52 protein-coding genes (2 of these 52 running past the window's edge) are annotated in these 57,671 nt (G+C 45.4%); 21 read left to right on the top strand and 31 right to left on the bottom strand.

Going from position 1 to position 57,671, the window contains the following annotated elements:
• The 10 genes from A5870_RS05205 to A5870_RS05160 form a co-directional block, all read right to left on the bottom strand.
• Positions 1-181, bottom strand: the 5' portion of a protein-coding gene (locus tag A5870_RS05205; RefSeq protein WP_086292034.1) for a response regulator transcription factor. Its footprint begins 1,304 nt before the window's first position; only the first 181 of its 1,485 coding nucleotides appear in the window; its start codon is at positions 179-181; the stop codon falls past the left edge of the window.
• On the bottom strand, positions 174-1,922 hold the full coding sequence (locus A5870_RS05200; RefSeq protein ID WP_086293393.1) for a sensor histidine kinase: 1,749 nt from the start codon (positions 1,920-1,922) through the stop codon (positions 174-176). The genes A5870_RS05205 and A5870_RS05200 overlap by 8 nt, the downstream gene beginning before the upstream one ends.
• Entirely contained in the window at positions 1,915-2,535 is a 621-nt protein-coding gene (locus A5870_RS05195; protein WP_086292033.1) for a DUF624 domain-containing protein, read from the bottom strand. Before A5870_RS05195 ends, A5870_RS05200 begins: the two co-directional genes overlap by 8 nt.
• Positions 2,536-2,809: 274 nt before the next feature.
• Complete coding sequence (locus A5870_RS05190; RefSeq protein ID WP_086292032.1) at positions 2,810-4,279, bottom strand: ABC transporter substrate-binding protein; 1,470 nt, start codon at positions 4,277-4,279, stop codon at positions 2,810-2,812.
• Between the two features lie 27 nt (positions 4,280-4,306).
• Positions 4,307-5,227, bottom strand: coding sequence for a carbohydrate ABC transporter permease (locus tag A5870_RS05185; RefSeq protein ID WP_086292031.1), 921 nt, complete (start codon positions 5,225-5,227; stop codon positions 4,307-4,309).
• Positions 5,228-5,240: 13 nt separating this feature from the next.
• Positions 5,241-6,122 carry an ABC transporter permease gene (locus tag A5870_RS05180; RefSeq protein ID WP_086292030.1) on the bottom strand — a complete coding sequence of 294 codons (882 nt, stop codon included), beginning with the start codon at positions 6,120-6,122 and terminating at the stop codon, positions 5,241-5,243.
• 240 nt (positions 6,123-6,362) lie between these two features.
• Positions 6,363-7,754: a glycoside hydrolase family 1 protein gene (locus A5870_RS05175; RefSeq protein ID WP_086292029.1), complete on the bottom strand. Its 1,392-nt coding sequence runs from the start codon at positions 7,752-7,754 to the stop codon at positions 6,363-6,365.
• Positions 7,747-8,622: an ROK family protein gene (locus A5870_RS05170; RefSeq protein WP_086292028.1), complete on the bottom strand. Its 876-nt coding sequence runs from the start codon at positions 8,620-8,622 to the stop codon at positions 7,747-7,749. The genes A5870_RS05175 and A5870_RS05170 overlap by 8 nt, the downstream gene beginning before the upstream one ends.
• A 3-nt stretch (positions 8,623-8,625) precedes the next feature.
• Positions 8,626-11,304 (bottom strand): alpha-mannosidase, encoded by a 2,679-nt coding sequence (locus A5870_RS05165; protein WP_086292027.1) that lies wholly within the window; start codon positions 11,302-11,304, stop codon positions 8,626-8,628.
• A 73-nt stretch (positions 11,305-11,377) separates the two neighbouring features.
• Positions 11,378-12,667 carry a glycoside hydrolase family 125 protein gene (locus A5870_RS05160; RefSeq protein ID WP_086292026.1) on the bottom strand — a complete coding sequence of 430 codons (1,290 nt, stop codon included), beginning with the start codon at positions 12,665-12,667 and terminating at the stop codon, positions 11,378-11,380.
• Between the two features lie 155 nt (positions 12,668-12,822).
• Between A5870_RS05160 and A5870_RS05155 the strand changes: the two genes are divergently transcribed.
• On the top strand, positions 12,823-13,875 hold the full coding sequence (locus A5870_RS05155; RefSeq protein ID WP_086292025.1) for a GntR family transcriptional regulator: 1,053 nt from the start codon (positions 12,823-12,825) through the stop codon (positions 13,873-13,875).
• Between the two features lie 5 nt (positions 13,876-13,880).
• Positions 13,881-16,031, top strand: coding sequence for a GH92 family glycosyl hydrolase (locus A5870_RS05150; RefSeq protein ID WP_086292024.1), 2,151 nt, complete (start codon positions 13,881-13,883; stop codon positions 16,029-16,031).
• Positions 16,032-16,116: 85 nt separating this feature from the next.
• On the opposite strand, the gene A5870_RS05145 is transcribed toward A5870_RS05150, so the two are convergent.
• Positions 16,117-16,923 (bottom strand): Cof-type HAD-IIB family hydrolase, encoded by an 807-nt coding sequence (locus tag A5870_RS05145; RefSeq protein ID WP_086292023.1) that lies wholly within the window; start codon positions 16,921-16,923, stop codon positions 16,117-16,119.
• 172 nt (positions 16,924-17,095) lie between these two features.
• Here A5870_RS05145 and A5870_RS05140 point away from each other — a divergent pair, with 172 nt between their 5' ends.
• The 5 genes from A5870_RS05140 to A5870_RS05120 all read left to right on the top strand — a co-directional run bounded on the left by A5870_RS05140 (position 17,096) and on the right by A5870_RS05120 (position 24,288).
• Positions 17,096-18,091, top strand: coding sequence for an ROK family protein (locus A5870_RS05140; RefSeq protein ID WP_086292022.1), 996 nt, complete (start codon positions 17,096-17,098; stop codon positions 18,089-18,091).
• A gap of 37 nt (positions 18,092-18,128) precedes the next feature.
• Positions 18,129-19,970: an FAD/NAD(P)-binding protein gene (locus A5870_RS05135; protein ID WP_086292021.1), complete on the top strand. Its 1,842-nt coding sequence runs from the start codon at positions 18,129-18,131 to the stop codon at positions 19,968-19,970.
• A 198-nt stretch (positions 19,971-20,168) separates the two neighbouring features.
• Positions 20,169-21,107, top strand: coding sequence for an AAA family ATPase (locus tag A5870_RS05130; protein WP_077452765.1), 939 nt, complete (start codon positions 20,169-20,171; stop codon positions 21,105-21,107).
• Between the two features lie 2 nt (positions 21,108-21,109).
• The gene (locus tag A5870_RS05125; protein WP_086292020.1) at positions 21,110-22,153 is read left to right on the top strand and encodes a DUF58 domain-containing protein; all 1,044 of its coding nucleotides are present in this window, start codon (positions 21,110-21,112) and stop codon (positions 22,151-22,153) included.
• A complete protein-coding gene (locus tag A5870_RS05120; protein WP_086292019.1) occupies positions 22,150-24,288 on the top strand; it encodes a transglutaminase-like domain-containing protein in 2,139 nt (712 codons plus the stop codon). The genes A5870_RS05125 and A5870_RS05120 overlap by 4 nt, the downstream gene beginning before the upstream one ends.
• Positions 24,289-24,346: 58 nt before the next feature.
• On the opposite strand, the gene A5870_RS05115 is transcribed toward A5870_RS05120, so the two are convergent.
• Positions 24,347-26,998 (bottom strand): cation-translocating P-type ATPase, encoded by a 2,652-nt coding sequence (locus A5870_RS05115; protein ID WP_086293391.1) that lies wholly within the window; start codon positions 26,996-26,998, stop codon positions 24,347-24,349.
• Positions 26,999-27,347: 349 nt separating this feature from the next.
• Between A5870_RS05115 and A5870_RS05110 the strand changes: the two genes are divergently transcribed.
• Entirely contained in the window at positions 27,348-28,091 is a 744-nt protein-coding gene (locus tag A5870_RS05110) for an NADPH-dependent oxidoreductase (RefSeq protein ID WP_086292018.1), read from the top strand.
• Between the two features lie 120 nt (positions 28,092-28,211).
• Here A5870_RS05110 and A5870_RS05105 read toward each other — a convergent pair whose 3' ends face one another.
• Positions 28,212-28,562, bottom strand: coding sequence for a hypothetical protein (locus tag A5870_RS05105; RefSeq protein ID WP_086292017.1), 351 nt, complete (start codon positions 28,560-28,562; stop codon positions 28,212-28,214).
• A 160-nt stretch (positions 28,563-28,722) separates the two neighbouring features.
• Here A5870_RS05105 and A5870_RS05100 point away from each other — a divergent pair, with 160 nt between their 5' ends.
• Both A5870_RS05100 and A5870_RS05095 read left to right on the top strand, forming a co-directional pair.
• Positions 28,723-29,031, top strand: coding sequence for a DUF5960 family protein (locus A5870_RS05100; protein WP_008378984.1), 309 nt, complete (start codon positions 28,723-28,725; stop codon positions 29,029-29,031).
• A gap of 127 nt (positions 29,032-29,158) precedes the next feature.
• Positions 29,159-29,365, top strand: coding sequence for a glycine zipper family protein (locus A5870_RS05095; RefSeq protein WP_086292016.1), 207 nt, complete (start codon positions 29,159-29,161; stop codon positions 29,363-29,365).
• A 140-nt stretch (positions 29,366-29,505) separates the two neighbouring features.
• On the opposite strand, the gene A5870_RS05090 is transcribed toward A5870_RS05095, so the two are convergent.
• Complete coding sequence (locus tag A5870_RS05090; RefSeq protein ID WP_005234725.1) at positions 29,506-29,799, bottom strand: hypothetical protein; 294 nt, start codon at positions 29,797-29,799, stop codon at positions 29,506-29,508.
• 310 nt (positions 29,800-30,109) lie between these two features.
• On the opposite strand from A5870_RS05090, the gene A5870_RS05085 reads away from it, so the two are divergent.
• On the top strand, positions 30,110-30,565 hold the full coding sequence (locus A5870_RS05085; protein WP_086292015.1) for a type II toxin-antitoxin system HicB family antitoxin: 456 nt from the start codon (positions 30,110-30,112) through the stop codon (positions 30,563-30,565).
• A 162-nt stretch (positions 30,566-30,727) separates the two neighbouring features.
• Here the strand turns inward: A5870_RS05085 and pepV are convergent, their stop codons facing one another.
• Complete coding sequence (pepV, locus tag A5870_RS05080) at positions 30,728-32,152, bottom strand: dipeptidase PepV (RefSeq protein ID WP_005225493.1); 1,425 nt, start codon at positions 32,150-32,152, stop codon at positions 30,728-30,730.
• Positions 32,153-32,311: 159 nt separating this feature from the next.
• Here pepV and A5870_RS05075 point away from each other — a divergent pair, with 159 nt between their 5' ends.
• On the top strand, positions 32,312-33,148 hold the full coding sequence (locus A5870_RS05075) for an NAD(P)H-hydrate dehydratase (protein ID WP_086292014.1): 837 nt from the start codon (positions 32,312-32,314) through the stop codon (positions 33,146-33,148).
• 74 nt (positions 33,149-33,222) lie between these two features.
• On the opposite strand, the gene A5870_RS05070 is transcribed toward A5870_RS05075, so the two are convergent.
• The 9 genes from A5870_RS05070 to A5870_RS05030 all read right to left on the bottom strand — a co-directional run bounded on the left by A5870_RS05070 (position 33,223) and on the right by A5870_RS05030 (position 44,470).
• The gene (locus A5870_RS05070) at positions 33,223-35,277 is read right to left on the bottom strand and encodes a beta-galactosidase (RefSeq protein WP_086292013.1); all 2,055 of its coding nucleotides are present in this window, start codon (positions 35,275-35,277) and stop codon (positions 33,223-33,225) included.
• Entirely contained in the window at positions 35,274-37,511 is a 2,238-nt protein-coding gene (locus A5870_RS05065; RefSeq protein WP_086292012.1) for an alpha-galactosidase, read from the bottom strand. The genes A5870_RS05070 and A5870_RS05065 overlap by 4 nt, the downstream gene beginning before the upstream one ends.
• 8 nt (positions 37,512-37,519) lie before the next feature.
• Positions 37,520-37,987 carry a hypothetical protein gene (locus A5870_RS05060; RefSeq protein WP_074932200.1) on the bottom strand — a complete coding sequence of 156 codons (468 nt, stop codon included), beginning with the start codon at positions 37,985-37,987 and terminating at the stop codon, positions 37,520-37,522.
• 52 nt (positions 37,988-38,039) lie between these two features.
• Positions 38,040-39,374 carry a PTS sugar transporter subunit IIC gene (locus A5870_RS05055; protein ID WP_086292011.1) on the bottom strand — a complete coding sequence of 445 codons (1,335 nt, stop codon included), beginning with the start codon at positions 39,372-39,374 and terminating at the stop codon, positions 38,040-38,042.
• Positions 39,375-39,474: 100 nt separating this feature from the next.
• Entirely contained in the window at positions 39,475-40,509 is a 1,035-nt protein-coding gene (locus A5870_RS05050) for a LacI family DNA-binding transcriptional regulator (RefSeq protein ID WP_086292010.1), read from the bottom strand.
• Positions 40,510-40,650: 141 nt separating this feature from the next.
• Positions 40,651-41,253: a hypothetical protein gene (locus A5870_RS05045; RefSeq protein ID WP_086292009.1), complete on the bottom strand. Its 603-nt coding sequence runs from the start codon at positions 41,251-41,253 to the stop codon at positions 40,651-40,653.
• Positions 41,250-42,110 carry a carbohydrate ABC transporter permease gene (locus A5870_RS05040; protein ID WP_005225484.1) on the bottom strand — a complete coding sequence of 287 codons (861 nt, stop codon included), beginning with the start codon at positions 42,108-42,110 and terminating at the stop codon, positions 41,250-41,252. Before A5870_RS05040 ends, A5870_RS05045 begins: the two co-directional genes overlap by 4 nt.
• Positions 42,110-43,021 (bottom strand): carbohydrate ABC transporter permease, encoded by a 912-nt coding sequence (locus A5870_RS05035; RefSeq protein ID WP_005234717.1) that lies wholly within the window; start codon positions 43,019-43,021, stop codon positions 42,110-42,112. Before A5870_RS05035 ends, A5870_RS05040 begins: the two co-directional genes overlap by 1 nt.
• A gap of 132 nt (positions 43,022-43,153) precedes the next feature.
• Positions 43,154-44,470, bottom strand: a complete 1,317-nt coding sequence (locus A5870_RS05030; RefSeq protein WP_008379010.1) for an ABC transporter substrate-binding protein — start codon at positions 44,468-44,470, stop codon at positions 43,154-43,156.
• 241 nt (positions 44,471-44,711) lie between these two features.
• Between A5870_RS05030 and A5870_RS05025 the strand changes: the two genes are divergently transcribed.
• Positions 44,712-45,230, top strand: coding sequence for an isochorismatase family protein (locus tag A5870_RS05025; RefSeq protein ID WP_081118224.1), 519 nt, complete (start codon positions 44,712-44,714; stop codon positions 45,228-45,230).
• A 55-nt stretch (positions 45,231-45,285) separates the two neighbouring features.
• Here A5870_RS05025 and A5870_RS05020 read toward each other — a convergent pair whose 3' ends face one another.
• A complete protein-coding gene (locus tag A5870_RS05020; RefSeq protein ID WP_026008050.1) occupies positions 45,286-45,570 on the bottom strand; it encodes a hypothetical protein in 285 nt (94 codons plus the stop codon).
• Positions 45,571-45,857: 287 nt separating this feature from the next.
• Here A5870_RS05020 and A5870_RS05015 point away from each other — a divergent pair, with 287 nt between their 5' ends.
• The 4 genes from A5870_RS05015 (at position 45,858) to A5870_RS05000 (ending at position 48,622) form a co-directional block, all read left to right on the top strand.
• The gene (locus A5870_RS05015; RefSeq protein WP_086293389.1) at positions 45,858-46,991 is read left to right on the top strand and encodes an alcohol dehydrogenase catalytic domain-containing protein; all 1,134 of its coding nucleotides are present in this window, start codon (positions 45,858-45,860) and stop codon (positions 46,989-46,991) included.
• Positions 46,992-47,019: 28 nt separating this feature from the next.
• Positions 47,020-47,355 (top strand): YrhK family protein, encoded by a 336-nt coding sequence (locus tag A5870_RS05010; RefSeq protein ID WP_086292008.1) that lies wholly within the window; start codon positions 47,020-47,022, stop codon positions 47,353-47,355.
• Positions 47,356-47,383: 28 nt separating this feature from the next.
• The gene (locus tag A5870_RS05005) at positions 47,384-47,599 is read left to right on the top strand and encodes a DUF378 domain-containing protein (RefSeq protein ID WP_008379021.1); all 216 of its coding nucleotides are present in this window, start codon (positions 47,384-47,386) and stop codon (positions 47,597-47,599) included.
• Between the two features lie 180 nt (positions 47,600-47,779).
• On the top strand, positions 47,780-48,622 hold the full coding sequence (locus tag A5870_RS05000; RefSeq protein WP_086292007.1) for a hypothetical protein: 843 nt from the start codon (positions 47,780-47,782) through the stop codon (positions 48,620-48,622).
• 63 nt (positions 48,623-48,685) lie between these two features.
• Here the strand turns inward: A5870_RS05000 and A5870_RS04995 are convergent, their stop codons facing one another.
• The 3 genes from A5870_RS04995 to A5870_RS04985 all read right to left on the bottom strand — a co-directional run bounded on the left by A5870_RS04995 (position 48,686) and on the right by A5870_RS04985 (position 51,015).
• Positions 48,686-49,465 (bottom strand): sulfite exporter TauE/SafE family protein, encoded by a 780-nt coding sequence (locus A5870_RS04995; protein WP_086292006.1) that lies wholly within the window; start codon positions 49,463-49,465, stop codon positions 48,686-48,688.
• Between the two features lie 99 nt (positions 49,466-49,564).
• A complete protein-coding gene (locus A5870_RS04990) occupies positions 49,565-50,299 on the bottom strand; it encodes an ABC transporter permease (RefSeq protein WP_086292005.1) in 735 nt (244 codons plus the stop codon).
• Positions 50,296-51,015, bottom strand: a complete 720-nt coding sequence (locus A5870_RS04985; protein WP_242595986.1) for an ABC transporter ATP-binding protein — start codon at positions 51,013-51,015, stop codon at positions 50,296-50,298. Before A5870_RS04985 ends, A5870_RS04990 begins: the two co-directional genes overlap by 4 nt.
• Before the next feature lie 96 nt (positions 51,016-51,111).
• On the opposite strand from A5870_RS04985, the gene A5870_RS04980 reads away from it, so the two are divergent.
• The 3 genes from A5870_RS04980 (at position 51,112) to A5870_RS04970 (ending at position 53,293) form a co-directional block, all read left to right on the top strand.
• Positions 51,112-51,864, top strand: a complete 753-nt coding sequence (locus A5870_RS04980) for a polysaccharide deacetylase family protein (protein ID WP_170924030.1) — start codon at positions 51,112-51,114, stop codon at positions 51,862-51,864.
• The gene (locus tag A5870_RS04975) at positions 51,861-52,838 is read left to right on the top strand and encodes an ABC transporter substrate-binding protein (RefSeq protein ID WP_086292002.1); all 978 of its coding nucleotides are present in this window, start codon (positions 51,861-51,863) and stop codon (positions 52,836-52,838) included. The genes A5870_RS04980 and A5870_RS04975 overlap by 4 nt, the downstream gene beginning before the upstream one ends.
• Before the next feature lie 128 nt (positions 52,839-52,966).
• A complete protein-coding gene (locus A5870_RS04970; protein ID WP_242595985.1) occupies positions 52,967-53,293 on the top strand; it encodes an arsenic metallochaperone ArsD family protein in 327 nt (108 codons plus the stop codon).
• A gap of 21 nt (positions 53,294-53,314) precedes the next feature.
• Here the strand turns inward: A5870_RS04970 and A5870_RS04965 are convergent, their stop codons facing one another.
• Entirely contained in the window at positions 53,315-53,974 is a 660-nt protein-coding gene (locus A5870_RS04965; protein ID WP_034878443.1) for a YczE/YyaS/YitT family protein, read from the bottom strand.
• A 92-nt stretch (positions 53,975-54,066) separates the two neighbouring features.
• Here A5870_RS04965 and A5870_RS04960 point away from each other — a divergent pair, with 92 nt between their 5' ends.
• Positions 54,067-54,735 (top strand): cyclic nucleotide-binding domain-containing protein, encoded by a 669-nt coding sequence (locus A5870_RS04960; protein WP_086292000.1) that lies wholly within the window; start codon positions 54,067-54,069, stop codon positions 54,733-54,735.
• Between the two features lie 125 nt (positions 54,736-54,860).
• On the opposite strand, the gene A5870_RS04955 is transcribed toward A5870_RS04960, so the two are convergent.
• Entirely contained in the window at positions 54,861-56,303 is a 1,443-nt protein-coding gene (locus A5870_RS04955; RefSeq protein WP_086291999.1) for a glycoside hydrolase family 32 protein, read from the bottom strand.
• A 43-nt stretch (positions 56,304-56,346) separates the two neighbouring features.
• Positions 56,347-57,671, bottom strand: the 3' portion of a protein-coding gene (locus A5870_RS04950; RefSeq protein WP_086291998.1) for a PTS transporter subunit EIIC. It continues 52 nt past the right edge of the window; only the last 1,325 of its 1,377 coding nucleotides appear in the window; its start codon lies off the right edge, out of view — the gene reads right to left on this strand; its stop codon occupies positions 56,347-56,349.

Genomic DNA, 57,671 nt, shown 5'->3' with positions numbered 1-57,671 from the left:
TTTCTGGCATCCGAATATCCGTGATCAGCAAATCAACGGAATGTTCTTGTAGATACTCGAGAGCCTCACTAGCACTTTTCGCTGTATGCACCACCTCAAAGCCCAGCTCTTGCCAAGGCAAGATCATCTGCAGCCCTTGCAAGATCATGTATTCATCGTCAACGAACATTGCTTTATACATCTGCCTCATGCCTCCTTTGCAAACTTTTCTCATCTAAGCGGATCTTGACCGTAAACCCAGCAGCTGCTTGAGACGTAACATCCATTTGGTAGGCGCCGTTGAACATCCCCCGCAACCGTTCGTGAACATTTTTGATCCCGATCGAGGTTTGTGCTCCGATCTCCTGATTTTGCAGTTCTTCATGAATCATCGCTAACTGCTGCGGATCTGCGCCTTTGCCATTGTCTTTGACTTCAATCACGATCTGATCGGCTTCTTTATAAGCTTTGATACTGATGGCGTTATCATTACGCTGATAATCGATACCGTGAACAAAATAGTTTTCGACAAGCGGCTGCAGTGTGAACTTCGGCAATTCCAACTGTTCTAATGTCGGATCGATAGTTACATGATAGGCGATCTTATCTGGGTAGCGCATCTGAAACAAGTAGACATATTTTTCACAAAAATCGATTTCTTCTTTTAAGGTCTTCGTCTTTTCTTGCGTCGTATTGTTCCGTAGCAGTGCCGAAAAGGCATAGACGACATCTGCCAGTTCTTCTTGGTTGCGGCTCAAGGCATACATTCGAATGTATTCCAAGGTGTTATAGAGAAAATGCGGATTGATCTGGGCTTGCAATGCCCGCATGTCGGCATCCCGTTGTTTGATCTCCAGTGTGTAAATATCTTTGATGTACTCGTTGATACTGTAGGTCATTTGATTGATGGCTTCTGCGATTTCTTTCAGTTCTTGTTGGACATTGACGGTATCGATCCGTTTGTCAAAATTCCCTTGGCTGACTTCTTTCGTCGCATAGACGATCTGCTCTACTTGCGATGTATAGCGCTTAAAGGTGCGATGAAGCACCCATAGGACCAACAAGAGAATCCCGATTCCAAAACTAAAGATCCAAATGGCGCTGGAAAAAATATCCCGCCAAATCACCCTTTTTGACAGCAAAACCAGGGACACTTCTCCGCTGACAGTGGTTTGTTTTTTGATATAAAAGTCTTTCGAAAGAGTGTCGTGAATGGTTCCGTGCGCAACCGCCTGATCAATTTTGGCTAAAGTTTCCTTGCTGAGGTTCGTGGCATCCTTGTAAAGGCGCTGACCATTTGAGGTATACAAAAAACTGTTGATTCCATGAACTTGGTTGTCTTCTTGTCGATTGGCTAAAACATCGTCTGAACGAAAGATCACGTAGACTTGGCCTAAGGGCTGGGCATAATTACTTGGTTGGGCGATCGAACGAACAAAAAACAGACGATTTTTTAAATCAATCTGTTTGCCGCTGTGTTTTTCTCCGTAAGGTGTATCCGGCGTTGCCACTAGTGTCTCATTGCTTTCATCCAATTGAATGATGATCTCTTCGATACTAGGATGATTACGAATCAAACGATAGAGAATATTTGGTAAGTAAACACTTTGTCCCGTCTGGCGAAAAATATCATTACTATAGGAAAAATAATCTGGCAATGAAAGCTGCAAATAGTTGCGTAAAGATTCAAAGGCGGTATCTGAGCTGGTAAATTCGCCAAGTACCGTTGAAACAACGGTATTTTGGTCTTGTACATAAGCATCCAGCTGCATGCTTGTGCTCTCCACTAAACGTTCACTCGTAGTAAAACGATCCGCTCCGGTATAAGCGGTCAGGACCAGCATAATAATGATGGAGATGATCACCAAGAGCACACTGTACAGCTGCATCAACTGATTGATCAAAAAATCATGTTTGAACAAACGAAAACGCCACTTAGTCATGTGCCAAATCCCGATCAATGACGTTTTTTTCCTGACTGATCGCCACATGGCACCATAAAATCAGTAAGCTGAATGTTCCAAAGAGCAAGAGCCCTTTCATCATCCAAGTAAAAACTAGAATACTAGCGATCCCAACCAGCAATTTTAGAAAGGTCGCCATATGAAGAAACAGACACACAAAGGACAATTTCAGGTTATTCCACAAGGAAATCTCATAGGACGTGTCAAAAACCACACTTAACAGGTACAGTAAAACACTCAATCCACTGACAACAACTAAAACAAAAGAGATCATCAGCCAAATCAAGCCTTGGATCTGGGTAGCTAAATACAAGTTATACACTAAGAACCCTGTCAGTAGGAAGAAAAGATAAAACTGCTTATTGGCTTTGACAAAGACGCTGCGCCAAATGCGCCATGCACTACGAAAGCTTTGATTCTCATAATTCAGGCCATCTTCGTGGATCAAAGCACTGATGGTATGAAACGCTGGGCCGATCCCTAAGATTCCACCACCGGCAAGCGTCAAGACGACAAAAAACAAATTCAACTTCACGATCGCCCAAATCAAGCGAAAGCCCTTGACCAACCCGCTATTTGCTGTTTCTTCCATTTAAAATTCCTCCCTTATTTGTTCCCTACCGAAAATGTAGCATGATTCCAGCTTCCTACTCAAGCTACCTGAGAATCTTTTAATGCTATGTACGTTTTAGATGCAACATGCTTGAGATTTAAAAGCGAAAAAATAAAAGTTGCGTTTTTTGAACAAAATCCCTCTATTCACTTAAAAGAAAAAGCAGCCAGAAGCTAGACGTGGGAACCATTGGTCCTGATGCGTTTAGCCTCCGGCTTGCTTGATCTATTGATTTGTGAGAACCACCTGTTGCTTATTCTTGGCTTGCGCGGTACTCATCAAATTGTTTTTGCATTTCATCGCGGACCTTCTCCCAGCCAGCGGTTTTTAATTCTTCGTTTAGTTTCGGAACATTTTCTTCTGGATCGATCGTTCCGGTTGCTAAACTTGCTTTGTAACGGTTCATGACATTGGCGATATTCGTGATTTCTGTTTTCACATTATCAGTCTTGAAGTTGAACCCTAAGATTGGTGATGCTTCCGCGTTAGCAATGTTTTCATCACGCTCTTTGATCATATCGTCTGTGATGGATTCTTGTGTGTAAAGGATCATGTTGTTCCCAGTGTTCCAAGCAGCCATCCGGGTATTTGGCAAGTAGCCATCAAGGAGACGGATTTTGTTGTCTTGGCCTTCGATTTTTTCCCATGCTTCACCTTCGACACCCCAAACCAATCCATTCAACAATTCAGGATCGCTGTTCAACAAGCCCAACACTTCCACTGCTTTTTCTTTGTTTTTCGAAACATTCGCTACGACAAAGTTTGCCATTTGCGCTTGTCCGGTTGATTTTAATTGTTTCGTGATTGGACGTGAAACCAATTCATGACCTGCGGCATTGCTTAAGATCGTATCGCCGTAATCCATTGGTCCTTGAGTTTCTTCACGCATGAACCATGTGTTGCCTTCTAATGGGTAACCAGTTGTATTGGTGGCTGCATCGGTTGGGATCAAGCCTTCGTTGTACCATTTGTGCATCAATTTCAAGTTTTCCATTTGTTCATCATCTTCGTATTGATTGATGATCTTCGTTGTATCGCCATCCAATTTGACAGCAAATGGGTAATCTTTCCCAATCACATAATCATAGTTTCCAGAAACATTAAAGGTTTGTCCGATCGCAAACGGTGCGATGTTTGGTTCTTCTTCTTTAAACTTCTTCAACACGTCTTCGGCATCTGCATAAGATTCGATCCCGCTGATATCCAAATCATATTTGTCTAAATATTGTTTATTGAAGGTCAAGACTTGTTGGGCATAAATATTGCCATTGACTGGAAAGGCATATAATTTTCCGTCGATCGTATTGCCTTTGATATAAGATTCGTCTAATTGATCATACGCTTCTTTGGCATATTTTGGTGCTAACTCCGTCAAATCTGCATACGCGCCTTTTTGCGCATTCGCAACGTAATTTGAGGCAAAGGAAATATCGTAGTTTTCACCCGATGAAATGATGGTGCTCATTTTTTGATCCCAGTCTCCCCAGCCGATGTACTGCAGATCGATACGAGCGTTGGTTTTTTCTTCAATGCGTTTATTGGCGATCTCCATCAATTGATCAAAGTTTTCTGGCTTGTCCCCGACTTGATACATCAATAAAGTCGTTACGCCGTCTGCATTGTTTTCTGAATCGGATGTTGCGCCGTTCGACCCACAGGCAGCCATTCCCAAAGTTGCCGCTGCGGCCATCCCAGCAAAAACTGTTTTTTTCCACAAATTCATTTTTGTTTCCTCCCTATACTTATTTGATTATTCTTTGACGCCACCAATTGTCAGACCACCGACAAAATACCGTTGGAAGAATGGATAGGTGATCGCAATCGGTAAGGTTGCAACAACAACGATTGCCATGCGAGCAGTTTCGCTTGGCAAAGCGGCCAAACCGCCTTGGATCTGGGCAGCCATGCCGGAGCTTTTGGCTAGATAGTCCAAGTTGCTTTGAATCCGCATCAAAAGTGCTTGTAACGGCACTAAAGAGTCTTTTTGAATATACAACAATGCATTGAACCAGTCGTTCCAATAGCCAAGAGCGGCAAATAGACTGATCGTCGCGATCCCTGGAACCGCTAAGGGCAACACGATGGATAGAAAAATCTTCATTTCGCTGGCACCGTCGATGCGCGCAGATTCTATAATACTATCTGGTACCGTCTTTTTAAAGAAGGTCCGCATAACGAGGATATTAAAAGGCCCTAAGGCAAGGGGTAAAATCAATGCCCAAATCGTATCTTTCAATTGGATCAAGTTGACCATCACTAAGTAATTGGCAACCATCCCTGGCGCAAACAACATGGTGATCAAAGCGAAGATCGTAAAGAACCGACGGAATGGAAAATTTGAGCGAGAGATGACATAGGCATAGAGCGAAGTCATCGTTGCATTGACGAAGGTACCAAAAACAGTGATAAAAATAGATACGCCAAATGCTTGGAAAATTTTGCTGCTCATTTGTCCGCTAAACAAATAGGTATACGCTGCGAAGGAAAATTCTTGTGGCCAAAAACGATAGCCGTTTTCTGCCAAAGAGGTTTCACTGGTCAATGAGATCGCGATCACAAAGAGAAACGGCAAGACACAGGAAATCGCGAACAAACCGATCACGATATTAAAAATCAGGTTGAACGTTGGGTTAAAGGAGCGGATCTCGACTTTCGTTACTTTTTTCTTCATTTATCCATCCTCCTTAGAATAATGCTGAATCTGGTTCTAGTTTACGAACAACCAAATTCGCTGTTAGTAATAATAATGCCCCAACCACTGATTGATAAAGGCCGGCAGCTGCGGTCATCCCGAAGTCGCCTGTGGCAGTCAGTCCATTATAAATGTACGTATCTAAAACGGAGGTGACTTGGTACAATGCCCCAGAGTTTCGTGGGACTTGATAGAAAAGTCCGAAGTCGGCACGGAAGATCCCACCGATATTCAAAATCAACAAGACGGAAATCATTGGAATCAGTTGTGGCAGTGTCACATTTTTGATCTGCTGCCATTTGCTGGCGCCATCGACCATCGCGGCTTCGTAATACGTCTGATCGATCCCGACCACTGACGCATAATAGATAATGCTGTTGTAGCCTAAGCTCTTCCAGACATTCATAATGACGAAAATAAACGGCCACCATTTCGGATCAGCATACCAGTTGATTCCTTCACCGCCCATACCCGTGATCCATTGGTTGATGATCCCTTTGTCTGGACTCAAAAAGGCATAGACAAAGTACGAAATAACCACCCAAGAAAGGAAGTACGGCAACAGTGACATCGTGTGATAAACTTTTACCAAACGCTTATTGCGTAGCTCACTCATTATAATGGCAAAGGCAATCGCAAAGAATAGGTTGAATGCTAAAAATACGATATTGTAGAGTAGCGTATTTCTAGTGATCAGCCAAGCATCATTGGATGCAAATAAAAATTTAAAGTTATCAAAGCCGACCCATGGGCTTTGTTTCAAACTGGCAAAAAAGCCGTCTGGTGAAATGTGGAAATCTTTGAACGCCACCACATTTGCGAATACAGGTATATAGAAAAAAAAGATAAACCAGACAACACCTGGCAAAGCCATCAATATTAACGCTTTGTATTGCCAGACATTCCTCCAAAACCCCTTTTTCTTCACATCTCATCATCTCCTTCATGCTACTAGAATAACGCTTTCATCCCTAAAAAATAAGGAACAAACTAAAGATAAAATGAAACAAATTAAAGGTCTTTGTTTATATTTTGTTTTTATTCTCTAAAAACCAGAAAAACGTCCTACCTTTTGCAAGATAGGACGCTTCATTGATCTGTTTTTTATGAATGATCAGTCGACAAAGCCGTTTTGTAGAATCACTTCGTGGAACCACTCACCAGACTTTTTGATGGTCCGTTTTTGGGTAGCCAAATCGACAGCAATAAACCCGTAACGATTTTTGAATTCATTCAGCCAAGACCAATTGTCCATGCAGGTCCACATGTGATACCCGCGGCACTGGCTGCCTTCTTGGATCGCTTGGTGAACATACCGCAAATGATCTTTGATAAAGGTGATGCGGTACTCATCTTGGATCTGACCGCTGGCATCGATAAAGCGTGTTTCATCTTCGACCCCCATGCCGTTTTCTGAAATATAACAGGGGATATTGCCATAGTTGTCTCGTAGGTTGATCAAGGTATCATAGATGCCTCGTTCATAGATCTCCCAGCCTCGATGGGGATTGATTTTCTTTTCTGGCCAATCATAAACATCGAAGTAATCTTCTGGCATTGGTGTGTCCGCTGTTTTGGCAGAACGCTTTTGCTGCACCCGCCTTGGCTGATAATAGTTGACCCCCAAGAGATCGACCGTGTTTTCTTTAATGATCTGTAAATCTTCGGCTCTGGTTTCTGGCATGATCGCCAACTCGTTTAAGACAGTGATCAATTCTTCCGGAAATGTGCCCTTGACGGCAGGATCTAAGAAGGAACGGTTGAAAAAGGCATCTGCCAGTTGCGCCGCTTGGCCATCTTTTTCGTCGTTCGGATCTTTCGGATAAGTCGGTGTCAAATTCAAGATGATGCCGATTTCGCCTGGTTGCTGAGACTGACGGAAGCGTTGGATCGCTAAGGCGCTGGCGAGTGCTTCATGGTAGCCAACTTGCATCGCGTGAGCCAAATTGATTTCTGCTGGGTAATGCTGCTGATACAAATACCCCATCTCCACTGGCACGATCGGTTCATTTTGCGTGAACCAATGGCGGACTTGATCACCGAACAATTCAAAACACAAAGCGGCATAATCTGCAAATGCTGTGACAGTCTCGCGATTGAGCCAGCCGCCTTCTTTTTGCAGTGCCATCGGCATATCAAAATGATACAAATTGATGAAAGGCTCGATGCCATTTTCGATCAAAGTGGCGAAGTACTCGCGATAAAATGCCACCGCTTGTTGATTGACCGCCCCTCTTCCTTCTGGCAGCAAGCGACTCCACTGGATCGAGGTTCGAAAAGAATTAAAGCCGATCTCTTTCATCAACGCCACATCTTCTGGGTAACGCTGCAGCAGTTGGACGGTATCTTTGGGTCCCCGTTTTTGATAAAAACGTTCTGGCTCCGTTGCGTACCAATAGTCCCAAATCGAATCGCCTTTGCCATCATCGGCCATTCGTCCTTCAGTTTGTGGACCGCTGGCGGCGGCCCCCCACCAAAAATCTTTAGGAAAATGCAGGTTAGGCATGGGCAGTCACCTGCTCTTTGCCTAACAAGAGACAGCCGATGATGCCGCTTTTGTTCGGCAAGCCCCAAGTGACGATGTAGTCTTCCACTGGTGGTGTCTCCATATAGCCTGCTATTTGTTTCAGGAAGGCTTGTTGGATTTGAGCGAGTAAATGCGGCTGATTCATGACCCCACCGCCTAAAATGATTATCTCAGGTGCTAAAGTCAACGTGATATTGACCAGCGCTTGCCCTAGATAAAAGGCCTGCAACTCCCAAATCTCGTGATCTTGTGGCAAGTCTTGTCCTTTGATCCCCGTGCGTCCTTCCAAAGAAGGCCCTGCGGCTAATCCTTCCAGACAGTCGCCGTGATAGGGGCAAGTACCCGCATACGTATCTTCACTGTGGCGTTTGACATAGGTATGACCGATTTCTGGATGACCGATCCCTTCGAAAATCTTTCCTTCACGAACGACCCCGGCGCCAATGCCGGTTCCTACCGTCAAATAGACACAGCTGTCTTTGCCTTGCGCCGCCCCTTGGCGTAATTCTCCATAAGCGGCAGCATTGACATCTGTTGTCCAAGCAAATGCTGTCTCTGGGTAGCGCTTCTTTAACGCACCGAGAAAATCGAACTGCTGCCAGCCCTTTTTCGGCGTGGCTAGTATGTGGCCATAGGTCGCTTGGGTTGGATCGATCCCGATCGGACCAAAGGAACCGACCCCTAATGACACGAGATCGTAGGGATCGAAAAAGGCAAAGATCGCCGCTAACGTTTCCTCTGGTGTTGTCGTTGGGATCGACTCTTGGGCGATGATCGTCAGCTGATCATCGGCAACGGCACAAATCATTTTTGTGCCGCCGGCTTCAATTCCTCCGTAAACCATCATTTCTCACTCCTTTACTCCAATGGTACGAATTTCATATGGGCGTAATTGCTCATTGACGCTCGATGCTTGTTCTTCCTCTAAAAGATTCAACAGACAAAGTGCCGCCTGCTCTTTTTGCACGTGAAAGGCAGTGGCTTGATCCCCCAAATTATAGCCCCGCAAAACGATTTGTTGGTCTTGGCGATTGCGTTTTAAGGCGGTGATAGCTACCGTCGATCCATGAGCTTCCATGTATTGGTTGCTGCTGGCTAGCTTGCCTTGGTGCTTGTCGGTCTGGCTTGCCGTCCAAGGAACTTGGGCAGCTTGTGCTTGGCGATACGTTTCATAACGTTCTTCAGGAGCCCCATGACAGGCTACGCCGTATTCAAAGGTGTGGCTGCCTAAGCATTGCGCTTCTGGTGTTGGGAAGTAGCCCCAATCGCCTAGTTCTCCCGTACAGCGCAACAAGGTCAAGCAGATCTGATCCTTCACGATTTCATATTCGTTCAAACCAAAATTAGAAACCGTCATGCCACTAGTTTCATCATGCAAGTTGACAAAGGCGTGCTGATGCTGCGGATTTGTTGGGTTTTCCCAATGACTGGAAACCTGATTTGGCCGTTTTACGACTTCATAAATGCTGTCAGCTTCATGGAAATCCGTGGTGATCCCTGTTGGGAATAACACCCGCAGTCGGTGATCTTTGCTTTGGTTGTTGACGGTGGTTTTAAATGCCAGGCGGTTGCTGGTTCGTTCTAAGCGAATCTCCGTCTCGATCTTGAAAGCAACCAATTCTTGACTCCGCTGTGCCTTACGGAAACGGAAATCGACGACAGCTTTTTGTTCTTCTAACAAACGGTCATCTGCTGAAACAGGAATCTGTAATTCTTGCGTCAGTCGCACGACTCCCACCAGCGGATCGTTTTGTTCGATCGTCACGTGATGCGGAAATTGCGTCGATAAGATTGCTTGATCCCCTTCTGGTTGTTTGAAGATGTACTCATTGGCGATATCCCCCACATCCTCGAAAACCAGTAAATTACGATAGGTTTTTTGGGTTGCTTTGTCTGTAATCGTCAAGCTGCCGTTTTCAGTAATGACGGCTTCCAAATGTGCGTTGGCAAGTTTACGCCCTCCTTCTGAAACGATCGGTGCACTCTCTACAGGCGTAGCGGCTTTTTCCACTAAGGCAAAGGTCTGCCATGAAAATTCCGGCAACTGGTTTGCTTCTACTTGGACCGTGACAAAGCGTTTCATGAAAGGAATCCGAAAGGCATCTTTAGGCAATTCATAGTCAAAAAGCACCTCTTCTTCACTGATGATCGCAGCAACAGGGTTCCCCTGTTCATCGATCACCGAATATGAACCTTTTGGCTTCGCCAACAATTTGTGGTAAAGCTTGCTTGGCAATCCTTCACGGAATGTTTTACGCTCAAGTTCGATCACCACTTCCACTAAACCAGAACGGGTGCTGCCAGTGGTGTTGAAGACCACGAAGGGGCGACTCTCCTCAGGAAACTGGCTCGTGTCGATGGCGGCTACTAAATTTCGTAACGCTTCATCTGCCACGAACTTGCCGATTTCATTGGCTTTTTCAAAGCGCGGCATCATTTCTCGGTGTACTTCGTCCACTGAACAGCCACAGATGCTGTCGTGGGGATGATTTTGCATCAGGGTTTTCCACGCATGATCCAACATATCGTGAGGATAGCTGCCGCTTGCTTCATAAGCCATAGTTGCTAATGGCTCCGCAACATTTTCTAATTGGCGGGAAACCTTTGTATTCCATTGTTTTAGATAAACTCGGGAAGAGGCGGTATTGGCTAGAGTATACCAACCATCGGTTTCTTGACTGGTCAATTCACCTGTGACAGTTCCTAGGTCATTTGGCAGATCTGCTTGCACCGCTTCAAGGTATTCGGTAAAGCTGGCGTGCTTGAATTCATACTCTGGGAAAAGCTCGTTGGCTGTACGAATCGCTGCCGAAATGTCTTTTTGGACAGGTTGATGATCGACCCCATTCATCATTAAGTAATGATTGGTGGCACCAAACTTTTCTACATCTTGCAGTTTTTGTGTCCAAAAAGCTTTGGCTTCTGCTTTATCCACTGGAATCTCATTGCCATTGGAGTACCAGTTGGCAAAGAGTAGACCAAAGATTTGACTGCCATCTGGACCTTCCCAATGCATTTCAGAATATTGGGAAGTAAATTGATCATCGGGTAAAACTTCGTTGTCAAAGCCGATCGGTTTGACGCCACGCCCAAATGCAGCACTTTCAAGATTGGCTTGCAGCATCATTTGCGGGGTTTGCCCCATATTGCCGAAAGTATCTGGGAAATACCCCAACATAACGGGAGTGCCCCACTTTTTGCTTTCTGCCATTCCAATCAGCATATTACGGGTGTTTGATTCAGCACTGATCAAAAAGTCATCTTGCAAAATATAAAACGGACCGATCTGTAATTTTCCTTGTTGGATGGCCGCTTTGACCGCTTCGCGTTTTTCAGGTCGCACTTCTAAATAGTCATCCAAGATGATCGTCTGTCCATCTAGATGGAAGCTGTGGAACTCAGGGTCATTTTCAATTAATTCTAAAAGATCATCCATCAATTCAACTAGCCGCATGTGATGCTGTTCGTAAGGCATGTACCATTCCCGATCCCAGTGGCTGTGTGAGATGATATAAACTTGTTTCTTCATTGATTTTTACTCCTCGCTGTTTGCGTCATTGGACTGCTTTTTGTGTCACTCGAATGGTGGTGAGTAGTGTTGCTTATTTTTCCACTCGGATATCGAAATAATCCATGACCAATTCACAAAACATCATGTTCGCCCACGAGAACCATTCTCTCGTGTATTGCGAAGGATCATCGACATCGAACCCTTCATGCATCAAATTGGTACCCGCATCTGTCGCCACTAACTGATCCAAAATTCGTTTCTTTTCTTCTTTGTCAGTAGTAGTCATCCCTTCCATTGCCATGGCGATCGGCCACACATAATTTTCTGGCGTATGAGAGCTACCAATGCCTTTGGCGTATTTCCCTTCATAGAAATACGGATTTTCACTGCTTAACAACGTTTTACGAGTTTGAAGATAAAGGGGATCTTCCATACTGCCATACCCCAAGTAAGGAGCGGCGATCAAATTCGGCACATTGCTGTCATCCATCAGTGTGCTATTGCCGAATCCATCCACTTCATAGGCGTAAACTTCTTCGCCAGCTTGGTTTTTGGTCAACCCATGCTCTTTGATGCCCGCTTCGATGTCTGCTTGTAATTTTTTTGCTTGTGCCACGATCGCTGCATCTTCTAAAACCGTCGTAAAGATTTCTTGGATATAGCCTAAGACCACCACCGCAAACATATTGGAGGGAATCAAATAGCCGTATTTGCAGGCATCATCACTTGGTCGAAAGCCTGACCAAGTCAAGCCAACGGGTTTCACCGGTGCTCCTTTGCCGTCATGAGTCAAGGTATCTTCTTTTCGCCAGGTATCCCGTTCAAAGCGATACGTGGATTCCGCATGGTTTTGTTCTGTTACAAACACCTCCAAGGCTTTTTTGATGCCTGTTACAAAATCATCATTGAACTGATCTGTTCTGCCTGTGTTTTTATATAGCAGATAGGCCAGTTGGATCGGATAACACAAAGAATCGATCTCATATTTGCGTTCCCAGATCCAATCGTTCATTTCTGTATCGTCTGTTTGGTGGCCAGCACCATTGGCTGATTCGTTAAAGGCATTTGCATAAGGATCGATCGTAATATAGTAGAATTGCTTCTTGACTAACCCGCTGATCATGCTTGCTAAGTCTTCGTCTTCTTTGGCGATCACTAAATAGGGACGAACTTGCGCAGTGGAATCTCGCAGCCACATCGCTGGAATATCCCCCGTCAGTAAAAAGGTCGTGCCATCCTCATGACGTTTGACCGTCGTTAATAGTGTATTGGCAAAAGCTGCGTTAAAATTTTTCGCCCAATCGGCATGCGTTTCTCCGCATAGATCCGTAATCGTTTCCATAAATGTTGCTACTGAAGTTGGTATTTCTTTATAAACCATTCCATCACCTTCCCTGATTTGATATATCAATTTACGAACCTAGTATATCATGAATTAATTGAATGTCTAGCGTTTTTTCAAAATAATTAAAGGGTTTTCATTTTTATTGGTTTATGGTATGCTAACAAATATGATATATCAAAAGGAGTTTTCTTATGAAACAACCATTATATAAAAAAATTTACGCGGAGCTTCACGAAGCCATCGTTGAAGGGCGATTAGCGCCTGGCATTCGTGTCCCTACTGAAAAAGAACTATCTGAACAATACCAAGTCAGTCGGATCACCTCTAAAAGAGCCTTGACGGAACTGGAACAAAATCAGCTGATCTATCGCGTGCAAGGCAGCGGCAGCTTTGTCCGAGAATTGAAGAAAAAAAAAGCGACTGGACGAATTTTGTTTGTCTTGCCCTTTGCCAATGATCTCTCTTTAGGAAACTTTACCGAAGGCATTTACCCCGTGATGCAAGAACACGGCTTTGAACTTTTGATGACACCAGTGGATTATTTGGAAAAAACGACGGCAGCTGAGCTGATGCAAGAATTCGACGGCCTGATCTATTACGCCAGCAATACGTTTTCTTACTATGACTTGCTGTTCGAATGTGCTGAAAAGCACTTTCCTATCGTGACCTTAGATAAAAAGCTGCATGAGTTTAATTTTCCAGCGGTGATGCCAGATAACTTTCAAGGTGGACAGCTAGCCACAGAGCATTTACTTGCGTTGGGGCATCAACGGATCGCTTATATTTTTGGTGATACCCATCATCCGCAATCCGTCCGTCAGCGTTATCTAGGTTACATCGATGCGCTGAAAAAAGCCCAAAGAACCTTTCGCACCAAGCTCGACGACACGGCTGCCAGCATCGCAAATGCGCTTGCCTACTTGGAAGAACATCAGGTCACGGCAGCCGTCTGTGAAAATGACTTGATCGCCATTGAATTGATGCGTGCTTTGCGCCAAGCAGATTTGCACGTCCCTGCCAATATTTCCCTAGTTGGTTTCGATAATATCCAAGCCGCAGCCCTCGTTGATCCAGCACTAACGACTATCGGGCAGAATTTTGCCGAGATGGGGCGTTTGGCAGGAAACCAAGTGATTGAGAAAATCAACGATGCGAAGGCAGCAACCCCAGTACCAACGGAGACGACCACCCATCTAGTGGCGGTTTCTTTGATCAAAAGAGAATCAACCCAATTAAAGGAGTGAACCAAGTGAACGTATCAATGATCGACACACGACACGGAACAGACAACCAATATAGTTTTTCCCACGGCAACTGCCTGCCTTATACAGGGGTTCCTTTTGGCATGAACTACTTTTCCCCGCAAACCAGCGATCAACGCGGCAGTTGGTGGTTTCATCCAGAAGATCGAACCTTTCAGGGCTTTCGCATCACCCATCAGCCTAGCCCATGGATGGGAGATTTCAGCCATCTGACGATGCTGCCGATAAACGGCACGCTTTCTGAAAATACCCTTTTCCATGCGCAAAGCTCGTATCGTCCCGAAGAAAGCACCTTTAATCCAGCCTTTCTTAAAATCAAGACGCAGCGGTATTTAACAACAACGACTTTGATCCCCAGTATGTATGGCGGTGTGCTGACTATTGAAAACTGCGGGGATCAGCCAGGTCTTGGCTTGTCACTGCCGGGTGACTATGTCTTAGAACAGTTGGATGAACAAACAGTGGCTGGTCAACTGATCGTATTTTCAGGGTGCGAAGATGAACGCTTCACCTTCCATTTCGTCTATCGTTTTGAAACACCCATCACGGCGATCGAAGGTGCCTTGACAGGCAAAGAAGCCTTCGTCGTTCTCCGCTTTGATGATTGCCAAACACAGACGATCCGTTTTGCGACCTCGTTTCTCAGTCGCGAACAAGCTTGTTTGAACTTGCAACGGGAACAGCAATGGGCTCCTGCCGATTATCTGGCTTCTGTCCAACAGCAATGGAATCATTTTTTGCAAAAAATCGAGATTGAGCATCACGATCAAACACAAGTTTCTACTTTTTATCATAATTTTTATCGCTTATTCTTGTTTCCTCAAACCTTCTTCGAAATCGACCAAGAGGGCCGCAAAATGCATTGGGATACCTTGGCAAAAGCAATCAAACCAGGACCACTGTATACAAACAACGGCTTTTGGGATACGTATAAAACTGTCTACCCGCTCTTTTCACTCTTGGCTGTCGAACAATTGGAAGACATGCTGGAAGGCTTTTTGAACAGTTATCGCGAAAGCGGCTTTTTACCAAAATGGCTATCGCCAGATGAGCGTGGATTGATGCCAGGGACGCTGATCGATGCCGTGATCGCTGATGCCGCAGTAAAAGGCATTCGTCCTGATTTGATGCCCGAATTTTTAGCAGCGATGAAAAAAGGCGCCACCGTCCAAAGTGAAAATCCCAATTATGGTCGGCGCGGCACGACGGACTATTTGACTTATGGGTATGTGCCATTGACGCATCATGAATCGGTCAATCACACCCTTGATTATTGTTACAGTGATTTTTGTATTTCACAAGTCGCGCAACAGCTGGGTGACGAGCAAGCAGACTATTATCAGCAGCAATCGCAAAACTACCGCAACATTTTCGATCAGGAAACTGGCTTTATGCGGGCAAAAGATCCCGATGGTGCCTTTCGTCCAGAATTCAGTGACATACGCTGGGGCTTAGATTATGCAGAAGGCAGTGCGTGGCAAAGCAGTTTTGCTGTTTACCATGATTTCGCTGGTTTGATCGCCGAACACGGCGGCAAAGCGGCCTTTGAAGCAAAACTGATCGACTTGTGCAATCAAGAACCTCGCTATACGACAGAAGGCTACGGCTTTGAGATCCATGAAATGAGTGAGATGGCCGCACTCGATTTTGGTCAGCTGGCGATCTCCAATCAGCCAAGCTTCCACTATCCGTATCTATTCAGCTATTTGGGCAAACCAGAAATGGCACAGCCCTTGATCAAGCAGCTATTGACACAATGCTTCAATGACTCGCCCAAAGGCTTTCCTGGCGATGAAGACAACGGTAGCATGGCTGGTTGGTACATCTTCAACTCCTTGGGTTTTTATCCAGTCACACCAGGGACGGGGGAATATGTCATCGGCATGCCATTATTTGATCAAGCAACACTACATCTTGCTTCAGGCAAAGACTTAGTGATCAAGAGCACGCCCAATGCGCCGCAACAGCTCTTCGTGGTTAAAATCACATTGAACGAAGAACCCTTCGAGCGATTGTTTTTCACCCACCAAGAATTGACTGCCGGTGGTACATTGAACTTCCAGCTAGGTATCGTCCCTCGCAGCAAAGAGTGGTCAGCCGATGCCTATCCTTATAGCGTCAGTCAACCGCATGCATAACGAAAAAACCGCTCCTTAGCAACAGGCAGCACTCTACTTTCAGTCAAATGAAAGTACGTGCTATCCCTGCTAGGGAGCGGTTTTTTTATTGGTTCATTTGTAGCGGTAACAGACGTTCGATGGTTTTCAGCACGCCATTTTCATCGTTTGACTTGGTCACAAACGCTGCCGCTGCCTTGACTTCCTCAAAGGCATTGCTCATGGCGAAACTAAACGTGCCAGCTGCCATCAACTCCAAATCGTTCAAGCCATCGCCGAAGACCATAGTCTCTTCTGGTGTGACGTGCAGCAATTCTTGCAAGTGTGCCACAGTCGTTCCTTTGTGGACGCCTTGATTGGTGATATCGATCCAAGCGGCTTCCGAAGCCACGATGTAGGCGTCGTTTGTAAACTCACCTAACTGTTGGACATGCTCAAAGCAACGTAGTTTGGGATCAAAAATAGTGAGCTTCACAAAATCTTCGGTGATGGTTTGATAATCCGTCACCGTTTTGACCACCCGATAAGAGCCCCGAACTTTCTGGGCATCTGCTTCATTGGTCGTTTCCGCAATGTACGCCGCAGTCGGTGTACAGGCGATGATCACATGATCTTGCGCAATCGCAGCGAGCTTCGCAATGATCCGCCGCCCTAATTCGTTTGGCAGCAGTGATTCAAAGATGTATTCGCCTTGATGTTTGATGCGGGTCGCGCTATCCCCAAGAATCCAAACATCCGCTGCTGCTTCACCAAACAGTTCTTCCACTCGTTCACACTGTTTGCCGGTACAGGCAGCAAAAGCAACACCCGCTTCTTTCATTTGTTGGCTGACTTGTTCATAATAAGACCGATCAAAACTGCCTTGGCTGTTCAAAAATGTGCCGTCTAAATCTGTGATGACTAATTTGATCATACGTTTCTCTTCCCCTCTACCTCGTGTCCTCTTTATGGCGAATCACTTAATTAACATTGTTAATTAAGTATACTTATTTTTAAGTTTTCCGTCAAGTCAGTCTTTTAAAAACTTTACATCGTTCCATCCCGTCGGTATACTTAATTAAATCACTTCATTAAGGAGAACACCTATGGCTTCTACCACCCATTCCATTCGCCAGCAAAACAAACAGCTGGTTTTAAAAACCTTATTTCAAAACGGGGCATTATTCGCCTCCGATTTAGTAAAGAAAACCGGCATCAGCATGGTCACCACTAACTCATTATTAAAAGAATTGTTGGCAGAGGGGGAAATCACTAAAGGTCCGCTGGAGCAAAAAGAGCTAGGGCGGCCTGCCGTGACCTATCAGCTAAACCAAGACCGAGGCCATTCTCTTTTGCTTAGTTTTATCGATCACGATGGTTCCTTGGCTCTTTGGTCCATGCTGATCGACCGCAAGGGAAAGGTTTTGGCAAAACACGACCAGCCCTTTCCTGATGTTGCCCCTCATCGCTTTCAAGAATGTGTAACGAACGAGCTAGCATTATTTCCCTCTGTGGAACAGATCGCCCTCTTTTTACCAGGAAAAATCAGTGGAGGAACCGTGACTTCCAGCTGGTATGAAAAATTTAATGGCTGGCAGCTGGCAGCCCTCGTGGCAGAGGTCACTGCACTGCCCTTCTACTGTCAAAACGATGCCCATATTTTAACGATCGGCTATTGCATCGCCCAACAGATCTCCTTGCAGCAAACCATCGTCGGCATGTACAATCCCGAAAAAAGCATGCCTGGTATCACGCTCCTGGTCAATGGTGCGCTTTTAGAAGGAAAAGATGCCCTAGCGGGAGAGGCAAAATTTTTGCCCGGCTACTTGGATAAAGGGGCACCGCAAGACCGCACGGCTTTGGTTCAGCGTCTGACAAGCTTACTGCCATTTTACAATGCAGCTTTTGCCCCCCACTGTATCATTTTAGCCAGCAGTGATGCAGTAAAAACCGATCTCTTAGACGCGATCCAAAAAAATCCATTGCTGCAGCAACAACCCAATCAGCCTGCTTTCCATTATATCGATGCTATCGAGGAAGCCATGGTGCTAGGCATGCACTGGCTGATTTTCCGCAAGACACCTTTTGACTTAGCCCGTTGATGACACAATGACCATAGAATAATAGAGGCGGTGTGATATGAAAATAGCTATCATCGGTGCTGGTCCTCGTGGACTTTCACTTTCAGAACGACTGATCGCTCATAGCAAACAAAACAAACAAGCCATCGACTTGCTGCTGTTTGATCCCTTTCTTCCTGGGGCAGTTTGGCGCACGGACCAATCGGCGGATCTGCTATTGAATTCTGTAACCAGTCAAGTCACCCTTTTCACGGATGACACATTAAGCACCGGCGGTCCCGTGGTCAAAGGACCTACCTTATACGAATGGGCAGTGACAGAAGGGAAACATTTCGCAGCCACGCATGCCCCTGAGCTCGTTGCGGAATGCACAGCACTTGATTCACTTGATCCTAACGGGCATTGTTCGCGGGCGTTATATGGCCTCTATCAGCAGTGGTTTTATCAGCAGCTATTAAAAGAGCTGCCTGAATCCATTACCGTCAACCATCTGTCAGACAGTGTCAGCTCCTTGACCCCTCTTTCCAAAAATCGCTACCAGTTGACGACGGCTCACCACACATTTCTTGTTGATGCCGTCGTCTTAGCTACAGGCCATTCACAAGCCCAACTGTCAGCAGCAGAACAACGCTTGGCGGCGGCCGCAGAAAATAATGGCTGGTTTTATACACCGCCAGCCAATGCGGCAGATACGGATCTAACGGCGGTGAAAGCTGGCGAACCTGTGATTTTACGGGGACTAGGACTTGCCTTTTACGATTACGTCACCCGCTTGACCAGCGGTCGGGGCGGAACCTTCGTCAAAGTCAATGGATCCCTCGTCTATCAACCTTCTGGTGAAGAACCGCAAATCATCGCAGGTTCTCGTCGGGGTGTCCCGTATCATCCTCGTGGCCGCAATCAAAAAACACCGACGCAGCAGCGAAAGCCCGTTTTTTTGACCCCTGAACGCCTAGCTACTTGGCAAGCAGCCAAAACGGTTGCTGGCAAGACCCTGCTCTTCTATTTAAAAAAAGAGGCAAAACTCGTCTATTATGAGACGCTGCTTTTAGAAAAACAGCTGCTGGACAAAGATCAGCTTGCCGCTTTTACCGCCGCCTTTGTTGCCTCTGAAGGATCTGAAGACTTGCTGAAAAAATGGCAGCTTCCTACGACGGAGTGGTGGTCATGGCAACAACTAGCCGACCCCTTTGCTCAGAAAAAGCAACAGTCGTTGCAAGACTTTTTCATTGCACTATTACGTACCCAAATCCAAGATGCCGAAAATGGCAATCTAACAGGACCTATCAGCAGTGCCTTGGAAGTCTTCAAAGATCTGCGAGACCCGATTCGGTTTGTTCTCGATCATCAGCTAATGCCAGCACAAGACCTGAAAACACTCTTTTGGCAGTCTTTCGTTCCCTTGAACAGCTTTTTATCGATCGGACCGCCAGTTCAGCGACTGCAGGAACTGGTGGCATTGATGGAAGCAGGAGTGGTGACCTTACTAGGTCCTGACATGACTGTTGAGATCGAGGAGGCTTACTGTACGTATTCAAAGCGATTTGACGACACACACTATCACGCGACGCAATTAATTGAGGCTCGCATTCCATCGACAGCGATTCGTCGAACCAACAATTCCTTGTTGCGGCAACTACTAAACGATCGGATCATTCACCCGCACCAGTTGCCGATCCCCAATGAGGAGCCTTTTGAGACGGGGGCTATCGCCATCGATCCAGAGACCAATCAGATCCTTGGACCAGATGAACGCCCCTACACTACCCTCTATTGTTTTGGGATTCCCACAGAAGGCATCCACTGGCTGACGGCTGCCACTGCTCAGCCGGGAACTGATGCTTTTAATTTACGGCAGGCGGATCAGATCGCCGCTGAGCTTTTGCGCGCATCCCTTTAACAAATGGGTCCATCATTTCCATGAAAAGCAGACACCTGATGAACCATTCGGGGGTCTGCTTTTGTTACGTCTTCCGTCACACTGATTTTTCTTCATTATTTAGAATATTCTTGAAATTTTCTTTAATTGTTACACGAAAATTGCGACAGTTCTAGAAAACCGTTACAATAGAAGAAAAGAACGCAAGGAGGTTGTTTCATGACCGCTGAATTACAAAAAATTGATGCCTTGATCGCAGAAGTGGAAAAAGTGATTTTAGGCAAACGAGATGTGATCCAATTTACCGTAGCTGCGCTGCTTGCTGGCGGGCACGTTTTATTCGAAGATATTCCCGGTGTCGGGAAAACAATGTTGGTCAAGTCGTTAGCAAAAGCCATTCAGAGTGACTACAAGCGAGTCCAGTTTACCCCTGACCTTTTGCCTAACGATATATTAGGTGTCTCGATTTTTAATTCCCAAAGTCACCAGTTCGAGTTTCGTCCTGGTCCGATCTTCACCTCCGTCCTCTTGGCAGATGAGATCAACCGCACCACACCAAGGACGCAAGCCTCGCTCTTAGAAGCCATGTCAGAAAATCATGTCACCATCGACAATCAAACGTACCCATTGAGCCCCCACTTTTTTGTGTTAGCTACCCAAAACCCAATCGAATATGAAGGAACGTATCCCTTGCCCGAAGCCCAATTGGATCGTTTTTTGTTCCGCCTGCATATCGGTTACCCAGATTTTCAAGATGAGCTCGCCCTTTTGACTGGAAAACGACAGCAAAGCTTGGATCAGATTCAAACCATTTTACATGCTGATGAAGTGACTGCTTTAAAAGCGATGGTCGATGACGTATATGTCGATGAGCAAGTCGCCCGTTATGCATTGCAGCTGGTGCAAGCAAGTCGACAGCACAATGCCATTGACCTTGGTATCAGTCCACGTGGTGGGATCGCCTTCTTAAAAGGCGCTAAAGCTCTAGCGTTGACGGAAGGCCGCACCTTTGTCACGCCGCAAGACTTGCAGCGAATTTTACCAGCAGTCTTCGGTCATCGTTTATTACTGAAAGGCGGCGTTCATGCTAGCACGGAGACCCTTTCAGATTTGATGAAACAGATGATCCAGCGGGTGCCTGTCCCAACGAGGAAATAGCGATGAAAAAAAAGAAAATTGAACGCCTGCTGCGCATCCTGCTGTTTGGTGCTGTTTATTTTTTGCTGCTGGCTTATTGTGTGATCTTCAATAATAATGCTGGCTGGAGCCTTTGGTTTTTACTGACTCTGTTATTGTTGCTTGACGCAGTATTCTTGCTGCCCTCCCTCAAGAAGGTCCAAATCATTTTAGAAGAATCGATCCAAGCTGAAACACACACAGCGATCACCTTACCGCTGCAAGTCTTCAAGTATCGCCCGACGCTGCTGCCGCTGGTCGATTTCACCTTACAGTTTGACGATCGTTTCAAGGAAAGTCATCACAGCTCCTTTTATCGAGGCAATCTGATCCGGCTCCAGCTGCCTTGGACCCCAAAGGAGCGCGGCAGCTATGAAGAATTGTCCGTTCAACTGTCCAGCCATGATCTCTTTGGCTTTTTTGAAAAAAGCTACGCTGCAGTTGCGAACCAAACGATTTTGATCCTGCCTAAATTGACGCCTGAAGCCGTTACCCTACTGCCTTTTATTAAACAGCAAGTCCGCAGCCAAAGCCACGGGGAACCCAATTTTTCTATTCGACAGTTTCGTCAATACCAGTTAGGGGATTCCTTAAAAAATATCGATTGGAAATTATCCAGCAAACAACAGGAATTGATCTATCGCGAACGAGAACATGAAGAAGAACAAGACATCGTTCTGCTCTTTTGGGGAGAAGATCATCCTGCTTTTGAAGAGACTTTGACACTGTTTTATTCGATCCACCATTTCTCGCAAAATCAACGACTTTTTCAGCCGCTCTTGATTGGTGACGGATTGACTTCTCCTTACCAAACGGATGCCGCTGCCTATGCCCAGATCCTTCCCTTCGAGAAAGTTCCTGAAGGGGTACCGCTTTTGACTGGCAGCCATCTTGTCTTCATTACCCCGGTTTTTACCCCACAACTGGAAGACTACCTCAGTCAGTTGGAAGCAAAAAACAGCTGCCAAGTGTTTACCTACGCTGTTTTAATGAGGCAGTTGAATAAACTTGAGGAGGCGGTAGGATGAGATTTATTAAGAAAGCGCTGATTGGTCTTCTGACCTTTCTCAGTCTATCACTGGTGATCTTGCCGTTTATCGCAGTTTATGACCTTGGCAATCAGTTCACCCTTTTAACTTATGCCTTTAGTGTCTGTTTGATTTTGACCGTGGTGCCGAAAGTCCGTTACAGTTTGCCTTTGCTGGCAGCCGCTTGGCTGATCGTCTTGTATCGGATCTTTCCTTATGGGACTGCCTTTTCTTTTGATTGGCTGCTGCGTTTTTGGCTAGACCTGCACCGTGCCTTTCAAGAGATTCTCAGCGGTGAAGTCGGCTATATCACCGAACTGGCGGCGGTGACATTGATCGTTAGTTGGGTTTTGTTTTTAGCGATCTTACCGATCGCTTATCAACGCTTTTTCTTGATTTACGCTACCATGATCGGCTACCTGCTAACAGTCGTGATTTTTAATCAATTTGATTTGACGTGGCATTTGATCGGTATTTTTCTTTGTGCCTTGGCTTCTTCACTGATCCAGCGCAGCGCCTTTCAATCTAGTCAAATGATCGCCCCCTGGTTCGCCGTGATGCTATTGATTGGTGGATTAGCCGTCACTGCTGTCTACTTGCCGCAAACGAGCCTGCGGGATCAGTTGGCAGCCCGTTCCACGCCTATACGGACAAATCTGAATCAGCTGGGTTTTTATCAATTTATTGAAGAACATGGCACGCCCAGCGGCTCTCGCACAGGATTCAGTGAAAACGACCGTCAATTAGGCGGACCACTACTGGATGATGCGACGATCTTATTTGAAGCGCAACAAGAAACCCCGCATTACTGGCGGGTGGAAAGCAAAGACTTTTATTCTGGTAAAGGCTGGATCAGTACGAGCCGCGAAGAGGCTCGCTTGGAAGCAGAGGGCATCACGATCGCGGATCAAAGCTATCAGCAAGCCTATCTTGAGAACGAATCCGTTCGGGTTCAATTTCAAAACCATGGAGACTATGTCCCATTGCCCTATGGACGCAGCACGTTGTCCCTTGAAAACGGTGCTCGCGGTTTTCAAATCAGCGATGCCATCCAGCGGGTCGATCTCATTGATCCACTCCCAGACACCACCTTGACCCTCGATTGGGACCATCCAGATTTTGCCGCAGAAAATCTCCAAAATCTGCCTTTGATCTATCCAGATTCTCCGATCGATTATATCCAGTTACCCGATTCTTTGCCGCAACGGGTACGTGATCTCGCTGCTGAGATCACCACTGACAGCAACAGTCTGTTTGATCAAGTCACGGCGGTTGAAAGCTATTTGAAAGATCCACTCGTATTCCGCTATTCCAAGACCGATGCCGTCGTGCCTGCAGAAGAGCAAGATTACGTTGATCAATTTTTATTTGAATCACAAGTCGGCTACTGCGACAATTTTTCCACGGCAATGGTCGTGCTACTACGGAGTTTAGAGATCCCTGCTCGCTGGGCTAAAGGCTTTTCTCCTGGATCCCCCGTGACAGAAAACGGCATCACTACTTATACTGTCCGTAACTTGAATGCCCACTCATGGGTGGAAGTCTACTTTGACGGATACGGCTGGGTGCCTTTTGAACCGACACCTAGTTTCCAAAATCCAGATCGTCCCGTGTTGACGCAAGAATCTACTAGCTCCGAAGAAACACCGACCGCTAGCAGCGAGACAACACCAACGAGCAATACGGAAACAGAAAGTAGTGAAACCACGACCAGCAGTTCTGCAACAGCCGCGGTTACCGATGATGTTTGGTTGACTGAGGAGCTGAAACAAACGCTGCGCAATGGCTTCTTTGGAGGCTTAGCTATCTTAGGACTTGGCCTGCTTTTCTATTTCCGCCATTCGTTTTTCCGTATTCATTTATGGTTGATCTGCCGCTTTAACAAACAGCCGCTAGTTGCTGCCTATCCTTTGTTTTTACGACAAACGACGAAAGTTCTGTACCGTAACGAGGCGGAGCCGTTGATCGATTATGCCCAACGACTCGAAGCCTTCTATCCACTGTTCCATGGTGATTTTATCCGCTTGACGCAGCAATACGAAGCCTATCTTTACAGCCAAGAACAGCCGGCTGGTCAAGAAGCCTTCTTAAAGCAAGTCGCTGCCCAAATCAGTCAGCTGAAAAAACTCAACTAAGCAGTGAGGAGAAACGACAAAAAAACGTATCGATCAAAGGATCGATACGTTTTTTGCTTTAGGCGTTTCCTTGACGTTTTTGAACGGCAATAATAATCAGTTTCGTGATTTCCATCAAAACAACTGCCACAGCAGCCATTGCGATACATAGACCGACATGGCCTAAAGTGAAAGTTGCTGGAATCGCAAAGACTTCACGGATTCCCGGAATCAAGGTAATGCTGTATAGTCCACCACAAACGACGATCGCCAACCATACCATTTTATTGGCAAAAAGGCCAGCTTGCCAAGCAGTCTCAGTGTTTGAGCGTGCTGGCAATGTTTGCAATGTTCGGCTCCAGATAAGTGTTGAGAAGGCCATCGCTACACCTAATTCAGGTGATTGGCTCATCCCTAACCATTGTGCCAAAATCACGACAGCGGCAATCAAAATACCGCGATACGTTACTGAGATCAATGTTTTTCCAGTGAAGATACCAGCATTTGGATCTCTTGGCTGGCGCTGCATGATGGTTGGTTCGGCTTTTTCCATTCCAAGAGCAATCGCTGGTAATGAGTCGTTGACTAAGTTGATAAAGAGCAGCTGCAAGGCAGTAAATGGATTGTCCCAACCCATCACTAAGGCAAAGACGATCGCAATGATCGCACCTAAGTTTCCAGCAAACAAATACGAAATGGCTTTTTTGATGTTGTCAAAGACGTTTCGGCCAACTTCTACAGCACGAATAATCGAGGCAAAGTTGTCATCCGTCAAGACCATCGCCGCTGCATCTTTGGCAACGTCCGTTCCGGTTCCCATTGCGATCCCGATATCCGCTTGTTTCAAGGCAGGTGCATCATTGACCCCATCTCCGGTCATGGCAGAGATCTTGCCTTTGTCTTGCCAAGCCCGCACGATACGGATTTTGTTTTCCGGCGAAACACGAGCATAGACTGTGATTTTGTCTAATTGATCCGCTAGTTCGGTTTCAGAAAGAGCATCCAATTCCGTACCAGTCAAGGCTAAATCGCCCTCGGCTGAAATACCGATCTCTTGTGCGATCGCCACGGCTGTCGTTTTGTGGTCCCCTGTGATCATCACTGTTTTGATACCAGCAGATTTAGCATCCGCTACGGCTTGTTTGACTTCTTTACGAGGAGGATCGATCATTGCCATCAAACCAACCAAAATCAGCTCGTTTTCATCCTCTAGTGTCAATTCTCGTGATTGGGCATCGGTCAATGGACGGTAAGCAAACGCCAAGACTCGTAATGCCCGTTTTGAGAATTCTTCGTTTTGATGCTGCAACTTATTTCTGATTTCATCTGTTAAAGGCACGACTTGATCATCGATCAAGACTTTAGTACTGCGGCCAAAGACGATATCTGGACCACCTTTGGTCAACAATAAATGTTCGCCATCGATCTCATGTAAGGTGGACATCAATTTACGATCAGAATCGAAAGGCAATTCTTGCAAACGAGGAAACTGTTGACGAATCGCCCGATATGGCTGATTTAGTTTCTCACTGTAATCCAGAAACGCAATTTCAGTAGGGTCTCCTAGCTTCGCCCCATCTTCACTGATGGCAGCATCATTTGCCAAGACACTGATTTCTACCAAGCGTTTTTCAGGCAATGTCCAGGTAGTTGGCTCATCGGGGAACGTGCCCGTTTGCCCATTTGGTAGATAGTAGTCAACAACGGTCATTTTGTTTTGGGTCAAGGTCCCTGTCTTATCGGTACAAACGATACTCGTTGAACCCAATGTTTCAACCGCTGGTAGTTTTCGAATGATGGCATGACGCTTCGCCATTTGTTTTGTTCCGATGGAAAGGACGATCGTCACGATCGATTGCAAGGCTTCTGGGATCGCTGCAACGGCTACGGCTACCGCAAACATAAAGGCGTTGACTAAATCTTCCGTCATATCACCTGTACCGTCACCTAAGAACAGCCGTGCGACTTGAACCCCTAAAATAATCAATGAAAGGACCAAGATCGCCAAGCTCAGTTTCTTACTGAAGCTGTCTAGTCCTCTTTGCAATGGCGTTTTGTGTTCAACCGTACTTTCCAATAAGCCCGCCACTTGACCGATTTCCGTCACATTACCAGTTGCGGTTACGATAAACCGACCACGCCCATAAGTGACGATCGTTCCACTGAAGACCATGTTGTCACGGTCGCCGATCGGTGCGGTACGATCGATCACACCTAATTCTTTTTCCGCTGGCGTTGATTCCCCAGTCAGCATTCCTTCATCGACCTTCAAAGAACCCTCTTCGATCAATCGACCATCTGCTGGTACATAGTCTCCAGCTTCTAAAATAACGATGTCGCCGACAACCAATTCTTTCGCTAGCACACTTTGTTCTTTGCCATCCCGAATGACGTTAGCATCTGGTGCCGACAGGCTTTTCAAAGCGTCTAACGACCCTTCGGCTTTTTTCGTTTGAATCACACTGACGACGGAATTCAACAAGAGTACTGCGAAGATAACGATCGACTCAACGTGGGCACCCATAACCATTTGGATGATTGCCACGATCAGCAAGACGATCACCATCGCATCTTTGAAGGTATCTAAGAATAAGGCAAAGCTAGATTTCTTAGGTGCTTCCTTCAGCTGGTTCAGGCCATTTTCTAAGCGCTTGGCTGCCTCTTGCTGCGTCAACCCCTCTGTACTGCTCTGGACCTCTGCCATAATTTCCGAGATTTCTTTTTGATACATTTCTTTCGCCAATTTTTTTGCCCCTTTTAATTTTATTTTCCTTAGGCACTCTGCTAGAAAAAAAGAGACCTAAGACAAGTATACGCTTGTCTTAGGTCTCACCATTTCAAATAATACCAGAAAGCTGTCGCCAGCTTACTTACTGTTGATATTATCGCAGCTTGCGCCACCGGTTACTCCCCTAAGGAATAATAATAAGAATGTATCATTATCATAACGGAAACTGTTGTGCTTGGCAACTATAAAACATCAATTTGAAAATTTTTTGAAAACATTCTTTTTGTTCCCATTCCTTTTTTTCTGTTACACTAAGGAAGAGAGAAATTTGTACGTTACAGGAGGAAAAACGATGGATCTTTTTGATACTTTTACCCACCACAGCTCTGTCAGAGATTTTCAACCCCGGCCACTATCAAAGGAACTCAAGCAAAAACTAGTAACGGTTGCCCAGAGCGGTTCCAGCTCGAATTTTGTTCAAGCCTATTCGATCATTGAGGTCAGTGATCCCGAAAAGCTGGCTGAGATTGAAAAGCTCGCGGGTGCCCCAAACTATATCACTCGAACCGGAGTCTTCTACCTTTTTGTCGCCGACTTACATAAGCATCAGCAGCTGCTGACCCAAGCAGGATTGCCGGATACCCACTTAAACACGATGGAACCATTTATTGTGTCAGTCGTTGATACGACCATCGCTGCCCAAAATATGGTAGCTTACGCTGAAGCGCAAGACTTAGGAATTTGCTACATCGGCGGCATCCGCAATGATTTGCCTCGTATCGCAGAGCTCGTCGGCTTACCAAAATTGACGTTTCCGTTATTCGGCTTGACGATCGGTTATCCGCAACACAGAAATGAGCCGAAAGTCCGCTTGCCCCAAGAAGCGATCGTAAGTGTCGATCAGTATCAACCGCTGACGCAGGAGCAAACAGCCCAGTACAACCAAACGACAGAAGCCTATTATGCACAGCGCAGCCGCAATCAACAGCAAACCAATTGGCAAACGAAAATGACGGAATTTTTCCGTGAACCGCGACGTCCAGATGTCGCTGCCTTTATGAAGCAACAAGGCTTCTCAGACCACTTCGGCGAATGAGGACACTAATCACCACGGGAAAATAAAAAACGATCGCTGGCAAGGAATCTTGTCAGGATCGTTTTTTTGCTTAGTGTAAAAAATCAGGTTCAGGCTGCTCTTGTATCTTTGTCGCGCTAATTAACGTGTGGCTTCTTGTGCGGCTTCGTTGACGGCAACTGCCTGCTCACATGTTTCCATTAATGCTGCTAACGCTTTATCTAACACTGCTGCATTTTCGGAGGTTCGCTGACTGATTTGCGTCATAGGCTGCGCCGCAAGATCCAGCAAATAGGTAGGGATTGCTTCTTTTTCAGCAAAGGTGCCCTTGATCAGTGGCTGGTAGACAGACTCGCCACAGGGTCCGGTTTTGATAAAGGCTAGTTCGAACTGCGCCTTCCCTGACAAACGCAACCGATAGACCCCTTCTTTGGTCAGCAGTTTTTCATCGGCAAAGCGTGCCTGCAATCGTGCGAAACGTTCGTAATCCATGGTATCTGCTCCTTTTTGATTCCTTCTTTTCTCTAGTGTAGCAAATTTCTTGTTAGCAAAACATCTTTTTCATAGAGAACGCCTCCTTTTTCCTCGTTTGGTGATTTATCACTTTACAAACAGAACAAACGTTCGTATAATTCAAGTGAGGTGAATGTGTATGCCAGCTGCAAAAATCGCTTATGCAAAACAAGAAACCTATGCATTTGAAAAACACTATTATGAATTGGTAAACTTTCCCACACCAGTGGCGCTTTTGTTTGATGAATTCGCATTGACGATGGAGCGCAATCAAAAATCATATATTGCGATCCCCGCGCGCTATTCCGTCTTAAAGGTTCCGCTCGTCTTTGTTTTTCGACTAGAGACTAAGGATGCGCCTGTTTATTATTATGAGCATGTACTCGCTGAAAATAAGATCATTCGCCGCTACAACCCCGAGCGTAACTATTTGCCCGGCGGAAGATAGACCAATGGTTCGATACTTTTGCTGAGATAAGCGGATGCTCTCTCCTGATGAAAATCATGGGTAGCAGTTCGAATGTTTGTCATCAAAACAAAACCCCTCTATACTAAAAAGAAAGGGGTTTTTCACAATGACGAAAAAACCGCCGCAAACGTCTGAAGAAAAGGAAGCCGCTTCTAACAATATGGGACTGGGGATCGGTGTCGGAATGGCATTAGGTGCTGCATTTGAGCTGCTGTTTTTTGATAATCTAGCATTAGGCATGGGTTTAGGCATCGCACTAGGTGTAGCGATCGGTGCGGGCATGGATCAAAAAAGCAGCAAAGACAAGAAATAGCAGCAGCAAGGATCTGTATTTATCTGTTACAGCTTGCTGCCCAGTAAATACCAAAAAAGCCTAGGTTCTGCACTTGTTGTGCAGGACCTAGGCTTTTTTACTTCGAGCAATATTCTCGAAAGCAGCTGCTTCACAGTTGGTTACAGCAGATTTCTTTTCGCCATTTCTGCGCGATACAGTTCATAGACCGCATCACTTTGCTTTGCATGGCTGCGGTAAAAGAGCCCATAAGAGAAAATCGCTTGGAAATTGCTTCCTTGATTTGCTCGTGCTACAGCGTGGTACAAATTCGCCAATTGCTGATCAGACATCTTCCCGCTTTTGATTCGTTTGGCAACTGCTTTTTGGGAAAGGGTAAATAAAATCGTCGTAAATACTTGATAAACCACCCAAATCGCCAGAATAACCAAAATAAATTTCACCAAATCAGGCATCACTTTTCAACTCCTTACAAAAAGTAAATCATTCAGATGATTTGATGTCAATAATAAAATAGAACATTTTCATTAATAATAGACACAAAGATTTTTAAATTACCACAAAAGATGATGTTCTTTCAATCATCAGAATTTCTGAATTGATGCTCTCCTCTTAAAAAAAATTGCCTATTGTTCAGTATTTATGACACTGGTACAATTGAAAAAGCAACAACTCTTGCTTAAGACTACTAGGTACTAGTGAAAAATAAGAGCGCTACCATTGTAATCAGATCTATAGCGAATTGCGAAAAAGGAGTTGTACACTATGTTAGCAAGTTACCCTGCATTGTTTTATTACACCGATACAGACGAAAGCGAAGTGAAGTATTTTATTTCTTTTCCTGATTTTCCAGAGCAAGTCGGCACTCAAGGCTTAGACATCGCCGATGCTTTATTCATGGCATCCAATTGGCTCGGAATCGTTTTGGCAGATTGTATTGAAAATAATCGGGAGATTCCGCTCTCTCCCCCCATTAATTGTTTATCACTGGAAGCGAACAATCCATTTATAGACGATTTAGATTTTGAATTCGATTACGATAAAGAAAAATCATTTCTATCGATGGTCCTTGTCGATGTTTCAGAATATTTAGAGAATCAAACCTTCGTCGAGAAAAAACTGGCGATTCCTCAATGGGCGGATAAACTAGGACGAACTATGCATTTAGATTTTTCAGAAATCCTCACTGACCCAATCCTAAAGAAAAAATGTAAAGACTGATTGCTTCTACACCTCATCACTATGAGGTGTTTTTTACTACTCAGCCCGCTGTTCCATACTAAAAAAGTGCGGCATTCTCTCACATGAAAAAGATACGAGAATGCCGCACGAAACGTTCAATTGTATTTATTTAGCGAGTGAACAGACCCAATCAATCTCTCTTTATTTCGCCAAACGGTAGATAGCATCTGCATAGATCACCGCTGCGTTGAATAGGTCATCCAAGCTCATGAATTCATTGGCTTGGTGCATGGTGTCGACATAGCCAGGGAACATTGCGCCATAAGCAACGCCGCGTTTCAATAGACGACCGTATGTGCCGCCGCCGATGATTTGTTCGAAGCCTTTTTCGCCGGTATGTTCTTCATAAACCGCCAATAAAGTTTCTACCAATGGATCATCTGCTGGCACGTAGTGAGGTTCCATGTTGCGGTCATTGCGGGTAACGGTTGCCCCTTCCATACCGACGGTGCGTTCCACACCGATTTCAAGTCCTTCCGCAGTTACGCCTTTAGGATAACGGAAGTTCAATGCGATAAAGTTGTCTGCTTGCGTTCCTGCTTGGTTCGCTTTGAAAGCAAACAAGCCAGCATTCATTGTCAATTTACCCATTTTTTCGTCTTCGTACGCCACACCTAATTTTTCACCGTAGAAATCTTCATGGACATAGGCTGCTGCTGCATGGATGAATTGTTTTGCGCCGCCGCCAAAGGCATAGTTATCTAAGAAGACTGCTAAGAAAGTCCCCGCATTGATTCCTGATTGTGGGCTGGCACCATGAGCACCTTTACCGACTAATTCGATCGTCACTTGTTCATTTTCTGTTTCAATCGTCCCCGTCACTGGATTGGCTTCAACGTAATCGAAAAAGGCTTTTTCGATCGCTAATGCTTCTTCTGTTGATGGAGCAATGAAGCTTGCTGTTGCCGTTCCTGGTACCATATTTTCTCGCAAGCCAGCAGTAAAGCTTTGCAGCGTGAAGTCTCCTTCATTGTTGCCTTGGAAATGGATACCTAACGTCACATTCCCTTTTTCTCCATTGATGATTGGGAAATTGGCATCTGGTGAGAAGCCAAAATCAGGCTTTTCTTCATGCTCAAAGTAGTAATCCATATCTGCCCAGCCGCTTTCTTCATCAGAACCAACGACAAAACGGATTTTTTTCGATAATGGCAAGCCCAATTCTTTGATGATCTTCATCCCATAATAGGCAGCCATTGAAGGACCTTTATCATCAGAAGAACCACGAGCATAGATTTTGTTGTCATTGATGACTGGATCATAAGGATCGGTTGACCAGCCGTCACCTGCAGGAACAACATCCATGTGGCCGAAGATCCCTAATGTTTCGTCTCCTTCACCAAATTCGATGTGACCAGCGTAGTTATCGACGTTTTTGACTGTGAAGCCATCACGTTCGCCATAAGCTAGCATGTGTAGCAACGCATCACGAGGTCCAGGACCAAATGGCGCATCCGCAGTCGCTTTATCATCTTCTCTTTCACTTTTCACTTTCAATAGATCAATCAAGTCGTTCAGCAAATCGTCTTTGCGGGCTTCGACCTCTTTTTTCCAATCGATTGTCATAGTGTTCCCTCCATTTCTGTTCTCGCTATTTATGATAACACTCTTAAACCAAAAAAGGAAAAAAAATTGCGCCTTTTTCCATGGGTCTTTTCTATGAAATTTCTAGGAAACAGGTATAATAAATATAACTCGATTTTGATTAACGAAAGGAGTCATTGCATGGAGCAACTTGATTCTGCAATTTTATCCAAAGTGATCCAACAGCGCCCGACAAAAAGCCACAAAGGCACTTTTGGCCGAGCCGTTTTAGTAGGGGGCAACCGCCAATTCGGTGGGGCGATCTTAATGGCTGCGCAAGCCTGTGTGTATGGGGGAACTGGTTTGACCACCGTGATCTCCGATGGCGTCAACCGAACCGCCCTGCACGCCCGCTTGCCTGAAGCGATGTTTGTCGATTGGCAGCAAACAGAACTGATCGATACGGTCACCGAATCGGCAGACGTCCTACTGATTGGTCCTGGATTAGGCGAAGGAAAAAGCAATTTTGATCTGCTGCAGCGGATCGTTTCTGCCCAAAAAGAACACCAATGGTTGGTGATCGATGGTTCGGCGATCAATTTGGCTGCCAAATATCCGCTGATCATCCCCTTTCCTGAACAAGTCGTCTTCACGCCGCATCAGATGGAATGGCAACGGCTCAGCGGACTGGCAATTGCCGACCAGACAGAAGAAAACAACCAGCAAGCCCAACAAAAACTCGGAAGTCTGGTAGTCTTAAAAAGCCATCGCACGCAAATTTACGGCAGCAGCATCGCCCAAAATCCCCTCGGAACACCCGCTATGGCGACCGGCGGCATGGGGGATACGCTGGCAGGCATGATTACCAGCTTTTTGGCACAGTTTGAAAAAACAGAGGAAACGATCCACGCGGCTGTCTATCTCCATAGCCTGATTGGCGAAGCCTTGGCAAAAGAGCACTATGTCGTGTTGCCGACACAAATCAGTGCCGCATTGCCTCAATGGATGAAAAAGCACCAAGCATCCGATCCAGAATGATTTCTGATAAACCATTCATCAAAAAAACGTCCCTTTCTGTATTTGTCGAAGGGGACATTTTTTTCAACGGTCAGCTAATTGTTAAAATAAACCACTCGCACTTCATACGGCGCCAAGGTTGCTGTTTGAGGGACTGCTTGATTGGTCTCTAAATCAACGACTTCTTTGATCAAGTGTAGTGTCTGCTCTTTCTCAGAAAAATTCATGATGAAAAAATACGATCGTTCAGGACTGGACCTACCTTGGATCGAGACTGCAGGATTGGCATGCGCGATCCTTTCCTCTGCCAAAGACAGCTCACGGGCCAAAGAAGCATAAAACTGTTCGAAAAAGTCATAGTTGGTGCGAGCCGCCAGATAGTAGGCGGTGCCGGCACCAAAGGCATTTTTGGTGATCGCAGGGGTTCCTTGGTAAAAATCCGCTTGATACTCCCCTAGCACCTCCGCTGTTTCGGCTTCGATGATTGCAGAATAGTCCCGTGTTTCAAAGGGCTGTCCTTGAAAAACCACTTGATTGTGTTCAGTGTCAAAAAGAGTTTCCAGCTCCAGCACGTTGATGCCTAATAACCCTCGCAACGGCTGTGGCAATCCCCCCAGATACAACAGGTCGGTTTCATTGACCATGCCGCTAAAGTAACTGGAAATCAAGGTACCACCAGCTTCCGTGTACTGGCAAAGTTTTGCCATCGTCTCTGCTGTCATCAAGTAAAGCATCGGAGCGATCACCAACTGATAGTCAGAAAAATCTTGCTCTGGGGTCAAAATATCGACCGCGATGTCTTGTTCCCAGAAATAACGATAATGCTCCTGCAACGTTTGGGGATACCGTCGTGTTGGTCGCCCAAACCCGCCACCTCGCTTCAATGCCCAGTTGCTTTCCCAATCAAAAAGAATCGCCACTGCTTTTTTTCTGGTGGTTCCTTGAATCTCTTTGATTTTTTCCAAGCGCTTGCCGTAAGCCGCAACTTCTTTGAAGACCCGATTCTCCGTGGAATCATCATGTCCCACGACTGCCCCATGGAATTTTTCTGAATTGCCACGGGATTGGCGCCATTGAAAATACAAGGTACTATCTGAGCCATGGGCGATCTGTTGCATGGCACTCAACTGATGGACACCAGGCTTTTTCGCTTTATTGAAGGAATGCCAGTTAACAAAACTCGGCGTGCATTCCATCACTAAAAAGGGCTGTTTCTTCAATGACCAGTACTGGTCATGCACATAGGCGGATTTCATCGCTGTCGCTGCCAAGGATTCAAAGTTGTTGTTCCAATCAGGGTAACTATCCCAGCTAACGATGTCCACATGACGAGCAAACTTGCTGTAGTCAATGCCTTCTAAAGGAATAAAATCTTGGGTAGCATGTCCTTCCGCCATAAAATTCGTCGTCACAGGAATGTCCGGTGTCAGCTGACGGATCGGCGCACATTCATGCAAATAAAAATCGATCGTCCTATCTGTGACAAATCGTTTCCAATCAAGATCCATGCCATGCACTTTGTGTTCCCCTAAAGGTGAAGGCGGTAAAACCTGCGACCAATCAGAGTACGTACCGCCCCAAAAAGAAGTCCACCAGGCATGATTCAACGTGGCTAAATCACCATATTTTTTTTGCAGCCAGCTGCGCCAGTTTTCCTGACAATAGGAGCAAAAGCATTCCCCAGAGTACTCATTGGAGATATGCCACATGGCTAATGCCGGATGCTTGCCGTAACGTTTTGCCAACTGCTGATTGATTTGCGTCACCTTTTCCCGATAGATCGGTGAAGAGTAACAGTGATTGTGGCGAAACCCATGGGTATGTTTTTGCCCTTGGGCGTTGGTCCGATTGACTTCGGGATACTTTTGGCTCAGCCATTGAGGACGCCCACCGCTAGGAGTGGCCAAAATGACTTTGCCGCCGATGTCATGGATCTGATCAAACACACGATCCAACCAGTCAAACTGATAAACGCCTTCCTGTGGCTCTAAGGCACTCCAAGCAAACACTCCTAATGTGACAGTGTTGACATGGGCTTGCTGCATATAAGCAAGATCCTTTTGCAAGATTTCTGGATAAGCCAGCCATTGATCGGGGTTGTAATCCCCGCCATGCATAAACTGCTGATCAAACAATTGATTGCTCATCATTCTGCTCCTTTTTTGGCTTGTAACTGGTAGACAAATGATTGAAAATCGCCAGTGACTTGCGCTGTTCCATGGTTGACGGCATTAAACTGATAGGGTTTACGCAACCCTAATTGTCTTAACAGCTGACCAGAGACAGTTTCGCCATTGACCTGGTACACCTGTTGGACATTGAGAAAGGCTGCGGGCAAAAAGTCTTCCGCCGTCGGATTGGCTTGTGCCAACACGCGAAAGAAAGCAACCAAGGCTTCTTCATTTTGCGGATCATACACCGCCCAAGTCGTTTCATTGGCATGGTCCAACTGCTGCAGCTGGTAAAAAGTGCCAAAGGTCAGCAATTGCCGCTGTTTTTTATAAAAGACGATTTGGGATTTGATTGCCTGCTTTTCGGTTTCAGACAAGTGAAAGAGATCGAGTTCATACCCCAAAGGCCCAAACATTGCGACGGTTTGCCGAAAGGCTAAAGACGTTGCCCTGCCGACTTGGTGGTTTGGTGCCGCCGACACGTGATTGCTGAAGGAGGACAAAGGGTACCCTAACAACGTTCCGCTTTGGATGGCTAAACGTTCCACTGCATCACTATCATCACTAGGCCAAATCTGCGGACTGTAAAATAAGATCCCTAAATCGTATCTGCCCCCGCCGCCAGCACAGCCTTCGATCAAAAGGGTCGGAAACGCAGCTAAGATTTTTTCATATAAGCGATAAAGACCTAAAATGTAGCGATGATAAAACTCCGTCTGAGAAATTCCCTGTTCCGCTAAATAGGGAGAGTAAGCTTCAGTGATATTGCGATTCATATCCCATTTGATGTAATCTAGCTTGGTTTCAAGGATCACTTTTTGCATCGCTTCGAAAATCGCCTCGACCACTGCTGGATTGGCAAAATCCAACACGTATTGTCCGCGCCCCACAGAGATCCGCTCATAAGGATGCTTGACTACCCACTCAGGGTGCTCTTGGTACAACTGACTATCCGGCGAAACCATTTCTGGTTCAAACCAAATCCCCAGTTGCAGCTGCATGGCATGAATTTTCTCAGCAAAAGACCCGATTCCTTTTGGAAATTTGGCAGGGTCCGCCACCCAATCGCCTAATGAACTGCGATCGTCGTTGCGTTTTCCAAACCAACCATCGTCAAGCACAAAGCACTCCATCCCTAATGCCTTGCTTTCTTGAGCTAAGGTCAACAGCTTTTCTTCATTAAAATCAAAATAAGTCGCTTCCCAGTTATTAAAGACGATCGGCCGCTGCCGCTTTTGCCAATAAGGAGCAATCACATGCTTTTCGATAAATTGGGCGGATTCTTGACTCAAGCCATTCAGACCAGCAGCGGTGAAGGTGAAGAGACATTCTGGGGCTTCAAAAGTTTCTCCTTGTGAAAGCTGCCAGCTGAAATGCTCAGGATGTATCCCCAACATCAATCGAACGTTGTCCCATTCATCCATTTCCGCTTGCGCCAAAAAGTTGCCCGAATAAATCAGGTTGGCACCATAGACGTGACCAGTGTCATTGGTGGCTTGCTGTTCTTTTAAGGCGACAAAAGGATTGTGCTGATGACCAGACGCTCCTTTTAACGAGCCGACACTGATCGTCCCTTGGGTCAAAGGGACCGTCTTGATATGCCGTTCTTTCAGCCATGCGCCTGAAAGATGCAGCAGTTCAAAATCGCGATTTTTCAGCTCCAAGACACCACTCAAAAAGCGTTGGATGGTTCTCGGCTTGCTCCCCCTATTGGTCAGTGTTTGCTGCCGCGTGATCGTTCCTGATCCTTTGAAGATCGTATAGGTGATTGCCATTTCCAGCTGTCGCTCTTGGTCTACTAATTCAAAGACGATGCTTTGGCTTTCATCGGCAGAAGCAAAGCTGGCTGGTTGTGCCAGCTTTCGTTCTTTGCCCTCAAAACAGTGAAAAGCCACAAGTTTAAAATCCACATAAAGAGGGGTTTCTTCCTCAAAAACCGACACTGCCCCTTCTCGAAAATCAGAAGTCCCATACGTTGGCAATTCTTGAAAACGGTCCGCCAAGGTAAAAAGATTGTCAGCTTCAAAAAACTTGACGGTTCCTGCCGATTTATTCTCTTTTTTCTCAAGGTACGCTTGATCAAATGGCGCCAGTGTGCCTAGAGATGGCCCAAAATAGACATGACCCAGTTGCTGATTTGGTAACACATTTATGATATAACTGATTTTTTCATTGTATAAGTGAAAGAGTTGTTCATTCCTAATTTCTATCATTGCTATCCTCAATTTTCCCCATTTTTTTCATTTGTCCCTGCTCGTTGACAAGCTGCTTCAAGATAACGCAAGCGTTTTTTGACGCCGCGATTGAAAAAGAATTTGTAAAACAGCGCCGCCAGCATAAAACTGTAGGTTGTTTTCTGCTGCGCAAAACGGCTTTGTTCCGAATACGTGACTTGTAGCTTCCCTTTTTGTCCTGGAGCAAAACTGTACCGTTGATCGATCACTCCTTCTTCATGGGTCGTACGAAGCCACAGCTCATCCGCGGCAATTTTTTTGACCGTCATGACGGCAGGTACCAACCGCGGGGCGGTTTTGGTTTGGATCATCGTTTCAATACGGCAGCCTTCCCCGAACGGTTCTTGGGCTTGTTTGGCTAGAAAGAATTTCTCTTGTTCCGCCAATAACACACGGGAAAAGTCCGTAGGTGTGGTATTCATTTGATAACTGCAAGACAATGTATCGGTTCTCATCACAAATTCCTTTCTAAAGGGTGCGCTATTGCATTCCTTTCCGTTTCTGGGCTTATCTTTCTTCTACTCTTTGATTGATCATTTCAGATGCCGCTTGTTCATTTAATGACGCTTCCGCTTTTTCTTCTTTCAAGTACCCGCGATCCATTACGATCAAGAATGGCACCCAGATCAAGGTCATTACGGCAACCGTCACTAACTGTAAGATTGCACCGGCAACAGAACCCGTGCCTAACCAACCAGATAAGAAGACCGGGGTCGTCCAAACCACCGTTGCTCCAATTGGTCGTGGCACCAAGCCTGCGGCAATCGCAAAGTAAGAGATCGTCGTACTGGCTAATGGCGCTAAGATCCATGGGACAAAAGCGATCGGGTTCAAGACGATCGGCAAACCAAAGGTCATCGGTTCAGATACGTTGAAAACAGATGGCGCGATCACGGTCTTCATTAATTTTTTCATCCGAATCGAACGAGCGATAAAGAAGGCCATCGTAATCGAGATCCCCAGCTGCATTCCTTGATTGACGAACACGCCCATAAACGTAGTGTTAATGATATGGGGCAGTTGTTCAGCCCCTGCTTTGTAGGCTTCATAGTTTTCGATCGCTAACGCATTCATGATTGGATCGATCACCGCATTGACCACCAATGTTCCGTGAATCCCAAACCACCAGAAGAATTGGGTGAACAAGACGGCGATCAGTACTGCTGGCAACGTACCGCCTAAGCCCATTAATGGTTTTTGCAAAATCTCATAAACGAAATCAACGGCATTACCCCATGAAGTAAAGGTGAACAAGTAGCGAATCAAATTGAAAAGGAACAACGGTGCCGCCCCAGGAATGATGGCGACAAAGGATTCTGCGATCATTGGCGGAACCGAATCTGGCATTTTGATCGTCAGCCCAGCCGCACTGATTTTGCAATAGATCTGCGTAGCGATAATGGCCGTGATGATTCCGACAAACATTCCCTCAGCCCCTAATTTCGACAAGGGGATCACTGTACCTAACTCTTCGGATGAGCCAAAAGGCAGTAGCATCAAAAACGAAGACAGTGAGATGGCACCCGCAAATAATTTGGCTTGTCCATATTTGCCAGCCAACTGATAGCCGATCCCAAAAACAACGAAAATAGCAGTGATACTCATGGTCGCATTTCCGATAGGACCAAAAAAGTCGTTTAGAAACGTGATGAATCCCTCTGGAAGTTTTTCCGAGAGTCCGAAAGTAGCAGGCAGATTTTGAATAATAATCATAATTGACGCAAACATTGTCGCAGGAAAAGCGACCATAAACCCATCACGAAGACTTAACAAGTATTTGTTGTTGGCAATGATCTGAGCAAAAGGCACCATCTTTTCGGCTAATTTATCAATAAACTTCATTTCGTTTTCTCCTTTATTTTTAACTGTAAACGTTTACTACAATCAGTATAGTTGTTTAGTTAATGTTTACACAACCCCTAAAATAAAAAAAGATCAGACGTCACTGATCTTTTTCGGCAATCGATTCTCTAATAATCAATTCACTGCCACAAACGACGCGAACCGGCATCGTCCGCACCCCAAGGATTTTATTTTTCGCTAATTCGACACTCATCTGCCCCATCTCTTCGGCTTTCATCTTAACGGAGGACAATGCGGGCGTCATAAATTGCGCCATTTCGATATCATCAAAACTAACGACCGACACATCTTTAGGAATCGATAGCCCCGCTTCAGCGAGTGCCTTGTAAACCCCGACAGCCATAGGATCGCTGGCAACGACGATCGCTGTGGGGAGAGGATTCATTTGCGCGATCTGCTGACCAAAATGCAAACCAGTCTCTGGTGACCATTTCCCCTGCAGCACGGTTGTGAACTTTTCCAATTTATTAAGCAGCATCCATTGGCGATAATTTTCTGCTCGAATCTCTTGTTCATCGTAAACGACTTCGCCAGAAATCGTCACTCGGCTGGCAACACCACCCACAAAGGCAATATTCTCATGGCCCTTCTCTTTTAACATCGTGAGGATCTGGTGGGTCTTTTGGGCAAAATCGGTTTGGATGCAATCGTAGCTGGGGGCTTCACTATAATTATCCACCAGGATAATATTGGCATTTTGCTGACTGATCTCTGCCAAAGCATCGCTGGTCATCTCTCCAATAATAATGACTGCGCCATACTTCGCCAATTGTGCCAAATCTTTTTGAGGCTCCCGCATGGAAAAGGCCCGAATCGTTTTTAAGCGCCACTTCGCCGCTTCTTTTTCGATCCCGTTGCGGATCATCATAAAATACGGATCGTTTCTTTCCGACTCTCGATCGTGGCGGGTAATGATGGCAATCGTGTTTTGGTCGCCGACTTCACGGGAATGGGGTTGATTTTTTTCTTTTGAATAATTCATTTGGTTGGCGATCTCAATGACTCGCTGACGCGTATGTTCATTGATACTGAAGGTTTCATCATTGTTAAGGATTCTAGAAACACTTGCTACCGACACCCCGGCTAATTTCGCGATATCTCTCATACTTGCCATAGCTGCACCTCATCTGTTTACTGTTTACTAAATTTACATTCAGCATAGGCATAATTTTTGACCCTGTCAACCTTCTTTTCACAAAAAAACCGAAACTCCTTAGCTTTTCACTAAGGAAGTTTCGGGATACCCGTTTGTTTTCTATTTGAGCGCTTGGTCACAGAGCAAGACATTGACTAAATACAAGGTGCTGATCCCTAAGACCAATAAGTAGACTGGACCAAACAGCAAAAAGGTCAAGACAAGCGTCACTGTTGCTAAAAGATGCGCCAGTACTCGTTTGGGTGAACGAGCAAACTGGTAAAAACTATAAAACAATGAGCTGGGCTGCTGCGGATAGGTGTGAAGCAGCCTCGTTTGATAAAGCAAGACCAAGCAAAACAAGCCAAAGGTGAACGCTAACGCGTAACTAGCGATCTGAAACAGCGGGTGCTGCAAACGGCTAAAGATAAAGCTGTCCGCCAAAAGCAGCAGGAAGAATAGACTGAGCAAACGGTCTTGCCCTTTTCTTGTTGCCCACTGCTGATGAAATGCTTGCTGAAAATGAGCTTTGCTGCTTGCCACCAAGCCCTCGTTACGCAGTTCCGTCAACGTCTCGATCAATGCTCGACTAGCGGTGGTACTGGTTATCAAAGGCAAGGAATACAACAGCCACATGCCTTGTAAAACCAGTAAATGCGGAAGCCAGTTGATGCCAGTCAACAGCGCTTGGTTTAAGCGTTGAGGGGTAACTTTTGTTCTCATCCTTTGGAACCTCCCGTCAGATCCATTCCCTCAATAAAGTAGCGTTGAGCGAGGAAGAACAGCAAGATCGTCGGCAATAGCACAAGCGTTGCTCCTGCCATCAAGTAGTTCCACTGGGTCGTTGATTGGTTTTGGAAGACTTGCAGGCCAATCTGCAGCGTGTACTTTTCTTGGTTTTGAATATACAGTAATGGTCCTAAGAAATCATTCCACGCCCCATTGAAGGAGTTGATGGCAATCGTGATCAGCGCGGGTTTCGTCAATGGGATCATTAGATGGCTCCAAATATAAAGATGATTGGCGCCATCGATCTTAGCGGCTTCGATCAATTCATTGTTAACGGACAAGTAAAACTGCCGCATCAAGAAAATGTTAAAGGCGTTCCCGAAAAACGCTGGAACGATCAGCGGCAGATAGGTGCCGACCCAGCCGATTTTGGAAAACAAGACATATTGCGGGATCATCGTCACAAAGCCAGGAATCATCATCGTAGACAAGACGAGGGCAAAGATCAGATTTTTTCCTGGAAAGGCCAATTTTGCAAACCCATAAGCAATGAAGGAATTTGATAAGACATTGCCGAAGACCACTAAGACGGTAATGAATAACGTATTTTTTGCATACTGCCAAAATGGAAAGGCGTTGATAGTCTCCAAATAATTGCCAAGATTGATTTCTTCTGGGAAAAAGGTCGGCGGGTAACGCACGATCTCCTCCATCGGTTTCAATGATGTAAAGACCATCCACAGCAACGGAATCAGCAGCACGATCCCGATGATCGACATCACCACATAGCTGATGATTTTTTTGACTCGCTGTTGGCTTGATTTGCTTCGTGTTTTTGTCGTCATTTCCATTAGCTGCCACCTCCGGTATAGTGAACCCAGCGCGGTGCCAGCTTGAGATTGATAAAGGTCAAGACTAAGACGATCAAGAACAAGATCATCGACATGGCCATCGCATAGCCCATATCAAAGGCGACGAAGGCTTTGTTCCACATATGCAAATTATAGAAGAGCAGCGAATTCGCCGGACCACCGGTACCATTTTTGGTCATCACGTATGCTTCTTGGAAAATTTGAAAAGAACCGATCGTAGAAGTAATCACATCATAGAAGATGATCGGCGTGATCAACGGGATCGTAATATTTTTGAATTTCGCCCAGACTCCCGCCCCATCGATCTCAGCCGATTCATACAGTGTCGGCGAAATATTTTGCAAGGTAGCTAGATACAAGAGCATCGCGCCCCCTGAACTCCAAATCTTCATCAAAATCAACGCTGGTTTCGTCCATTCGGGATCAAACAGCCATGCCGGACCTTTGATATTGAACCAGCTCAAGAAGGTATTGATCAATCCTGCGGAAGGAGATAATAATTGCATCCATAAGACGTAGACGGCAACCCCTGAAAGAATCGCTGGCAAGTAAAAGGTCGTTCGGAAAAAACTGATTCCGCGGATTTTTTGATTCAATAAAGTGGCTAGAAAGACACTGAACAACGTGGTTAAGGGAACATTGAAAAGTACAAAATACGCCGTGTTATAGAGAGATTTCCAAAACAGGGTATCTTGCGTGAACATGCGGGTAAAGTTCTTAAAGCCGATAAAATTCATTTTCGAAGTCAGATTGTAATCGGTAAAGCTTCCTACGAAGGAAAACAGCATGGGCCCCAACATAAACACCACGAACCCAAGCAAAAATGGCGCTACGAAGAAGTAGCCCCAAAGAGCTTCTTGCCGTTTACTTTTTGAACGCTTCTTTGGCATTCCTTCCACTCCATTCTATTTTTACTCATTGTTTGTTCAAGAAAACATGTCCGCTTCGCAAAGCAGAAAGCAAAGCCCAGTCCGCTAACCGACTGGACTTTCCTTCTTTTTTAAAAACGCTCGTTTTGAAATTTATTTGTTTTGCTCAACAAGATCTTCCACCGCTTTTTGCGCATCTGCCAACCCTTCAGCCGGTGTTTTACTGCCTAGCATGATTTGGTCGATTTGTTCATTGACAAGACTGCTGAAGTCAGGCGCTGTCAATGGCACAGGCGTGATCACCGTGTTGGCAAAGTTTTCATCCGCCATTTGGTAGATCATTTGACCATTTTCATCTAGATTGTCGTTGTTGACCAAGTTTTCGTTGGCTGTCCGATTCGCCATGATATCAAAGCTCTTCTCACCAAATTTCTCTTGAACTTCTGGTGTCGACAAGTATTTGATAAACTCATAGGAGGCTTCAGGATCTTTGGCACCGTATGGCACTTCTAGGACGAACCCGCCGCCCCATGACCAGTGACCAGAGCCACTTTCTTTTTCAGGAATTTGAATGACCCCAAATTCAAAGTCATCTGGTGCATTTTCCGCCAAACTTGAGTAATAGTTGATGTTTTGCGCACGCATCGCCACTAATCCAGAAATGAATGGATCGGCAACCCCTGAACCAAATTCAGCTTCTAAGCGATTGATGGTATCTTGACCATAATACTCTTGCCAGTCTAAGATCCATTCCAACGCTTCCACTTTGTTGTCTGTATCGATTTTGACGTTCTCATCCTTGTCAAACCAGCTGACGCCATCGTCGGCATTCAACGCCCACACGTCAGCGCCTAAATTCCACAATGGGTAAAAGCCGATCCGCTCAAAGTCATCACCGTTTTTGACATCTAATTTACGAGCAACTGTTTCTAACTCCTCCCACGTTTGGGGCAGTTGCTCTTCACTGATACCAGCCTCTTTAAAGAGTGTCTTATTGTAGAAAATCACTTGCGTATCTGTATTGAAAGGAACCGCATAGGCATCCCCTTCGTACTCCACTGTATCCCATAATTGCGGATAAAATTCATCAGAAAAGCCCTCTTCGATATACTCGCTTAAATTCGTTGCTTGCTGCGCTTCTGCCCGCTGAGCAACAGAATTGATATCTTGTACAATAACATCAGGCGGATTACCAGCAGTGATCGACGACAGTGATTTTGTCCAAATATCGCCCCAAGGCTGGTAGCTGTATTTGACCTCGATTTTATCTTGTGACGCATTAAAATCATCAATAATTTCTTCAATTACTTCTTGTCTTGCACCAGATCCCCAGAAGGACCAAAAATCCAACGTCGTTTTGCCATCTGCTGACTCATTCCCCGAGGAATCAGCGGTTTCACTATTGCCACATCCTGCCGCCAGTACACCAACTGAAAAAAGCAAAGTCCCCATATAAAATAACTTTCTCATTTAACCTAACCTACTTTCATTTATTTTTAATGTACTATTTAAAAGCTATCACTACTTCTTCTTTTCAGCAAATAAAAAGCATCGTTATTCGAATAAAAAAATAACATTTTTGCCGTTCCACGACAAGAAGAGCGTTTTCTTTGAAAATATAAAAAAAGTGGGGCATCATAGAAATAGCACCTATTTTTCAACCTCACGTCAGACCATTAAAAAACGATGTTTATAGAAAGGGAGTAACCACATGCTAGTCATTGTCGATATGCAAAACCAAATTCTCGATGAAGAGAACGAAGCGTATGTGCCAGATGGCGCTGCTCTCGTCAAACGAATCGCCAAGCGCCTAGAACAAGCGCGGGCGGATGGGGAGTACATCTTACACACCCGCGACATCCCAATCGAAGTCAAAGGAACGCCTGATGAAGAAGCCGCTGCCCTGCAGCTGATCCCAGAACTTAAGCCTCTCGAAAATGAAAAAGTCGTCAAGAAATACTATTACAGTATTCCACCTGAAGTCTTGATCGACATCAAGAAAAATCTATTTGAACCTGAAGAAGAAAAGAAAATCGAAATCACTGGTGTTGAAACCAACATCTGTGTCCTTTCCAATACGATCGAGATCCAAAGCGCCTTTCCTGACGCTGATTTCACCATCAATAAAACATTAGTTGCTGGTAAAAACCACGAGTCGCAAGGACTCGACATCTTACGAGATTTCAATGTCCAAATCATTGATGGCACAAAACAAACCAATGACCAATAGGTAACGAAAGCTCCCTGTTCAAGGAACAGAGAGCTTTTTCAATTTGATTATTGATTTAATTCATTGAGCCATCTAATAGCTCGGTCGGAATTTCAATCCGAACCTCATTTTCAGTCTGACAGTTTGGACATACGAAGGTTCCTTCGATGGCTTCCTTCACTTCCCCGTAAGCGTAATGAATAGCGATTTCATCTTCTGCCAATTCATTCGTTTCCAACGGTGGTACCATGGTTAATTGCCCCTCGCTGTCTTCTTGTAAATGAACGACCAGCTTCCCATCAAAGTTTTCATTGCAATTGGTGCAGGAAGCTTTTCCTCGAATCGTTAGATCCATGATCATCCCTCCTCATTTCTTGTCACTGGTTGATGCAGGTTCCGTTAGATACTCGTAACGCATGCATGCTTCACTTTAATAGTGTCACGCTTTCACTTTTTTAGCAAATCATCTGTTTTTCTTTTTTTAAACCATTGATGAAGAAAAAACAAATCAACCATTTTGAGCGTTTTCGTTGTCAAATCGTTAAAATCCTTGCAGAATTAAACTATCTGTTACTGAAAAGTAAAAACATGTTGTTGAAAAAATTAGGGATTGTCCGAACTTATCTGAACAAACAAGGAGGAAAAATGATGCAAGCAGTAACCTGGCAAGGAAATCAAAAAATGGACGTTCGCCGTGTAGAAGATCCAACGATTTTAGAACCGACGGATGCGATCATCCGAATCACCGCAACTGCAATCTGCGGCTCTGATCTCCACCTTTACCACCATGGCGGCTCTGTTTTGGAAGAAGGCTATGTTGTTGGTCACGAACCAATGGGTATTGTCGAAGAAGTCGGCAGTCAAGTACAGAAACTAAAAAAAGGCGATCGCGTCGTCATCCCTTTCAATATCGGTTGCGGCCATTGCCACTTTTGTCAAAATGAAATGGAAAGTCAATGTGACAATTCTTCAGAAGATACATTGTATGGCGGCTTATTCGGTTTTGGAAAAATGAACGGCAACCACTGGGGCGGTCAAGCCGAATTCTTGCGCGTCCCTTTCGCAGATTTCACCTCGTTTATCGTACCTGAATCAACGATCCCTGACGAAAAAGTATTGTTTTTATCTGATATCTTACCTACAGCGTATTGGAGTGTCCAAAATGCCGGCGTCAAAAAGGATGATACCGTGATCGTCTTAGGCTCAGGACCAGTTGGCTTGTTTGCCCAAAAATTTGCCGTGATGGCAGGCGCTAAGCGGGTGATTGCCGTGGACCCTGTTGCTCATCGCTTAGAAAAAGCCAGCAGCTACAATCAAGTCGAAACATTCCAATTGGATGATTTGGCTACTAGTGCCGATGAATTGTATGAGCTATCCAAAGGTGGCGCTGATGTGATCATCGACTGTGTTGGGATGGATGGTTTAGAACCCGTCAAAGAAAAAGCCAAAAATCTAGTCAGCTTGCAAAGTGGCACGATCTCACCGATCCAGATGGCCGCCAAGGCAGTCAAAAAATTTGGTACCGTCCAAATCACTGGCGTTTACATGACACCTGCTTCTTCTTATCCATTGCAAGAATTCTTTATGCGCAACATTGATGTCAAACACGGGCAAGCACCTGTGATTCATTTAATGCCGAAAATTTATGACATGATTGCCGATGGTTTGTTTGACCCGTCACAGATCATCACCCACACGATGCCTTTAGCAGATGCTGCCAAAGCGTATGAGATTTTTGACAAAAAAGAAGACAAGAACATCAAAGTTGTCTTGAAACCTTAGCACAAATAAAGGAGCAGTGATAGCACCTATGCCAAAAATCAAACGGAGTGAACATCAATTCGATCCGGGAAAAGAAGAAGATGTGATCATCAAGGCAAGCCGCTTTCGCATCTACTTTCAAAATCGCTACATGTTGATCTCACTTACGAATGATATTTTGACGGGCTTGTTTTATATTTTCGGGAGTATCGTTTCATTAACTAGCTTGCCTGCGATTTACGGAACGATTGCTTATTTGATCGGCGGAGTCTTTTTGACCATTCGCCCGCTGATTAAAATCGTTCGCCATGTCTATATTTATAATGAGCGCAATCAAGAAGGCGAAAAAGAAAAAGATGTCACCATCACCGACGACGAAAGTTGATGGGGCGACAACTAGAGAGGAGTTTCCTATGTTAAAAACATTTGATGGGATCGCACTGACCTTATTGATCATCGGCGGTATCAATTGGCTGCTGGTCGGCGCCTTCGAGTTTGACCTTGTCGCAGCGATCACCGGCGGCAGCACGTCGATCATTGCCCGCGTCATTTATATTCTAGTTGGGATCAGCGCATTGTATAGCCTGAAATTCTTTCCAGCTATCGCCCGCCAACAAACCCTCGACTAATTGAAAATAAAACCTGCATCTGCGATGTCCTGACCCCAAAAAGTTAGATTTTTGGTCTAACGTTTTGAGGTCGCATCTGTGGATGCAGTTTTTTTGTCTACAATCATTGAAAAAAAACACCAGTTGTACTACTCTTGTATTTAACCTACTATTTTCGAAAAAATAAAAAGGACGTGACTCATGACCCCACCTACTAGACCCTCGCTGATACGTCGGATACTCGGTCGGATGCTTTTGCTGTTGATTTTCTTATTTATTCTAAGTATTATTGGCGGAATCATTGTTTTAAATAACCTCACCATCGCGGAAAATTGGTTTGGTCTGAATGAATACCAAGTCGTTGAAATCAGGCATCAGATCATTCGTTTGTTCCCCTACTTTTGGGTAGCAGGGATCCTGTTGGTCTTTTTGATCGGTCTGATCATTGGCCTCAAAAAACACAAAAAATCGCCATTCTATTGGTTATTCTCATTGCTCTTGCTGCCAGTGATTCTCTTTTGTATTGGCGTAGTTTCCACCTTTTTACCTGTAGACCGCCAACTCTTTCGAGAAGAAGCCAGTGCCAAAGAAATTATGGCTGCGCTACCGAATCAATCCTCATTCAAAGACAAAGAGCTGCAACTGGTCAGCTATAGTTTTCACATCCGCAATGTCCCGCTAAAAAGCGGCATTTATGCAGTTGCGCGAGTGATCAATCCAAACACAGGCCTGCAAGACGAGTATTGGTATTACCCAGAAAATCTGTTGACCAAATGGAAAAAAGACGACGATACGATCGAGCTTTCGATGGAAGATACCATTGCCTTTGATACCATCGATTGGGGCGTCATTCCCAAGATCATCAAGGATTCTGAGGCGCGAGCAGCTCAGCTGGATCACTATGTCCCTGGCGTCAGCATCGTCATTTTAAACGGCTTCCAAGGCGAATGGACTTGGACCGTTGGGTTAAATGGGATTCGTAATCGCACCGAGATCAATTATGTCTATGATCTCAAAGGAAATTATCAATCCGAATGGCAATAAAACAAGCGGCACCTATCCACGAGGAAAGGTGCCGCTTTTTCATAGTTAAGCAAGCCGATTGAATTAGAAAAATAGTTGAATGCCATTGTAAATATTGATCAGCAAAACCAAAACGATCACTGTTTGAAAAACCAGTGTCACCCGCTGGGTCGAAAGGACATTGCTTGCCTTTGCCCCGATGAGTCCCCCAACAATGGCTGCCGGAATGACAAACCATAAAACCTTGAGGTCATATAGACCAAAACCTGTCGAAAAAGCGATCGTCAAAATTTTTGCCAGCTGTGAGAAAAAAATCGTACAAATTGAATAAATCGTCGCCTCTTTGATCGGCATGGCAAATAGCAGCATCAATAAAGAAACATTGATGGGTCCGCCGCCGATCCCCAGCAAACTGGCTAGAAAGCCGAGAATCAAGCCGCAAGCTGCATACCAACCGACTTTTTTCAACGCAAACCCGCGCCAGTTATATTTTGTATACAAAAAAGCAAATAATAGTGTCAGCACGGTCACAAGGATTTGTATCAGCTGAACCATCTTGTCGTCTCGAAAGACCAGCAATAGCCGTTCAAAGACAACATTGCCTAAAACACCGCCTAACACAGCGCCGCCAGAAACCCACAAGGCAATCGACCAATTGATTTTCCGTCCACTGGCTAATTGTCTGGCTGTCGAAACGATGGACATCGTGAAGACCGCTGTCGCCGAGTAAAAAGAAATCGCAGCAACAGAATGGGCGCCGATAAAATCGAAAATCGGTTTGATCAGCACGCCGCCCCCCATGCCCGAAACTGCACCTACTGCATTCGCCAAAACAATGACAATAAAATAGATAAACCCTATCACTCGCTCACTCCTTAGTATTGCGATCAACTTTGTTTTTCTTGCTCGATCGCTCTTTCTTATCAATAAATACTATCATACAATGGAGCAACCATTCATTTTCTAAGATTGTCGGTAACGGCACACCACTTTTTCCAACCAATCGATACTGGCAAAAAGCAGATAGCCCATCAAAGCAATCAGGAGGATCCCGGAAAGCATTTGTGGGTAGTCCATTTTTGACCACGCACTTAAGATCAGATAGCCGACACCATACGTCGTGTTATAATTTTCGGCAAAAAAGAGGGAAGCCAACGCGATCCCGATACTGACCCGCACACTGGCAAAAAGCGGGGGCATGAGCGCGGGCAAAATAACGAAGCGCAAGACATGGCGCCATTGGTTGGTATAATTTTTCATGACCTGAAAATACGCTGGTGGGATCTTCATAACTGCATCACGAATCGAGACGATCACTTGAATGACGATCACCGCAAAAATCAAGAGAACTTTTGAGAGATTGCCTAAGCCAAAGAAAATCATAAAGACGGGTAAAAACGCAACTTTAGGAATCGGATATAAAAAGTAAAGCAGTGGACCAAGCAGCCGATCGGCTCTTTGGGATCGCCCAATCAAGATTCCTAACGGCACCCCGACCAGCAACGCCCCACTCAACGCCGTAAATACCCGCAGCAAACTGGCACCTGCGTGGATCAGCAAGACTTCTCGCAATGCCCAAAAACGCTCAGCCGTTTCTAAAGGATTAGGCAGTGAACGATTGTTGGTCACCCAGCTTACACCCCACCAAACCACGACAAACGAACAGAAGCCCCAAGCAAAAGATTTAATGGTTTTCATTGCCTTGCCTCCCTCATTTGTTCTTTCAACTGCAAGACGACTTCATAAAAAGCCAATGAGTCTCGTTCCTGCTGGCTGCCGTAAAAAGTATTACTGATCGGCGTAACGCCTTGATCTTTTAGCAGCAAAATCGTCTGCCCCAAAAACACTGCCTCTTCTGGATCGTGGGTCACCACAATCAAGCTGTTTTGTCTACGCTGCTGTTGGGCAGCGATCATGGCTTGGGCGTTTGCTTTGGTTTCTTGATCTAGCGAAGCGGTCGGCTCATCCAATAATAAAACATCGGGCTGTGTGATCAGTCCACGCCCCATGGCAGCCCGCTGTTTTTGACCGCCGCTAAGCTGATGCGGATAGCGGTCTTGCACCTGCGTCAATCCCAACTCAGCAATACAGCTGGTGACCCATTTTTTACGGCGCTCACTAGGGATTTGGTTGATAAGCAGCGGCATTTCCAGTGCTTGGTAGACTGTTTGCCAAGGAAACAAATGCAGTTCTTGGAAAACGACCTCGATGTTGTCAGGGGAACAGCCTTGGTAAGTGATCGTGCCGGATTGCGGTCGCTGCAACCCTTTGATCAAGGATAAAAGCGTGCTTTTGCCAATCCCCGATTCTCCCAGCAGCACATAGGTCGCGCCTTGTTCAAAACAAAACGAAAGGTTTTTAAAAATAGCGATATCTCCATAGGTAAAAGAAACGGAATCGAATAGAATACTCATCAGAGAATAAACTTCTTTCTTCAAATTATTTGTGTTGGTTTTCACATTTTATGCTATACTATTTTTTGCGTGATTGACAAGAAAGGATGGTTTATGATGTTTCAGACCCTCGTATTTCATGAAATACGTCCCGAAGCAGAACTTTATGATCAGGTCCGCCCGATCAAAGTCGCAGACGGTTATCAAGATGCCTTGCCTCTGCCCTTATTCAATAGCACTTCTCATTTTAAACAACAAATCGACTTTTTGAAAGCAGAAAATTACCATACGTTGACCCTTGCAGAAGTCAAAGATTTTTATTTCCGGCAGCAGCCGCTACCAGAAAAATCCGTATTGCTGACCTTTGACGACTGCTATCAATCGATGAAAGAATATGCCTACCCACTGTTGAAAGAAGCTGGTTTCAAGGCAACTGCCTTTGTCGTGACCGGCTGGCTTTTTGATGCCCCTCAGCCTTACGAGCCAGAAGTTTCACGGACATTGAGCAGCGCCGAATTAGCCGAAATGAGCGATGTCTTCGAATATGCCAATCATACCGATCATTTTCACGAACGCAAGGACCAGCAAGGGCGTTCGATGTGGGAAACACCAGCCGCCTTTGCGCAAGACTTACGAAGCTGCAATCAGCATGTGGCCATCCAGGATGTTTTTGCCTATCCTTTTGGCTTCTATGATCAGCAGACGATCGCCACCTTGGAAAAGGAAGGCTTTGTTCTAGCATTTACAACCAAACCAGGGATCAACACGGCACAAACCAAGCCAATGGAACTCCATCGGGCAGTCATCCCGTTCTCATTACCAATGGCTGCTTTTGAACAACGATTTAGAAACGAGGAAATGAACCAATGAAAAAAACGATTTTAGCAAGTATCCTAGCACTATTCGCTGTCGGCGCTGCCGCCTGCGGCAACACTGGCGAAACAGCAAGTACCAGCAATTCCAGCACTAGCAGTACAGAAGTTGCGGTCACGGATCAAACATTGACGATTGGGGTGTTACCAGCAGAATCAGCGATTCCGATCATTCTAGCAAAAGAAGAAGGCTTTTTCGAAAAGCAAGGATTGACTGTGGAACTCAAATCCTTCACTTCCCCGAATGACCGCAATGTGGCGGTGCAGGCAGGCGAGCTGGATGGTACCATCAGCGATGTCATGACAGAAGCGACCTTCAAGCAAAACGGCATCGATATGACGATCACTTCTGATATTTTGGAAAACTTCAAGATTCTCGCTTCACCGAATTCAGGAATCACTGAGATGAAAGGGTTAGCGGATAAAAAAATCACCCTTGTACCGAATTTCATTTTAGAATACATCATGGATCAATTTGCACAAGAAAATGATTTTACTTATGACATCGTGGATATCGCTTCTTTTTCTGCCCGTTCCGAAGCATTGCTCAATGACCAAGTCGATGGCGCTGTTTATACGGAACCGCAAGCCAGCATGTTGGCTGCCCAAGGGGCGATTGTTTTAGGCAGCTCTAAAGATGCTGGCATCAAAGGCGGCACACTGCAATTTATGGACGAAGTTATCCAAAATCGCCCGCAAGACCTAAAAGCATTCTACACTGCTTACAACGAAGCCATCGATTACATGAATGCTCATTCAGCAAAAGACTATGCCGACATCTTGGCAGACTATCAATTTCCCGATGCTATGAGTACTTACTTAGACAGCCAGGAAGACTATCCGTATGCCCAGGCAGTGCCGCAAGAGCAATTCGACGCGATCATTGCTTGGACAAAAGACAAAGGTCAAATCGACCAAGCGTATTCTTACAACGAGTTGACCAATTTCGATTTTTTACCCGCTGACGAATAGGAAACAACAAAAAAGACGCATTTGCGTCTTTTTTTGTCATTTCACTTAATTTCGGCACTCTTTTTGCTCGTGGCAAGAAATTCAGGTATACTTTTGACAAATCAGCTACCATGAAAGGATTTGATGCAATGCCAACGATCGCTGTTTATACCGACCAGAAAGAAGATACTTGGGAAGCACACTTGACTCACCAGTTAAAAATAAATGAAGAAAGGACTCAGGCTCATCAAACATTCCATAACGAACCTTTAACGATCGACGAATACTTCTTTACAGAAGATCCTGCCCCTTTCCATACGAATCAAGCCGTTAGCCAGCAATTAGCAAGCAATGGGCGCAGCTGTCTTCCGCTCGTTTATGTCGACGATCAGCTATTTTGTCAAGGTCGTTTGCCAACGATCCGTGAATGGGAACAATTGACGAAATCCGGGATCACTGTGCAATTTGATGCGTAAGATCAAAAGGCGTTGAAGGATTTACCCTTGACGCTTTTGCCGTGTCGGTATTCCTAAAGTCAAGTCACGTTCCTTCGACCAAGCGATGGCACCCGACAGCAAAAAGAAACTAATGACCGTCCCTTCCCTCACCGCTAGCGGTAAGCCCAAACTGATCGCTAGCAAGAGCGCCCCCGAAATACAGACCGCATCAACGCCATAACGGTACTGCTTGAACGTCCAGCGACTGCGTTGCGCCAGCAAATGACACCAGTGCTCGATTGGAAATTTCAAGACCTGCAACCGTAAGACTTGCCCCGTCGCCGTTCCAGAAATCAAGATCCCACCGATCAAAGCAGCTAGTTGGCTCCAATAATTCGTCAAGTGAAGCGATGCCAAGAAATAGTAAACAAAGCCATTGATCAAATAGCCGAATGCCAGCAAAGCAAAAAACATAATCAAGTACTCACTGCCTTTTTGTTTGAGGGACGTCTGCCGCCGATCCAATAGCCAACAGGCAGCTAAAAAGCCCAAATTGATGGCTGTTGTGATGGTGCCGACTTTGATTCCTGACATCGTTGCCAGTGTGACATTTAAGGCATTAAAACTACTGACCCCGACGCTGGCTTTAATGGTCAAGCTGATCCCGAAAGCACTCAGCCCATAAAATATCCCAGATCCTATCCATTGCTTTTTATTCATTTTTTCTCCCACACTTTCATTTTTGCTTTTCTAAGTATGTGCTATACTGACTAAAAACAAATAGGAGATTTCTCCTAGTTTGGAGGAAAAAAGTGAAAAAAACCGCTTATGCCTTGGCAATAAAGCAGGTACCAATCAAAGAAAGCTGCCCCTTGCCGATTCCTGAGGAGATTTTACAACAAAGTGCCCTCTGGACCTTTGATCATCGAGAAGCGATCCAAAAAGAAACGGTGCCGATGTCGGTCTTTTTCGTCCTATTGACTGGCAAAGCCAAGATCATTCAAACGCAAGAAAACGGCAAACGTGCCTTGCTACAGTTTCTCCATCCTGGTGATTGCATTGGTGATCTCACGTTGATTGGCGCCGAAACAGTGCCGAAGACCGTGGTTGCGATCGGTGAAACAACTTGTCTGGGCATTCCTATGAAAGCAGCAGCTCACGGGCTCATGCAAGACCTGGCTTTCGTACAAACGCTAGGCAAAACTATCGGTGAAAAATTGCTGCTGCGTATGGATCATTTTTCCGTCAATCAAACCTATCCCTTGGCTTGGCGCCTTGCCCAGCTACTGTTGGAAGCTTCGATCGATGATCTTTTTCAAGAAAAATTAACGGAGACCGCAGAATACTTAGGCGTGAGCTATCGCCATTTGACGTATACCTTAAAAGATTTCAAAACGCAAAAACTAGTCTCAAAAACTGCAGACGGCTATCGGATCGATGCGCCTGCGCTGCAGACCTTTATCCAAAACCAACAAAAGTAGTAGTAAGCAAAAAACGACAGCGAAATAGTTGGTATGATGCTCCCCTAAAAGCCAGAGAAAAAGCTGACTTTTAGGAGGCGCAACAAGAAAAACCAACTGTTTGCTGTCGTTTTCGGGTCGTTGCTTTATTTTTTCGCCAATGCCCATGCATTGACAGTAACCGTGCCAGTTCCGCTGAGAGCGATCGCCTCGGTCCGTTTTGGATACACGCGAGAGGTCAAACAATATTGCCCGCCATTTAAGAAAATCTCAATCGACGACGTATCGACAAAAATCTGCAGCTGCGTCAGTTCATCGACCTTGACACTGCGCTGTTTACGACCGTAGCCAGAAACGCCATGATGGATCGTGAAGACACCAGCTTCATAAGCCAAAGTCGTATCTTGCAAAAGTCCAAGCTGGAACTGCTGCAATGGGACTTCCGCCGTAACTTGCAACTCATATGCCAATTCATCGAAAGACAAGTGCTGCGGTTTCTCTGATAGCACAATTTTTTGGCTGACTTGCTTGTCTCGCAATTTTTGAAATTCTGGCAAAGGTTCTTGATACAACTGGTCATTTTTGACCGAAAGCTGTCTTGGCAGCGTTGCGGCATGCTGCCAGCCGCGAGGGATCGTAGGATTGCTGTATTCAGGACTGGTATCCCCTAGCCCCATCCAGCCCCACAAGATCCGACGTTTCTGCTCATCTTCAAAGGTTTGCGGGGCATAGAAGTCAAACCCATAATCAAGTTCACGAAACGCAGAAGTTTCTTTGAACGTCAGGGTCTCCCAATCCACCTCACCGATCAGATACCCTGATTGATGAATATTTTGGTAGGCATGTTCTTTGGCTGCCAAGCCTTGCGGTGAGAAGACCAACACATCTTTGCCATCTAAATGGAAGTAGTCTGGGCATTCCCACATGTAGCCTAGAGCATAGTCCTCACCGAAAAAGATTCCTCGATAGGTCCATTCATTTAAATCCGTCGATTCATAAATCAAAATTTTGCCTTCGTTTTCCAACGTACGCGCGCCTAGCAGCATATAGTAGGTGTCTTCGTGGGCAAAAACCTTTGGGTCACGAATATGATCGGTAAATCCTTCAGGGTAGTCCTCATGAGGAATCACGACTTCTTGCTTTTCGACGGTATAGCCGTCTTTGCTGATTACATGGACCGTGTTTTGTTCTCGTCCACTAAAGGTATAGTCATGATCACCAGGATGTTTGACATTCCCAGTATAGAAGAAATGGATCGTGTCATTCTCGATAAAGGCAGAGCCCGAGTAGACCCCGTCTTTGTCATAGTCGTGTTCGGGAGAAAGAAACAGCGCTTCTTCTTGAAACGTGACAAAATCCGTCGACGTTTTGTGTCCCCAATGGGGTGGTTCTCCGCCGTGGGGCGTTTGCGGTACATATTGATGGTAAAAATGAACCACGCCTTTGAATTGGCAAAGACCGTTCGGGTCGTTCATCCATCCTGTTTCTGGCATCAAATGATAGTTCAAGCGCCACGCATCAGCACTGATTTTTTCCACTAATTCGCTTTGAGTTTGGGCAAGCTGTGCCCAGTATTCTTTCGTTAACATTGTGGTACCTCTTTTCTCTTGCCGATGAACAACAAGGGATTATTTATTGGTTCAACTCTTTGGCTAGCGGTTTGCGCTGCAATTGGACACCAGCAAAACCGACTGCAAAGGCAATCAAAATCACGAGGACGTATTTCAGCATGGCACCGAAATCTCCAGTATACAACAATAGTCCTGGAATAAAAGTGATGCCCATCCCAGTGGCAGCTAATTGGAAGACATACGTCGCAAACCCGCCGACTGCGCCCCCTAACATGCCTGCGCCAAAAATCCGCATCGAGCGTAAGTTGACCCCAAATAGTAAAGGTTCCGTGATCCCAAATAAGGTTGGAACCGCCGCACTGATGGCATTTGAGCGTTTGACTTTGTTTTTATAAATAAATGCCGCAGCGATCGCAGCCCCAAATTGTCCCGCCATACTTGCTGTACCTAAGACTTGTAGGACGTTTTCGCCTGTCGTATTCAATAACCCTAACTCAATAATACTTAACGAATGGTGCAATCCAGTGATCACGATCACTTGCTGAACTCCTCCGTAAATGATATAACCGATGCCCAATGGTGCTTGCACCAAGTAGACGATACTGTTGATGACTGCTCTTTCAGCTACTTGCAAGATTGGTCCTAACGCAAACAAAATCAAACCTAAAGTAATGACGATCGTTAAGAATGGTGTCACGATCAAGTCCATCATTTGCGGAACAAATTTACGGAACCATTTTTCTAGCTTAGAAACTAAGATCCCGACAATAATTGCTGGAAAAATCGACCCTTGATACCCAGAGATCGATAAACCGAATAAGTGCAGTGGCTCTGCATCCCCGCTGGCAACTGCCCAAGCGTTCGGCAATTGCGGTGCCACCATCATCAATCCTACCACGATCCCGATGATCGGATTACCGCCGAATTTTTTCGTCGCACTATAGGCGATCAAAACAGGTAAAAAGGCAAACGCTGTATCCGTTAACATTTCAAACATAGCTAACCAGTCAGCACTATAGGTGACCCCCAACTCGGTCAATAATCCCCGAATCCCCATCAAGAGCCCCGTCGTCACCAAAGCTGGAATCAGTGGCACCAAGACATCTGACAACGTACGGACAACTTTTTGGACGGGTGACAGATTCGAATACACATCATCTTTGAAGCCAGCTTTTTCAGCGGAGGCGTCATTGCCCATCTCTGCGGCGAAGGCTTGATACACTTCATTGACTTTTCCTGTTCCAAAAATGAATTGATGCTGTCCCGTGTTGAAAAAATAGCCCTTGCTGCCCTCAACTGCTTCCGCTTTGTCTTTATCTACTAACTGATCGTCTTTCAAAATCAAGCGCAAACGTGTGGCACAGTGTTCAAAGTTTTTGACATTTT

The sequence above is a fragment of the Enterococcus sp. 2G9_DIV0600 genome (assembly GCF_002140615.1).
GTDB classification, from domain to species: Bacteria; Bacillota; Bacilli; order Lactobacillales; family Enterococcaceae; genus Enterococcus_D; species Enterococcus_D innesii.
Note: the sequence above shows the minus strand (reverse complement) of the source record. Positions and strands in the feature narration are given on the sequence as shown.

Excerpts from the sequence above, each read along its gene's own strand:
- A5870_RS05115 (WP_086293391.1), bottom strand. The coding sequence starts at position 26,998 with ATGTATCAAAAAGAAATCTCGGAAATTATGGCAGAGGTCCAGAGCAGT.
- A5870_RS05075 (WP_086292014.1), top strand. The coding sequence starts at position 32,312 with ATGGAGCAACTTGATTCTGCAATTTTATCCAAAGTGATCCAACAGCGC.
- A5870_RS05005 (WP_008379021.1), top strand. The coding sequence starts at position 47,384 with ATGTTAAAAACATTTGATGGGATCGCACTGACCTTATTGATCATCGGC.
- A5870_RS05010 (WP_086292008.1), top strand. The coding sequence starts at position 47,020 with ATGCCAAAAATCAAACGGAGTGAACATCAATTCGATCCGGGAAAAGAA.
- A5870_RS05065 (WP_086292012.1), bottom strand. The coding sequence starts at position 37,511 with ATGATAGAAATTAGGAATGAACAACTCTTTCACTTATACAATGAAAAA.
- A5870_RS05085 (WP_086292015.1), top strand. The coding sequence starts at position 30,110 with ATGTTAGCAAGTTACCCTGCATTGTTTTATTACACCGATACAGACGAA.
- A5870_RS05200 (WP_086293393.1), bottom strand. The coding sequence starts at position 1,922 with ATGACTAAGTGGCGTTTTCGTTTGTTCAAACATGATTTTTTGATCAAT.
- A5870_RS05095 (WP_086292016.1), top strand. The coding sequence starts at position 29,159 with ATGACGAAAAAACCGCCGCAAACGTCTGAAGAAAAGGAAGCCGCTTCT.
- pepV (WP_005225493.1), bottom strand. The coding sequence starts at position 32,152 with ATGACAATCGATTGGAAAAAAGAGGTCGAAGCCCGCAAAGACGATTTG.
- A5870_RS05015 (WP_086293389.1), top strand. The coding sequence starts at position 45,858 with ATGCAAGCAGTAACCTGGCAAGGAAATCAAAAAATGGACGTTCGCCGT.
- A5870_RS05030 (WP_008379010.1), bottom strand. The coding sequence starts at position 44,470 with ATGAGAAAGTTATTTTATATGGGGACTTTGCTTTTTTCAGTTGGTGTA.
- A5870_RS04970 (WP_242595985.1), top strand. The coding sequence starts at position 52,967 with ATGCCAACGATCGCTGTTTATACCGACCAGAAAGAAGATACTTGGGAA.
- A5870_RS05145 (WP_086292023.1), bottom strand. The coding sequence starts at position 16,923 with ATGATCAAATTAGTCATCACAGATTTAGACGGCACATTTTTGAACAGC.
- A5870_RS05035 (WP_005234717.1), bottom strand. The coding sequence starts at position 43,021 with ATGCCAAAGAAGCGTTCAAAAAGTAAACGGCAAGAAGCTCTTTGGGGC.
- A5870_RS04990 (WP_086292005.1), bottom strand. The coding sequence starts at position 50,299 with ATGAAAACCATTAAATCTTTTGCTTGGGGCTTCTGTTCGTTTGTCGTG.
- A5870_RS05155 (WP_086292025.1), top strand. The coding sequence starts at position 12,823 with ATGAAACAACCATTATATAAAAAAATTTACGCGGAGCTTCACGAAGCC.
- A5870_RS05135 (WP_086292021.1), top strand. The coding sequence starts at position 18,129 with ATGAAAATAGCTATCATCGGTGCTGGTCCTCGTGGACTTTCACTTTCA.
- A5870_RS05090 (WP_005234725.1), bottom strand. The coding sequence starts at position 29,799 with ATGCCTGATTTGGTGAAATTTATTTTGGTTATTCTGGCGATTTGGGTG.
- A5870_RS05165 (WP_086292027.1), bottom strand. The coding sequence starts at position 11,304 with ATGAAGAAACAAGTTTATATCATCTCACACAGCCACTGGGATCGGGAA.
- A5870_RS05175 (WP_086292029.1), bottom strand. The coding sequence starts at position 7,754 with ATGCCTAACCTGCATTTTCCTAAAGATTTTTGGTGGGGGGCCGCCGCC.
- A5870_RS05170 (WP_086292028.1), bottom strand. The coding sequence starts at position 8,622 with ATGATGGTTTACGGAGGAATTGAAGCCGGCGGCACAAAAATGATTTGT.
- A5870_RS05125 (WP_086292020.1), top strand. The coding sequence starts at position 21,110 with ATGAAAAAAAAGAAAATTGAACGCCTGCTGCGCATCCTGCTGTTTGGT.
- A5870_RS05160 (WP_086292026.1), bottom strand. The coding sequence starts at position 12,667 with ATGGTTTATAAAGAAATACCAACTTCAGTAGCAACATTTATGGAAACG.
- A5870_RS05020 (WP_026008050.1), bottom strand. The coding sequence starts at position 45,570 with ATGATCATGGATCTAACGATTCGAGGAAAAGCTTCCTGCACCAATTGC.
- A5870_RS05185 (WP_086292031.1), bottom strand. The coding sequence starts at position 5,227 with ATGAAGAAAAAAGTAACGAAAGTCGAGATCCGCTCCTTTAACCCAACG.
- A5870_RS05110 (WP_086292018.1), top strand. The coding sequence starts at position 27,348 with ATGGATCTTTTTGATACTTTTACCCACCACAGCTCTGTCAGAGATTTT.
- A5870_RS05180 (WP_086292030.1), bottom strand. The coding sequence starts at position 6,122 with ATGGCTTTGCCAGGTGTTGTCTGGTTTATCTTTTTTTTCTATATACCT.
- A5870_RS05045 (WP_086292009.1), bottom strand. The coding sequence starts at position 41,253 with ATGAGAACAAAAGTTACCCCTCAACGCTTAAACCAAGCGCTGTTGACT.
- A5870_RS05000 (WP_086292007.1), top strand. The coding sequence starts at position 47,780 with ATGACCCCACCTACTAGACCCTCGCTGATACGTCGGATACTCGGTCGG.
- A5870_RS04965 (WP_034878443.1), bottom strand. The coding sequence starts at position 53,974 with ATGAATAAAAAGCAATGGATAGGATCTGGGATATTTTATGGGCTGAGT.
- A5870_RS05055 (WP_086292011.1), bottom strand. The coding sequence starts at position 39,374 with ATGAAGTTTATTGATAAATTAGCCGAAAAGATGGTGCCTTTTGCTCAG.
- A5870_RS05130 (WP_077452765.1), top strand. The coding sequence starts at position 20,169 with ATGACCGCTGAATTACAAAAAATTGATGCCTTGATCGCAGAAGTGGAA.
- A5870_RS04985 (WP_242595986.1), bottom strand. The coding sequence starts at position 51,015 with ATGAGTATTCTATTCGATTCCGTTTCTTTTACCTATGGAGATATCGCT.
- A5870_RS05070 (WP_086292013.1), bottom strand. The coding sequence starts at position 35,277 with ATGATGAGCAATCAATTGTTTGATCAGCAGTTTATGCATGGCGGGGAT.
- A5870_RS05195 (WP_086292033.1), bottom strand. The coding sequence starts at position 2,535 with ATGGAAGAAACAGCAAATAGCGGGTTGGTCAAGGGCTTTCGCTTGATT.
- A5870_RS05100 (WP_008378984.1), top strand. The coding sequence starts at position 28,723 with ATGCCAGCTGCAAAAATCGCTTATGCAAAACAAGAAACCTATGCATTT.
- A5870_RS05060 (WP_074932200.1), bottom strand. The coding sequence starts at position 37,987 with ATGAGAACCGATACATTGTCTTGCAGTTATCAAATGAATACCACACCT.
- A5870_RS04975 (WP_086292002.1), top strand. The coding sequence starts at position 51,861 with ATGAAAAAAACGATTTTAGCAAGTATCCTAGCACTATTCGCTGTCGGC.
- A5870_RS05140 (WP_086292022.1), top strand. The coding sequence starts at position 17,096 with ATGGCTTCTACCACCCATTCCATTCGCCAGCAAAACAAACAGCTGGTT.
- A5870_RS05190 (WP_086292032.1), bottom strand. The coding sequence starts at position 4,279 with ATGAATTTGTGGAAAAAAACAGTTTTTGCTGGGATGGCCGCAGCGGCA.
- A5870_RS05120 (WP_086292019.1), top strand. The coding sequence starts at position 22,150 with ATGAGATTTATTAAGAAAGCGCTGATTGGTCTTCTGACCTTTCTCAGT.
- A5870_RS05025 (WP_081118224.1), top strand. The coding sequence starts at position 44,712 with ATGCTAGTCATTGTCGATATGCAAAACCAAATTCTCGATGAAGAGAAC.
- A5870_RS04980 (WP_170924030.1), top strand. The coding sequence starts at position 51,112 with ATGTTTCAGACCCTCGTATTTCATGAAATACGTCCCGAAGCAGAACTT.
- A5870_RS05050 (WP_086292010.1), bottom strand. The coding sequence starts at position 40,509 with ATGGCAAGTATGAGAGATATCGCGAAATTAGCCGGGGTGTCGGTAGCA.
- A5870_RS05040 (WP_005225484.1), bottom strand. The coding sequence starts at position 42,110 with ATGGAAATGACGACAAAAACACGAAGCAAATCAAGCCAACAGCGAGTC.
- A5870_RS04955 (WP_086291999.1), bottom strand. The coding sequence starts at position 56,303 with ATGTTAACGAAAGAATACTGGGCACAGCTTGCCCAAACTCAAAGCGAA.
- A5870_RS05105 (WP_086292017.1), bottom strand. The coding sequence starts at position 28,562 with ATGGATTACGAACGTTTCGCACGATTGCAGGCACGCTTTGCCGATGAA.